56 protein-coding genes and 1 riboswitch (1 of these 57 only partly in view) are annotated in these 57,258 nt (G+C 61.2%); of the genes, 12 read left to right on the forward strand and 44 right to left on the reverse strand.

What is annotated here, in order from left to right; translation table 11 throughout:
* Positions 1–21 precede the first annotated feature (21 nt).
* Positions 22–885, forward strand: a complete 864-nt coding sequence (locus DW037_RS00005) for a Cof-type HAD-IIB family hydrolase (protein ID WP_255413671.1) — start codon at positions 22–24, stop codon at positions 883–885.
* A gap of 118 nt (positions 886–1,003) precedes the next feature.
* Here DW037_RS00005 and DW037_RS00010 read toward each other — a convergent pair whose 3' ends face one another.
* From DW037_RS00010 to DW037_RS00025, 4 genes are all read right to left on the reverse strand, one after another.
* Positions 1,004–1,798 carry a Cof-type HAD-IIB family hydrolase gene (locus tag DW037_RS00010; RefSeq protein WP_118098921.1) on the reverse strand — a complete coding sequence of 265 codons (795 nt, stop codon included), beginning with the start codon at positions 1,796–1,798 and terminating at the stop codon, positions 1,004–1,006.
* Positions 1,799–2,003: 205 nt separating this feature from the next.
* Complete coding sequence (locus DW037_RS00015; RefSeq protein WP_118372609.1) at positions 2,004–3,824, reverse strand: adenine deaminase; 1,821 nt, start codon at positions 3,822–3,824, stop codon at positions 2,004–2,006.
* Positions 3,825–4,026: 202 nt separating this feature from the next.
* The gene (gene tyrS, locus DW037_RS00020) at positions 4,027–5,238 is read right to left on the reverse strand and encodes a tyrosine--tRNA ligase (RefSeq protein ID WP_199578277.1); all 1,212 of its coding nucleotides are present in this window, start codon (positions 5,236–5,238) and stop codon (positions 4,027–4,029) included.
* Between the two features lie 97 nt (positions 5,239–5,335).
* Entirely contained in the window at positions 5,336–7,297 is a 1,962-nt protein-coding gene (locus DW037_RS00025) for a U32 family peptidase (protein WP_158571885.1), read from the reverse strand.
* A gap of 162 nt (positions 7,298–7,459) precedes the next feature.
* Between DW037_RS00025 and DW037_RS00030 the strand changes: the two genes are divergently transcribed.
* The gene (locus tag DW037_RS00030) at positions 7,460–9,667 is read left to right on the forward strand and encodes a transglycosylase domain-containing protein (protein WP_118372611.1); all 2,208 of its coding nucleotides are present in this window, start codon (positions 7,460–7,462) and stop codon (positions 9,665–9,667) included.
* A gap of 191 nt (positions 9,668–9,858) precedes the next feature.
* On the opposite strand, the gene DW037_RS00035 is transcribed toward DW037_RS00030, so the two are convergent.
* The 23 genes from DW037_RS00035 to yqeB form a co-directional block, all read right to left on the reverse strand.
* Positions 9,859–10,296, reverse strand: a complete 438-nt coding sequence (locus DW037_RS00035; protein ID WP_006235280.1) for an arginine repressor — start codon at positions 10,294–10,296, stop codon at positions 9,859–9,861.
* Between the two features lie 133 nt (positions 10,297–10,429).
* Entirely contained in the window at positions 10,430–11,437 is a 1,008-nt protein-coding gene (locus DW037_RS00040; protein ID WP_370448153.1) for a glycosyltransferase family 2 protein, read from the reverse strand.
* 194 nt (positions 11,438–11,631) lie between these two features.
* Positions 11,632–12,456, reverse strand: coding sequence for a tRNA pseudouridine(38-40) synthase TruA (gene truA / locus DW037_RS00045; RefSeq protein WP_118372613.1), 825 nt, complete (start codon positions 12,454–12,456; stop codon positions 11,632–11,634).
* A gap of 92 nt (positions 12,457–12,548) precedes the next feature.
* On the reverse strand, positions 12,549–13,031 hold the full coding sequence (gene rplQ / locus DW037_RS00050; RefSeq protein ID WP_089573564.1) for a 50S ribosomal protein L17: 483 nt from the start codon (positions 13,029–13,031) through the stop codon (positions 12,549–12,551).
* Positions 13,032–13,061: 30 nt separating this feature from the next.
* The gene (locus DW037_RS00055; protein ID WP_006235276.1) at positions 13,062–14,003 is read right to left on the reverse strand and encodes a DNA-directed RNA polymerase subunit alpha; all 942 of its coding nucleotides are present in this window, start codon (positions 14,001–14,003) and stop codon (positions 13,062–13,064) included.
* A gap of 32 nt (positions 14,004–14,035) precedes the next feature.
* The gene (gene rpsD / locus DW037_RS00060; RefSeq protein WP_006235275.1) at positions 14,036–14,632 is read right to left on the reverse strand and encodes a 30S ribosomal protein S4; all 597 of its coding nucleotides are present in this window, start codon (positions 14,630–14,632) and stop codon (positions 14,036–14,038) included.
* A 19-nt stretch (positions 14,633–14,651) separates the two neighbouring features.
* Positions 14,652–15,056 (reverse strand): 30S ribosomal protein S11, encoded by a 405-nt coding sequence (gene rpsK / locus DW037_RS00065; protein WP_006235274.1) that lies wholly within the window; start codon positions 15,054–15,056, stop codon positions 14,652–14,654.
* Positions 15,057–15,070: 14 nt separating this feature from the next.
* Complete coding sequence (gene rpsM / locus DW037_RS00070; protein ID WP_022094275.1) at positions 15,071–15,445, reverse strand: 30S ribosomal protein S13; 375 nt, start codon at positions 15,443–15,445, stop codon at positions 15,071–15,073.
* A gap of 14 nt (positions 15,446–15,459) precedes the next feature.
* On the reverse strand, positions 15,460–15,573 hold the full coding sequence (rpmJ, locus tag DW037_RS00075; RefSeq protein ID WP_006363204.1) for a 50S ribosomal protein L36: 114 nt from the start codon (positions 15,571–15,573) through the stop codon (positions 15,460–15,462).
* Positions 15,574–15,723: 150 nt separating this feature from the next.
* A complete protein-coding gene (gene infA / locus DW037_RS00080) occupies positions 15,724–15,942 on the reverse strand; it encodes a translation initiation factor IF-1 (protein WP_035137443.1) in 219 nt (72 codons plus the stop codon).
* A gap of 148 nt (positions 15,943–16,090) precedes the next feature.
* Positions 16,091–16,879 carry a type I methionyl aminopeptidase gene (gene map, locus DW037_RS00085; RefSeq protein WP_006235270.1) on the reverse strand — a complete coding sequence of 263 codons (789 nt, stop codon included), beginning with the start codon at positions 16,877–16,879 and terminating at the stop codon, positions 16,091–16,093.
* On the reverse strand, positions 16,876–17,502 hold the full coding sequence (locus DW037_RS00090) for an adenylate kinase (RefSeq protein WP_055252238.1): 627 nt from the start codon (positions 17,500–17,502) through the stop codon (positions 16,876–16,878). Before DW037_RS00090 ends, map begins: the two co-directional genes overlap by 4 nt.
* Positions 17,503–17,520: 18 nt before the next feature.
* Complete coding sequence (secY, locus tag DW037_RS00095; RefSeq protein ID WP_035137447.1) at positions 17,521–18,807, reverse strand: preprotein translocase subunit SecY; 1,287 nt, start codon at positions 18,805–18,807, stop codon at positions 17,521–17,523.
* Entirely contained in the window at positions 18,801–19,250 is a 450-nt protein-coding gene (gene rplO / locus DW037_RS00100) for a 50S ribosomal protein L15 (protein ID WP_006235267.1), read from the reverse strand. Before rplO ends, secY begins: the two co-directional genes overlap by 7 nt.
* A 3-nt stretch (positions 19,251–19,253) precedes the next feature.
* Complete coding sequence (gene rpmD / locus DW037_RS00105; RefSeq protein WP_006235266.1) at positions 19,254–19,436, reverse strand: 50S ribosomal protein L30; 183 nt, start codon at positions 19,434–19,436, stop codon at positions 19,254–19,256.
* Positions 19,437–19,438: 2 nt separating this feature from the next.
* Entirely contained in the window at positions 19,439–19,963 is a 525-nt protein-coding gene (rpsE, locus tag DW037_RS00110) for a 30S ribosomal protein S5 (protein WP_055252236.1), read from the reverse strand.
* Between the two features lie 14 nt (positions 19,964–19,977).
* Entirely contained in the window at positions 19,978–20,346 is a 369-nt protein-coding gene (gene rplR / locus DW037_RS00115; protein ID WP_006235264.1) for a 50S ribosomal protein L18, read from the reverse strand.
* A gap of 75 nt (positions 20,347–20,421) precedes the next feature.
* Positions 20,422–20,958, reverse strand: coding sequence for a 50S ribosomal protein L6 (rplF, locus tag DW037_RS00120; protein ID WP_006235263.1), 537 nt, complete (start codon positions 20,956–20,958; stop codon positions 20,422–20,424).
* A 33-nt stretch (positions 20,959–20,991) separates the two neighbouring features.
* Positions 20,992–21,390: a 30S ribosomal protein S8 gene (rpsH, locus tag DW037_RS00125; RefSeq protein WP_006235262.1), complete on the reverse strand. Its 399-nt coding sequence runs from the start codon at positions 21,388–21,390 to the stop codon at positions 20,992–20,994.
* Positions 21,391–21,509: 119 nt separating this feature from the next.
* Positions 21,510–21,695 carry a type Z 30S ribosomal protein S14 gene (locus DW037_RS00130; RefSeq protein ID WP_022094280.1) on the reverse strand — a complete coding sequence of 62 codons (186 nt, stop codon included), beginning with the start codon at positions 21,693–21,695 and terminating at the stop codon, positions 21,510–21,512.
* A 79-nt stretch (positions 21,696–21,774) separates the two neighbouring features.
* Positions 21,775–22,332 (reverse strand): 50S ribosomal protein L5, encoded by a 558-nt coding sequence (gene rplE, locus DW037_RS00135; protein ID WP_006235260.1) that lies wholly within the window; start codon positions 22,330–22,332, stop codon positions 21,775–21,777.
* 325 nt (positions 22,333–22,657) lie between these two features.
* Positions 22,658–23,701, reverse strand: coding sequence for an XdhC family protein (locus tag DW037_RS00140; protein ID WP_118372614.1), 1,044 nt, complete (start codon positions 23,699–23,701; stop codon positions 22,658–22,660).
* A 9-nt stretch (positions 23,702–23,710) separates the two neighbouring features.
* Positions 23,711–24,505 carry a selenium-dependent molybdenum cofactor biosynthesis protein YqeB gene (gene yqeB / locus DW037_RS00145; RefSeq protein ID WP_117583042.1) on the reverse strand — a complete coding sequence of 265 codons (795 nt, stop codon included), beginning with the start codon at positions 24,503–24,505 and terminating at the stop codon, positions 23,711–23,713.
* 102 nt (positions 24,506–24,607) lie between these two features.
* Between yqeB and yqeC the strand changes: the two genes are divergently transcribed.
* Entirely contained in the window at positions 24,608–25,345 is a 738-nt protein-coding gene (gene yqeC / locus DW037_RS00150) for a selenium cofactor biosynthesis protein YqeC (RefSeq protein WP_118372615.1), read from the forward strand.
* Between the two features lie 79 nt (positions 25,346–25,424).
* Here the strand turns inward: yqeC and hydA are convergent, their stop codons facing one another.
* The 5 genes from hydA to dpaL form a co-directional block, all read right to left on the reverse strand.
* On the reverse strand, positions 25,425–26,792 hold the full coding sequence (hydA, locus tag DW037_RS00155) for a dihydropyrimidinase (RefSeq protein ID WP_117583044.1): 1,368 nt from the start codon (positions 26,790–26,792) through the stop codon (positions 25,425–25,427).
* Between the two features lie 9 nt (positions 26,793–26,801).
* Positions 26,802–27,416: a nucleotidyltransferase family protein gene (locus tag DW037_RS00160; RefSeq protein ID WP_158551618.1), complete on the reverse strand. Its 615-nt coding sequence runs from the start codon at positions 27,414–27,416 to the stop codon at positions 26,802–26,804.
* A gap of 150 nt (positions 27,417–27,566) precedes the next feature.
* Positions 27,567–28,769: a knotted carbamoyltransferase YgeW gene (gene ygeW / locus DW037_RS00165; protein WP_055252229.1), complete on the reverse strand. Its 1,203-nt coding sequence runs from the start codon at positions 28,767–28,769 to the stop codon at positions 27,567–27,569.
* A 201-nt stretch (positions 28,770–28,970) separates the two neighbouring features.
* Positions 28,971–30,356 (reverse strand): YgeY family selenium metabolism-linked hydrolase, encoded by a 1,386-nt coding sequence (locus DW037_RS00170; RefSeq protein ID WP_099432046.1) that lies wholly within the window; start codon positions 30,354–30,356, stop codon positions 28,971–28,973.
* A 237-nt stretch (positions 30,357–30,593) separates the two neighbouring features.
* Positions 30,594–31,808: a diaminopropionate ammonia-lyase gene (gene dpaL / locus DW037_RS00175; protein WP_117583046.1), complete on the reverse strand. Its 1,215-nt coding sequence runs from the start codon at positions 31,806–31,808 to the stop codon at positions 30,594–30,596.
* 277 nt (positions 31,809–32,085) lie between these two features.
* Between dpaL and DW037_RS00180 the strand changes: the two genes are divergently transcribed.
* The 3 genes from DW037_RS00180 (at position 32,086) to DW037_RS00195 (ending at position 34,670) form a co-directional block, all read left to right on the forward strand.
* Complete coding sequence (locus DW037_RS00180; RefSeq protein WP_117583047.1) at positions 32,086–32,739, forward strand: transcriptional regulator; 654 nt, start codon at positions 32,086–32,088, stop codon at positions 32,737–32,739.
* Between the two features lie 123 nt (positions 32,740–32,862).
* On the forward strand, positions 32,863–33,849 hold the full coding sequence (locus DW037_RS10535; RefSeq protein ID WP_158556477.1) for a hypothetical protein: 987 nt from the start codon (positions 32,863–32,865) through the stop codon (positions 33,847–33,849).
* 299 nt (positions 33,850–34,148) lie between these two features.
* Positions 34,149–34,239, forward strand: a riboswitch (SAM riboswitch).
* An 8-nt stretch (positions 34,240–34,247) separates the two neighbouring features.
* The gene (locus tag DW037_RS00195; protein WP_117583050.1) at positions 34,248–34,670 is read left to right on the forward strand and encodes a hypothetical protein; all 423 of its coding nucleotides are present in this window, start codon (positions 34,248–34,250) and stop codon (positions 34,668–34,670) included.
* Between the two features lie 21 nt (positions 34,671–34,691).
* Here DW037_RS00195 and DW037_RS00200 read toward each other — a convergent pair whose 3' ends face one another.
* A complete protein-coding gene (locus DW037_RS00200; RefSeq protein ID WP_117583051.1) occupies positions 34,692–35,513 on the reverse strand; it encodes a 3'-5' exonuclease in 822 nt (273 codons plus the stop codon).
* Between the two features lie 258 nt (positions 35,514–35,771).
* Here DW037_RS00200 and DW037_RS10835 point away from each other — a divergent pair, with 258 nt between their 5' ends.
* Positions 35,772–35,897, forward strand: coding sequence for a hypothetical protein (locus tag DW037_RS10835; RefSeq protein ID WP_255413317.1), 126 nt, complete (start codon positions 35,772–35,774; stop codon positions 35,895–35,897).
* Positions 35,898–36,036: 139 nt separating this feature from the next.
* On the opposite strand, the gene DW037_RS00210 is transcribed toward DW037_RS10835, so the two are convergent.
* The gene (locus tag DW037_RS00210) at positions 36,037–36,648 is read right to left on the reverse strand and encodes a DUF4143 domain-containing protein (RefSeq protein WP_233503776.1); all 612 of its coding nucleotides are present in this window, start codon (positions 36,646–36,648) and stop codon (positions 36,037–36,039) included.
* An 840-nt stretch (positions 36,649–37,488) separates the two neighbouring features.
* Between DW037_RS00210 and DW037_RS00215 the strand changes: the two genes are divergently transcribed.
* Positions 37,489–38,487: a hypothetical protein gene (locus tag DW037_RS00215; protein WP_118372617.1), complete on the forward strand. Its 999-nt coding sequence runs from the start codon at positions 37,489–37,491 to the stop codon at positions 38,485–38,487.
* A 407-nt stretch (positions 38,488–38,894) separates the two neighbouring features.
* Here DW037_RS00215 and xdh read toward each other — a convergent pair whose 3' ends face one another.
* The 5 genes from xdh to DW037_RS00240 all read right to left on the reverse strand — a co-directional run bounded on the left by xdh (position 38,895) and on the right by DW037_RS00240 (position 48,271).
* On the reverse strand, positions 38,895–41,672 hold the full coding sequence (gene xdh / locus DW037_RS00220) for a selenium-dependent xanthine dehydrogenase (protein ID WP_118372618.1): 2,778 nt from the start codon (positions 41,670–41,672) through the stop codon (positions 38,895–38,897).
* 12 nt (positions 41,673–41,684) lie between these two features.
* Positions 41,685–42,164, reverse strand: coding sequence for a 4Fe-4S binding protein (locus tag DW037_RS00225; RefSeq protein WP_117655021.1), 480 nt, complete (start codon positions 42,162–42,164; stop codon positions 41,685–41,687).
* Positions 42,165–42,175: 11 nt separating this feature from the next.
* Complete coding sequence (gene ygfK, locus DW037_RS00230) at positions 42,176–45,175, reverse strand: putative selenate reductase subunit YgfK (protein WP_118372619.1); 3,000 nt, start codon at positions 45,173–45,175, stop codon at positions 42,176–42,178.
* 150 nt (positions 45,176–45,325) lie between these two features.
* Entirely contained in the window at positions 45,326–46,681 is a 1,356-nt protein-coding gene (gene ssnA / locus DW037_RS00235) for a putative aminohydrolase SsnA (protein WP_040359022.1), read from the reverse strand.
* Between the two features lie 195 nt (positions 46,682–46,876).
* Positions 46,877–48,271, reverse strand: coding sequence for a uracil-xanthine permease family protein (locus DW037_RS00240; protein ID WP_055285183.1), 1,395 nt, complete (start codon positions 48,269–48,271; stop codon positions 46,877–46,879).
* Between the two features lie 350 nt (positions 48,272–48,621).
* On the opposite strand from DW037_RS00240, the gene DW037_RS00245 reads away from it, so the two are divergent.
* Entirely contained in the window at positions 48,622–49,278 is a 657-nt protein-coding gene (locus DW037_RS00245) for a transcriptional regulator (protein ID WP_231501550.1), read from the forward strand.
* Between the two features lie 122 nt (positions 49,279–49,400).
* On the opposite strand, the gene DW037_RS00250 is transcribed toward DW037_RS00245, so the two are convergent.
* Positions 49,401–49,778 (reverse strand): RidA family protein, encoded by a 378-nt coding sequence (locus DW037_RS00250; protein ID WP_089572469.1) that lies wholly within the window; start codon positions 49,776–49,778, stop codon positions 49,401–49,403.
* 298 nt (positions 49,779–50,076) lie between these two features.
* On the opposite strand from DW037_RS00250, the gene DW037_RS00255 reads away from it, so the two are divergent.
* Positions 50,077–52,572: a U32 family peptidase gene (locus DW037_RS00255; RefSeq protein WP_118372620.1), complete on the forward strand. Its 2,496-nt coding sequence runs from the start codon at positions 50,077–50,079 to the stop codon at positions 52,570–52,572.
* 15 nt (positions 52,573–52,587) lie between these two features.
* On the forward strand, positions 52,588–53,247 hold the full coding sequence (locus DW037_RS00260) for an RluA family pseudouridine synthase (RefSeq protein WP_233502584.1): 660 nt from the start codon (positions 52,588–52,590) through the stop codon (positions 53,245–53,247).
* Between the two features lie 117 nt (positions 53,248–53,364).
* Here DW037_RS00260 and DW037_RS00265 read toward each other — a convergent pair whose 3' ends face one another.
* A complete protein-coding gene (locus DW037_RS00265; RefSeq protein WP_118372621.1) occupies positions 53,365–54,111 on the reverse strand; it encodes a DeoR/GlpR family DNA-binding transcription regulator in 747 nt (248 codons plus the stop codon).
* A gap of 3 nt (positions 54,112–54,114) precedes the next feature.
* On the reverse strand, positions 54,115–55,194 hold the full coding sequence (locus DW037_RS00270) for a Gfo/Idh/MocA family protein (protein WP_117716426.1): 1,080 nt from the start codon (positions 55,192–55,194) through the stop codon (positions 54,115–54,117).
* Between the two features lie 664 nt (positions 55,195–55,858).
* Between DW037_RS00270 and DW037_RS00275 the strand changes: the two genes are divergently transcribed.
* On the forward strand, positions 55,859–56,095 hold the full coding sequence (locus tag DW037_RS00275; protein WP_089572473.1) for a hypothetical protein: 237 nt from the start codon (positions 55,859–55,861) through the stop codon (positions 56,093–56,095).
* A 116-nt stretch (positions 56,096–56,211) separates the two neighbouring features.
* Here the strand turns inward: DW037_RS00275 and DW037_RS00280 are convergent, their stop codons facing one another.
* Positions 56,212–57,096: an ROK family protein gene (locus tag DW037_RS00280; RefSeq protein ID WP_199412196.1), complete on the reverse strand. Its 885-nt coding sequence runs from the start codon at positions 57,094–57,096 to the stop codon at positions 56,212–56,214.
* Between the two features lie 79 nt (positions 57,097–57,175).
* A protein-coding gene (locus tag DW037_RS00285) for a glycoside hydrolase family 172 protein (protein WP_172676343.1) crosses the window boundary here: on the reverse strand, positions 57,176–57,258 show its end. The gene runs 1,042 nt beyond the window's last position; the window shows 83 of its 1,125 coding nt (coding positions 1,043–1,125); its start codon lies beyond the right edge, outside the window; its stop codon occupies positions 57,176–57,178.

Genomic DNA, 57,258 nt, shown 5'->3' on the forward strand with positions numbered 1-57,258 from the left:
GTTGCTGCCTAGGCTAGCCCCTTGTCACACAAACTACCGAAGCCTCTTGTTTTTTCCGATATGGATGGAACACTGTTGACGAGTGACAAGCAGATGAGCGACGCCACCTGGACGATGCTCGACGAGCTCGCACGTCGCGGCATTGAGTTTGTACCGTGCACGGGGCGTCCGCTGTCGGGCGTCTTTGAGGCCATCCTCGCCCATCCTGCCGTGCACTACGCAGTCTGCGCCAATGGCGCTAGCGTCTGGCAGCTCGACGAGGATGTGCCCACCGATGCCTCACGCGCCACGCGCATATTGAGCCGACCGCTCGACCGCGCCATCGCCCACCGCGTCCATAGCATTGCCGCCGGCCACGATGTGACCTTCGATATCTTCGCGGACGGGCGGTGCTTCCTCCCCCGCTCGCTCTACACGCGCCTGGACGAATTCTGCGGCGGAGATCCTCACATCGCGGCTTCGCTCAAGCGCACGCGAACGCCGATCGACATGGATATCGACAGCAAAATCGACGAGGTCGAGGTGCTCGAACGCATCGCCATGTACTGGCACGACTCAGCCGACCGCGATGCTATCGTGGCGGCGCTCGACACACTCGAAGGCATTGAGGTCACGCGTTCGTACGCCATGAATATCGAGGTCATGGGCGGGGGCGCCACCAAGGGAACGGCATTGGCTTGGCTATGTGGACATCTGGGCGAGCCTCTCGCCGACGCCTGGGCGTTCGGCGACAACATCAACGACATCCCCATGCTGCAGGCAGCGGGCCACGGTACGGCGATGATCAATGCCGAGCCCGAGGACCGCGAAGCCGCCGGCGCCATCACCGAATACGACAACGACCACGACGGCGTCGCCCGCGCCGTCATGGCCGCCCTCGCCTAGCAGCAGCAACCCGGCAGGGTAGCTAATTTGGGACGGGGCTTTTTTAGCTACCCTGGTCACAGTAGTCGTTGGGGGCACTCTTCGCGGGGCGCTGCAAGGACTGTCCCCATCTGCCGAATTAGGCGAGACTCTCCAGCACGCGACGGAGCTCCTGCTGGACGGCGTGGTCGCGGTTGCACCCCACCACGCGATCGGCGACTGCCTTGAGCGCGGGGCGCGCGTTTTCCATCGCGCAGCCCGTGCCGACAAAGCGAATGATCTCGTAGTCGTTCATCGAGTCGCCAAATGCCATGATCTCATCGCGCCCAATGCCGTAATGCTCCGCGAGCTGCGCGATGCCAGAGGCCTTCGACACGCCGGGCTGCATGGCATCGATCCACGCGTTGCCCGAAGGCGCAAAGGTAAAGAACTGGCCGAGCTCGCGCTGCAGTACGTAAGCGCTGTCCATAACGGCACCATCATCGCAAAAGATACTCGCCTTGATGATATTTACGCTGGGATCGGGCAGCTCCCAAATGCGCTCGGCATTGGGAAGGTCCTTATCCACCTCGCGCACGAACTTACTCTCGTCATCGAGCAAGAAGGACTTGGTTCGGTCAAAGAGTGCAAGATGCAGATTGGGAAACGTCGCGACGGCCTGGGCTAGCTTTCGAATCGCCAGGTGCGAATACACCTCACGGCCTACCATTTTGCCGTCGGCGTAGACCTGGGCACCGTTAGCTGCGACAAAGTCCATTTTGTCGCGAACGGGCGCAAAGAACTCGCACAGGCGATCGTAGCGGCGGCCTGACGACGCGGCAAAATGCACGCCATGCTCGCGTAGTGCCAGGATCAGTTCGTAGGTCTCGGGAGGCACCTGGCCATTTTCGTCAAGCAGTGTGCCGTCCATATCGGATGCAATCAGCTTAAACATAGAAAAGCTCCCTTCGGGCTTGCTGGAATCGAACGTGTATCCGATTCCAACGTACCCAAAGGGAGCTCAAATAAGACCCCGCAGTCATAAACGTTACATAGACCTGGCAAATAGCTCACGCGCACCAGAGAGCCCACGGTCGCGGCGTCAGGCGACACGCCAAAGAGTGTCCCCAGCGACTAGTCGTTTAAGAACGTCCCGATGATTAGTCGGCGTAGGTGAAGGTCGTGACGTCGAACATGCCCTCGGGGCGGATGCGGAGCGTCGGGATGACCGGCAGGGGCAGGAAGATGATGCCCATGATGGGGTCGAGCGGCGGCTCAATACCCATGGCGCGCGCCTTGACCATAAAGTCGTCGTGCTGCGCTGCGACATCCTCGGCCGTGCCCTCGCTCATCAGGCCACCGAGCGCCAGCGGAATGCGCGCCACGACCTCGCCGTTGCGCACCAGCACGTGACCGCCCTGGCCCACGGCCTCAACAGCAGCCATCATATCGGCGGCGTTGTCGCCCACCACGCACACGTTGTGCGAGTCGTGGCCGATCGTGGAGGCAATGGCACCACCGGTGATGGTGAAACCGCGCACCCAGCCGCGACCGATATGCTTGCCGACCAGGCCCAGGCCAGCGGGGCCGTCGCCGTCGACGCCCTCGGCTTGCAGCGACACGCCGCGGCCATGGCGCTCAATCAGCATAATGCGGCGCAGGCCCTCGGCGCTCTCGGGGCGAGCCATACCCGTGATGGCCTTACCCGGCACCACGTCAATCACAGCCTCGCCCGGCTTAAAGGCATAGTCGAAAACGTCGAGCGAAAGCTTCGGCAGCTTAACAGAGGCGCGCAGCTCATCGGCAAGGGCCGCAACCTCGGCCATCTCGGGTGCGATCTCGCCCACAAAGGTGCCATCCTGCGCCACCAGAGCACCGGCGGCATATACGCGATGCGGGGCCGTGGCAAACGTCAGATCGTTGAGCACCAGCAGGTCGGCACGCTTGCCCGGAGCGATGGCGCCGCGGAGCTCATGCGGATCGCGGCAACCGTGGTCCAGGCCAAAGGCCTCGGCCGTGGAAAGGGACGCCATGGAGATGGCGACCACCGGGTCGATGCCGGCCTCGATGGCCACGCGGCAGGCGTTGTCGATCATGCCGGTCGAAAGCGCGTCGGAGGGAGCGCGGTCGTCGGTCGCAAAGCAGCAGCGGCGAGCACGGGCGGGGTTTTCCAGCAGCATAGGCGACAGGTTGGCAAGATCATGGCTGCAGGTGCCCTCGCGCAGCATGACATACATGCCGCGGGATAGCTTGTCGAGCGCTTCCTCGGGAATCGTCGACTCGTGGTCGGCGATAATACCCGCCGCGGCATAGGCGTTGAGATCCTTGCCGGCAACAAGCGGAGCATGACCGTCAACCTGCTTGGACGGTGTCTGGTTGGCAGCATCGATGCGAGCGCAGGTCTCGGGGTCGGCCATAAAGACACCCGGCAGGTTCATCATCTCGCCCAGGCCAAAGACATCACCCGGATGCTCGGCAAAAAACGCCTGCATATCGGCGGCCGAAATAACGGCACCGGCCTGCTCATCGGGCAGTGCGGGCACGCACGAAGGCATCATGTACTTGATGGAGATGGGTGCGCGGCGACCATCCTCGATCATAAAGCGCAAGCCGTCGAGACCGGCAACATTGGCAATCTCGTGGCTGTCGGCAATGGCGGTGGTAGTACCGCGCGTCGCGGCCATGCGAGCATACTCGGCGGGACGGATGTTCGAAGACTCGATATGCAGGTGCCCGTCAATAAAGCCGGGAGCAAGATAGCGGCCCTGGCAGTCGATAACCTCGGTCGCCTCGTAGGTGCCGGCGGCATCGTCGCGACCGTCGTAGAGCACGCCGACGATTACGCCATCCTTGACGGCAACGCTACCGGGTGCCACGCGCTGGCCATATACGTCGACAATCTGCGCATTGGTAAACAGCGTGTCGACGGGCACGCGACCCTCGGCAGCGTCGATCACAGACCTCATGACCTCAACGGACATACATACTCCTTTAACCGTAGAAAAAAGCTGCAGGGCGGACAGACCTTCACCGCAGCAAACCAATAGCCATTGTATGCCCAAACGATGGGACAGCAATACACCCCCTGCAAATGACGAGAGCGGATAATCTCCCACTTTGAGCCCACAAACAGGCCAAAAACGGAAGATTATCCACTCTCATTCTGTGAGGTTAACTTACTCGTTAGACCAACTTAAATCCTTTGCGCTTGCCTACGGAGAGGATGTCGCCCAGCTTGAGGGCGCTGGGGTCGATGTTGTAGCTCTTGGGAGCCACGGCCTTGCCGTTGATCTTGACACCGCCGCCGTCGATATCGCGGCGGGCCTGGCCGGCGCTGGCCGAAAGGCCCAGGTCCTTGAGCAGGCCAGCGAGGTAGATCTGGCCCTCGTCGTTGACGGTCAGCTCAACGTGCTTCTCGGGGAAGTCGGCAAGCTGCCCCTCCTTGAACACGCGGTCGAACTCGGCCTGAGCCTCGTCGCCGGCACCGGCGCCGTGGTAGGTGTCGCACAGGTCGCGGCCAAGAGCGCGCTTGAGCTCGTAGGGGTCGGCAGAGCCATCGGCCAGAGCAGCATCGATCTTGTCGACCTCGGCCGGGGTGAGCGAACTGGCCAGACGATAGTACTTGCCAATCATCTCGTCGGGGATGGACATGGTCTTGCCGAACATATCCTTGGGAGCATCGGTCAGGCCGATGTAGTTGCCATAGGACTTGGACATCTTGCGCACGCCGTCGGTGCCCTCGAGCAGCGGCATGGTAAGCGCGATCTGCGGCTCCATGCCCATCTTCTCCATAAGCTCGCGGCCGGCGAGCAGGTTAAAGAGCTGGTCGGTGCCGCCCATCTCCACGTCGGCCTTAATCTGAACGGAGTCGAAGGCCTGCATCACGGGGTACAGGAACTCGTGCAGGGCGATCGGCGTCTGGGACTGGTAGCGCTTGGTAAAGTCGTCGCGCTCAAGGATGCGGGCGACGGTAAACTTGGAGCACACCTGCAGCAGGCCGGCCAGATCCATCGAAAGGATCCAATCGCCGTTGTGCACGATGGTGGTCTTCTCGGGGTCCAGGATCTTCATGGCCTGGCTCACATAGGTCTCGGCGTTGGCCTCGATCTGCTCCTGCGAAAGCTGCGGACGCGTGGAGTTCTTGCCCGAGGGGTCGCCGATCAGCGCGGTGCCGTTGCCGATGATAAGGGTGACGTTGTGGCCCAGGTCCTGGAACTGGCGCATCTTGCGCAGCGGCACGGCATGGCCCAGGTGCAGATCGGGGCTGGTGGGGTCGACGCCGAGCTTGATGTTGAGGGGCTCGCCCTTCTCAAGCTTCTTGCGAAGGTCGGCCTCGGGGACGATCTTCGCAGCGCCCGAGGTGATGATACGCATTTGCTCGTCAACAGACAGCATTGGGTATCCTCCTTTTGCTATAGCACCCTCACCGGATACGGCGGTGCTGGAAGTTCATAAACTCACTTATGATAACCAAAACGGCGCGACGCGGCACCTATGTCAGGAAAATCCTCGTCCTGCCGCGTGCATCGATGGCAACTGGCAAACGCGTGCCATCCCGCTCAACCAGATAGCGCGCCTGCCGACGACGCATGCAATCGTGACAACATGCCCCGGCTTGCGCCGCATCGGTGGCGCAAGCCCCCTCGGCGGTCAGCAGGCAGTGCTCGCACACCATGAGCTCGGTGCGGTCGGCATCGACGGGGCCCAGAACACCAAGTTCGGCCGTCAGTTCGGCAATACGCTCCGCATCATTGCCGAGCAACTCGGCCGGCAAGTACACCCGACCCGCGCCGAGCCCACGTAGCCAGGCAAGCGTAGTCCGGTTCGCACAGAACACCGGCGCCGCCACGTCAAACGTCACGCCCAGCTCGCGAGCGATCACCACCTGCCCCAGGTTGCGGCAGACGACGCGCCCGGCACGCTGCATCAGTGAGCGGGTCCGGTCAGCGTCACCCGTGCGGCACACCTCGTCGAGCACCACAACGGCGTCGGACAAATCGAGTTCTCCGCGCGGGTCGGCATCCATCAGCTGCCAAGCAAAAACCATGCGAGCGGGAACCGCGCACTCCACCAACTCCGTCGACGCACCGCCATCCACCGCAACGTCCTCAAAGGGCAGTACCTCAACGGCACGCGCAACGGGCGCAATCGCATCTGCCTCGGCCCGCATGCGCTCCAACACCGCCGCCGTCTGATCCAACACGCCGGCGCTGCGAATCAGGTACACCTCGCAGCCCGTGTCCACCTTACGCTTGCAATGCACGACAACGCGTTCCCCCGCCGCGGCACTCACCGGGCAGGGCACCTGCGGCCAGCGCTTGGGCACATCGGGACGCGCGTCGACACCCGGATAGAACCGAATCTCGAGCGTGTCACCCGCCGCCACGGCGGCGTCGAGCTCAACGGCCACCTCTTCGTGGCCCACAGCGACCAAGCGCCCCACGCGCACGCCCTGGTTGATTGCACGCTCAAAGCTCATAAGCTCGGCGCCCGAACGCCCTCGCAGGTACGCATCGGTAAACCCACGGTTAAACGACCTTCCCAGCTCTCGTTCAAGCGCCGGCACCGCATTGGCATCCCACGTGCCGTCGCGCAGCATATCGAGCGCGTGACGCCACGCCCTCACCACGTTAAAGACATAGTCGGGATTCTTCATGCGACCCTCGATCTTGAGCGACGCCACGCCGGCGGCAACAAGCTCGGGCAGGTGCGCAATGCCCAGGTAATCACGCGGACACAGCAGACGGTCCCCCTCAACGGCGACGACGCTCTCCCCCGCCTCGTCCACTAGGTCGTACGCCAGGCGGCACGGCTGTGTGCAGTCCCCGCGCATCGCCGAGCGCCCGCGTCTCAGGGCTGAGAACTCACAAGCACCCGAGTAGCCAATGCAGATGGCCCCGTGGCAGAACACCTCGATAGGCACGCCCGTACCGCACAAGGAGGCAATCTCGTCGACCGTCAGCTCGCGTGCCGTCGTCACGCGCTCGACCCCCAGCTCATCGGCGGCAAGCCGCACGGCGCCTTCGCTATGAACGCCCGCCTGCGTGGACAGGTGAATCTCGACGCCAGGAATCGCCGCACGCAGCGCGCACGCCAATCCGGCATCGGCAACAATCAGGGCATCGGCGCCCAGCTCCAGTGCATGAGCTCCCAACGCCGCCGCGTCGGACAACTCATCGTCAAACACGAACACGTTGAGCGTCACGTACACACGCACGCCATGGGCATGCGCCACGGCACAACCGCGCGCAAACTCGTCATCCGTAAAGCCATGGGCGCTCACACGGGCGTTAAAGTCGCCCAACCCCGCATAGATGGCATCGGCGCCCGCGGCGATGGCCGCAAGCATCTGGTCGAGTCCGCCCGCCGGCGCCAGCAGCTCGGGCAGCGCCGCACCGGCACCATCCAATCCAGTCTCGTATTGTCCGCTCGGCCCCATCGTCCGAATCGCCATCGGCAAACTCCTTACCAAGGTATGCATTCACTCTGAAAAATGCCGTCTTCCAGCATACACGAGGCCTCGCGCGCCCCGTTTGGTTTATCGTGTAATAACTTATGTCCATCCTGCCCCGACGGCACATCCACCGTCCGGCACGACATACCTGGAGGTCAATATATGGGTCCTCGCCAACGACAGGGACGCAGCCGTTCAAAGACGCATGCCCTGCCCATAATCCTGCTCTCGTTTTTGGGCTTTCTGCTTATCGCGGGCGTGGCATTTGGCATCGGCATGGTCGGCAACGTCAACCGCTGGCTGTCCGATCTGCCCGACTACACCGACGCCAACGCGTATCTGGTGAGCGAGCCCACCGAGATCGTCGACTGCAACGGCAACAAGATCGCGAGCTTCTACACGCAAAACCGCAAGTCCATCACCAAGGACGAGGTCTCCCCCTACGTGCTGCAGGGCACCGTTGACGTCGAGGACGAGCGCTTCTACGAGCACGGCGGTATCGACCTGTGGGGTATCGCGCGTGCTGCGGTGGCAACCCTCGGCGGCGGGCACGAAGGCGCCTCGACTATCACCCAGCAGCTGGTGCGCAACACCATCCTGCAGGAGGAGCAGTTCGACTCGACCATCGAGCGTAAGGTGCGCGAGGCCTACATCGCCGTCAAGATGGAGGACATGTACTCCAAAGACGAGATCCTCATGATGTACCTCAACACCATCTATTACGGCCACGGCGCCTACGGCATCGAGGCCGCAGCCGAGACCTATCTGTCCAAGAGCGCCGCCGACCTCACCCTCAGCGAGGCCGCGCTGCTCATCGGCCTTCCCAACTCGCCCTCGCAGTACGACCCCACGGTCAACCCCGACCTGGCGCTGTCCCGTCGCAACAAGGTCCTTGACAACATGTTGCGCCTGGGCCACATCACGCAGGAGGAGCACGATGCCGCACAGGCCGAGCCCATCACCCTCAACGTGACCGAGATTTCGGGCAGCGGCGTCGACATATACTCGCAGCCCTACTTTGTCGCCTATGTTAAGCAGCTGCTGGAGCAGGAGTTCTCGACCGACGTGCTCTTTAAGGGCGGCCTGACCGTCAAGACCACCATCGACCCCACCATGCAACAGGTGGCCGAGGAGGCTGTGCGCTCGCAGCTCGACACGCTTTCGCTCGACGGCCTGGACATGGGCATGGTCGTCGTAGACCCCAAGACCGGCTACATCAAGTGCATGGTGGGCGGCTACGACTACAACGCCGACGAGAATCACGTGAACCACGCTACGGCAAAGCGCCCCGTGGGCTCCACGTTTAAGGCCTTTACGCTGGCAACTGCCATCCAAAACGGTATGAACCCCAACGTCACCCTCAACTGCAACTCGCCTCTTACAGCCAAGGGCACTACGACCAAGGTGCAAAACTATGCCAACCAGAGCCATGGCAACATCACGCTTAAGCAGGCAACGGCATACTCATCCAACACCGGCTACATTCAGGTGGCAGAAGCCATCGGCAACAACAAGATCATGTCGCTCGTCAAAAAGCTCGGCATCGACCCCGCCAAGGACAATATCGAGGACGTTCCCGTCATGACGCTCGGCACCGGGTCCATCTCGCCGCTCGAGATGGCATCGGCCTACGCCACTTTTGCCAACGGCGGCCATTATCGCCAGCCGATCGCCATCACCGAGATCGACTCGCGTACCGGCTCGGTTCTGTACCAGCACACCGACAATCCCACGCAGGTGCTCACCGAAGGCGAGGCTGCCGCGGTTACCGACGTTCTATCCGGCGTCATGCAGGGCAGTGGCACGGGTGCCGCCGGCGCACCGAGCGTCAACCAGCCCTATGCCGGCAAGACAGGTACCACTGACAACACCACCAACCTGTGGTTCTGCGGCTACACGCCGCAACTGGCATGCGCCCTGTGGACCGGTTATTCCGCAGGCGAGATTCCCATCCAAAAGTACGGTACGGACCTGCTGGGCGACAGCACCAACCTGCCCGTCTTTAAGAAGTTCATGAACACTGTTTTGGCCGGAACCGAGCGCGAGGAGTTCCCGACCGGAACGGCCCCCACGTACAAGAACAATAACGTCTGGAAGTTCTACGGCACCAACAACACCAAGAAGACGGAAAGCGACGAGGACGAAGACAAGGACGAAGAGGAAACCACCACCACGACGACCACAACGACCACGACCACCGAGACCACAGGCGGCGACACCACCGGCGGCACCGGTACGACCGGTGGCTCGACGGACGGCTCCACTGGTGGTTCGACCGGCGGCGATGGCGGCACGCCTACGCCCACTCCCGACCCCTCGCCTACGCCCACTCCCGACCCCTCGCCCACGCCTGACGATACGGTCGGCTAGAAATCATCCGGCCATAAGCAACAAGGCCCCCGAGCAGCTTATTAACTGCTCGGGGGCCTTTTAGTTTAAAGCGACCTGGTGGGCGGTCTTTATGCCTGCAAACAAAAAAAGGGGGGGGTACCGACCAACGTCGATACCCCTTACAAGCCACTATGTCAGCGCACGCAGGGCCAAGCGCACGACCCGCACGCCTACTTGCGAGAATTGCTCAGCTTATTGATCAGCGCCTCGAGACGCTCGCCGTCCTCGGCCGTCTGGGCAATAACCAAAATCGTATCGTTGCCGGCAAGCGAGCCAAGCACATCGGGCAACTCTGCCGCATCAACGGCGGCGGCGATGCCGGAAGCCGTGCCAGGCTGAGCCTTGATCATAACCAGATTATCGGTGCGCAGAACGCCCGTTACGAGCTCGGAAACCATACGCTGCAGGTGCAGGTCCTCTGCCAGAACATAGATGCCCTCAGGGAGCTTACGCAGCCCCATATCGGCAATATCGCGAGAGACAGTCGCCTGCGTGCAATCAAAGCCCATAGCGCGGAGCTCATCGACCAGCACGCGCTGCGTGCGGACGTCCTTATTGCGCACAATATCTCTAATGGCATCCTGGCGCCCATTGCGTTTTTTAGCCATACAAACCCTCACTCCAAAAGATGGCGGAGACAATCAATCAATGATTGAATAGTTTAACGCTATTTGAAAGCTTTTGTGTATAAGAACGCATTTCGAAACAATTCCATGCAAGTTTGTTTCGAAATGAGCGCCCCTAGGCAGTTTTGGCACCAGTTCGGTTAAGAAAAGCAGCCAAATGCGTATACATCACGCAACGCGTAGGCTTCGCGCTTGCAATTGGCCCAAACAACAAACCGAGTCCGCGGTGGTCATCCTTAAGCGCCGCAACCATCTGACGAGTTCGGGGTGCCTCAAGCATATCACGCATACGGGCGGAGCGTTCAATTGATGACACCCCATGCGGGCTCAGACACAAATTCTCGATGCAGGCGACCAGTCCGGCAAAGTAGAACTTCTGGCTTGCCAGCATGAGCCAACCACCGCTATCTGCTTCCGAGAGTGAGTCCGCAAGCTCATCGAGCGCTCGGGTGTCATCGGATACCTTGGCATACATGGTGGGATCAAAGGCATCTGTAAGCTTAGGCGCCGCCGCGTGGAAACAAGCGTCGCCGCATCCGGAGACGTGCTGTGCCTGCGAGAGCGCACACGCCATAAACCCAACAGTGCGAAACGTCTTATCGCACAAAAGGCATGCTTCAAACAGCGGACGGGTGTACATCACGCCAGAGACTTGAGCAACCAAGCCACCTAAAATCAACTGAGGCAGCCCGGCCACCATCGAAGATTCGCTATCAATGGAAATATGAGTAGCATCCAAGACGCGCGAATGGCGCTCTCGATGTGCATCATAGCGGTCGAGCGACACCGTGGGGAAGACTATGTCTGCCGCAGTATTGCACGCGATATCGACCATCTTGGAAAGGGCGTGCGGAGCAAACCACTCATCGGCGTTCATGGCGATGATTTGAGAGCCGCGCGAGGCATCAAAACCGGCACGAAGACAAGCGCCGCGCTTAGCGTCCTCGACGTCAATCAAATCAATATGGATGTCCCTGTCGGCAGCAACTTGAAGCGAATGGCGTACACCGGGCGCAGCATCGCGGCAGACAACGACAATCTGCAAATCATAGAGGTCTTGGTTCTGGATACTCTCGAGCGCACGCATCGCATAGCTGGGCGAACCTTCTACCACAAGGATCACCGAAAGTCGCGGATGCGAGCCACGTCGAACCAAGTTATCCGTCCTCTCGACAGCAGTGAATCAAACTGTCGTTCATGGTACACCCCGGCAATAAAAGCAATGAGACACCGGTTGTATTGCACGCCAAGAACAGATGTTGCACACGCGCAGCCCACAGATGACAGGTGTCGACGCACGACGCGTCGAGCCCTCCCCTAGTCGATCACGACAAGCTCGGCGGGATCGTAATCCACGCCCATAAACGTAAGGCCGCAGGCAGGAGCCGTGGGGCCCGCAGCGGTACGGTCGCAAGCATCGATGACCTCACGCATCCACCCAGGTTCATGGCGATGCATACCAATCTCGACAAGCGTGCCCACGATCGTACGGACCATCGAATGCAGAAACGCATTGCCCTCGATGGTGAACGTCAGGATGTCCTCGCCAAACGCAACCTCATGGCCAAACTCGGCACGCATCACGCAGCGATGCGTGGGCTTGCCAACGGCCGAGGCAACCTTGCAAAAGCTTTTAAAGTCCTGCTCGCCCAGCAGCGCGGGGCAGGCAGCAGACATTGCCTCAACATCCAAGGGATAGCGATGCCACCACACGGCACCGCGGGACAGCACGGGGCGCGTATCTCGATCGGCAATACGGTACGTATACGTACGGGAACGCGCGTCAAAACGTGCAGAAAAGCCTTTACGGGCCTTGTAGACCTCGTTTATAGCGATATCTTTGGGCAGCAGGGCATCCATAGCCCGCAGCCACCTACGGCGCGTACACGCGAGCTCAGCGTCCGTTACGGGCACGCTGATGTACTGAGCCACGGCATGCACGCCGGCATCGGTACGCCCTGCGCATGTCAGATCGATCGGGCGGCGAAGCAGCGTCTCGATGGCTCGACGCAGCTCACCCGCAACCGTCGTCTGTCCCGGCTGCTCGGCAAACCCGCTATACGACGAGCCGTCATAGGCGACGCGGAATACAAGGGTAGCGTCAAGCTCGAGAATCGAATTGAAATCAGACGGCGCAGTCATGGGCGCTCCCAACAAACAAGCAACAGTATCGCGACAAAAAAAGAGGGGTACGCGAACGTACCCCTCGAATATAGCCTATGCAGACGGAATGTCTACTCAGCGGTCTCCTCAGCAGGAGCCTCCTCGGCAGCGGTCTCCTCGACAGCCTCGACCTTCTTGGGAGCAGCGGCCTTCTTGGGGGCCGGAGCAGCCTTCTTAGCCTTAGGCGTGCAAGGCTCGGTGACGAGCTCCATGATAACGATGGGAGCGTTGTCGCCCTTGCGGTTACCGAGCTTCATGATGCGGGTGTAACCGCCGTTGCGGTCCTGCCACATGCCCTGAGCAGCCTTGTCGAAGATCTCGGCAACGAGCTGCTTATCGCCGAGCTTGGCGATAGCCAGACGACGAGAGTGCAGGTCGCCCTTCTTGGCCCAAGTGATGATCGGGTCGACGACCGAACGCAGCGCCTTAGCGCGGGTCTCGGTGGTCTTGATGCGGTCGTTCTCGAAGAGGGCCTTAGCAAGGCTCTTCTTCATGGCCTTGGTGTGGCTCGCATCGGTGCCGAGCTTCAGGCCCTTCTTAACGTTGTGACGCATGGTCTAGTTTCTCCTCAAATATGCGAAGCATTAAGCCTTCAGGCTCAGGCCCATGGACTCAAGCTTGTCCTTCACTTCCTCGATCGACTTAACACCGAAGTTACGGATGTTGAGCAGATCGTTCTCCGAGAACTCAACGAGTTGACGGACCGAGTGAATGCTGGCGCGCTTAAGGCAGTTGTAAGAACGGACGGAAAGGTCCAGATCCTCGATCTGCTTGTCCAGCTCGGCGTTGTCGTTGGTGACCTCGGGAGCGAAGATCGAAGCCTCCTCCTCAACCTCGGGGGTCTCGGCAAGGTTCATAAAGGCGGCCATATGCTGATTGATGATATTGGCAGCCTGGACCACGGCGTCGCGCGGGGCGATGGAGCCGTTGGTCTCGATCTCGAGGACAAGGCGGTCGTAGTCGGTGTGCTGACCGACACGGCAAGCCTCAACGAGCTTGGCGCAACGGGAAACCGGCGAGTACAGCGAGTCGACGTGGATCACACCGATGGGATCGTTGTCGCGCTTGTTGGCCTCGCCAGAGACATAGCCGCGGCCATAGCCGATGCGCATGCTCATGGTGAGATGGCCACCCTCGGTGAGCGTAGCGATGTGCTGCTCGGGGTTGACCAGCTCAAACTCGGACGGAATAAAGAAGTCCGCACCGGTTACCTCGCAGGGGCCGTCAACCGAGATGGTGGCGGTCGCCTCGTCGGTCGTGCCGAGAGCCCTGAAGACAAGACCCTTGACATTCAGGACGATGTCGGTGACATCCTCGACCATGTTAGGGATGGTCATGAACTCGTGCTGCGCACCATCGATCTGAATAGCCTCGACGGCGGCACCCTCGAGCGAGGACAGAAGAACGCGACGAAGGGAGTTACCCAGCGTATCGCCGTAACCACGCTCGAGCGGCTCGACGGAGACACGAGCAGACGTCTCGTTGATCTCTTCGACCTGAACCTGAGGCCTAATGAATTCTGACATGTATTACCTCCAGCCTCAGCAGCCCGGATGGACTACTTAGAGTAGAGCTCGACGATGAGCTGCTCGTTGATATCACCGCTGATCTGCTCACGCGTCGGCAGAGCGAGCACGTTACCAGACAGCTTCTCGATATCGACCTCGAGCCAGCCAGGGACCTCAAAGCGCTCGGAGGAAATCAGGGCCTCCTTGATGGGGAGGAGGTCACGGAACTTCTCGCCGACAGCGACGACGTCGCCGGCCTTGACGCGGTAGGACGGGATGTCCACACGCTTGCCGTTCACGGTGAAGTGACCGTGACGGACGGACTGACGAGCCTCTTTGCGGGTGCGGGCGAAGCCAAGACGGAAGACGACGTTGTCGAGGCGAGACTCAAGGATGATCATGAGGTTCTCACCGGTGACGCCGTTCATCTTGCGGGCCTTGTTGAAGTAGCCGTGGAACTGCTTCTCCAGAACGCCATAGATGAACTTGACCTTCTGCTTCTCGCGCAGCTGCATGCCGTACTCAGATTCCTTGCGACGGCGCTTGGGCTGACGGATAGATTCCTTCTTGCTGCTGTAACCGAGCTCAGCGGGATCGATCCCGAGCTGACGGCAGCGCTTAAGAACAGGAGTCCTGTCGATTGCCATATTGATACGATCCTTTCAGTTACACGCGGCGACGCTTCTTGGGGCGGCAGCCGTTGTGCGGAATGGGGGTCTTGTCCTGGATGCTCGAGACCTCGAGGCCAGCAGCCTGGAGGGAGCGGATGGCGGTCTCACGACCGGAGCCGGGGCCCTTGACGAAGACGGAAACCTTCTTCATACCGTGCTCCATGGCCTGCTTGGCAGCAGCCTCGGCAGCCATCTGGGCAGCGAACGGCGTGGACTTACGGGAGCCCTTGAAGCCCACCTGGCCAGCCGACTTCCAGGAAATGACGTTGCCCTGGGGATCGGTGATCGAAACGATCGTGTTGTTGAACGTAGAACGAATGTGAGCCTGGCCCACGGAAATGTTCTTACGGTCCGCGCGCTTCAGACGGGCAGCGCGAACGTTCTTCTTAGCAGTAGCCATCTATCTAGCGCTCCTTATTTCTTCTTCTTAGCACCGATCTGACGCTTCGGGCCCTTGCGGGTACGAGCGTTAGTGTGGGTGCGCTGGCCGCGGACCGGGAGGCCCTTGCGGTGACGAAGGCCGCGGTTGCAGCCGATGTCCATAAGGCGCTTGACGTTCTGGTTGCGCTCACGGCGGAGGTCGCCCTCAACCATGATCTGGTTCTTATCGATATAATCGCGGATGGCGTTAACCTCATCCTCGGTGAGGTCCTTAACGCGCGTATCCACGTTAACGTTGCACTCGACGCAGATCTTCGTCGCAGTGGTGCGGCCGATGCCGTAAATGTAGGTCAGACCGATCTCAACGCGCTTCTCACGCGGGAGGTCGACACCATTAATACGGGCCAACGTAGTCTCCTCTCTTAACCCTGACGCTGCTTATGACGGGGGTTCTCGCAAATGACGAGGACCTTGCCATGGCGCCTAATGATTTTGCACTTATCGCACATCTTCTTGACCGAAGGACGTACCTTCATCGTTCTTCCTTTCGGTAGCGCTCAAACTACTTCCCTACTATCTACTCGCCCAGCCGCAGGCGTTTAAAACTATGGCTGGTCTTCACACACAATCCGACCGTAGGTTGAGCTAAGCCTGCAGCCGGAAGTGGAGTGCGTGTATGCGTGCCGCTATTTGTAGCGATAGGTGATGCGGCCACGGGTCAGGTCGTACGGGGAAAGCTCCACGACAACCCTGTCACCGGGGAGAATACGGATGTAATTCATTCGAATCTTGCCAGAAATGTTGCACAGAACCGAATGACCGTTCTCGAGCTCGACCTTAAACATGGCGTTGGGCAGCGGCTCCTTTACCGTACCCTCGAGCTCAATTGCGTCTTCCTTCTTCACAAGCAATCATCTTTCTCTAGAAAACGACAGCGATTGAGTATTCTACAATACGCATGCACGTATCGTAATATCTTCGTAATGGCTCCACAACTAAGCGGAACTTGTTACTTTTCAGAAATGTAGATGCCGACGTGTTTGAACGCGGCCCCTACATTTCACCGCCCTGCAAGGAACACCAAGCACCTTGGGCATCCGTGGTGAGAATCACCGGACCGTCATTGGTAATGGCGACGGTATTCTCGTAGTGCGCGGCGGGCAGGTGGTCGTTGGTCGTAACAATCCAACCGTCGGAGCCCGTGCTCACATGGTTGGAACCCATCGTAACCATCGGCTCGATGGCAATGACCATGCCGGCCTGGAGGCGAACGCCCCTCCCCTTCTTTCCATAGTTAGGAACGTTGGGGTCCTCGTGCATCACGCGGCCAATGCCATGGCCCACATAGTCACGAAGCACGCCGTAACCGTGAGACTCGGCGAGGGACTGAACGGCATAACCGACGTCCCCGATATGGTTACCGGGAACAGCCTGCTCGATGGCAGCCTTAAGACAATCGCGCGTGACCTCGCACAGGGCCTTAGCCTCGGGCGTGGGGGTGCCGACGAAAAACGTCCAAGCGTTATCGCCGACCCAACCGTCGACAACGGCTCCCGTATCGATGGAGATGATATCGCCATCGCGCAGGATCATGTCGGGGTTGGGAATACCGTGGACCACGGCATCATTGATCGATGCGCAAATGGTCCCCGGGAACCCGCCGTAACCCTTAAAGGCCGGGGTGCCGCCATGCATGCGGATAATCTGCTCCGCAAGCTGATCGAGCTCAAAAGTCGAAACACCGGGGCGCACCATGGCTCCAACGTGGCGGAGCGCCATCTTAGATAGCGCTCCTGCCTTCTTCATCTGCTCGATTTGCGTTGCAGACTTAATCTTGATCATAGACCGAGAGCCTCTTTGACATCCCCGTACACGGTCTCGCGAGCCTGGTCGCCGTTGACCGACTTGAGCAGACCCTGGCCACGATAGTAGTCGACGAGCGGGCTCGTGGACTTCTCGTAGACGTCGAGACGATTCTTGATGGTCTCGGGCTTGTCGTCGTCGCGCTGATACATCTCGCCGGCGCACTTGGGGCAGGTAGCATCGGCAGCGGTGCCGGTGTAACCACAGGCGCGGCAGGTGCGACGCGAAGACAGACGATCGATGATGACCTCGGGGGCCACGTCGACCAGAAGGGCGCAGTCGATCTCGCGACCCATGGCGGAGAGCTCGGAGTCGAGCGTCACAGCCTGGGCGGTGTTGCGCGGGAAGCCGTCGAGGATGAAGCCCTGCTGGGCGTCATCGGCAGCAAGGCGCTCCTTGACAAGGTCGATCACGAGCTGGTCGGGAACGAGCTCGCCAGCGTCCATGTACTTCTTAGCCTGAATACCAAGCTCGGTGCCACCCTTGACGGCAGCACGCAGCAGGTCGCCCGTGGAAATGTGAGCGACGCCAAACTCGGCGACGAGCTCCTGCGCGACGGTGCCCTTACCGGCACCCGGAGCTCCGAGCAATACGAGGTTCATGAGCAATCCTCCTCTAGCCTATTTAAAGAATCCATCGTAATCATACATCTTGATCTGGCCTTCGAGCTTATCGACCGTGTCGAGCACGACGCCGACCATGATGAGGATGGACGTGCCGCCAAATGCCTGGATCAGATGGTTACCCGTGAAGGAGAAGATGATCGAAGGCACGATGGCGATGAGCGCCAAAAAGACAGCGCTGGGAAGCGTGATCTTGTTGAGCGCGTTCTTGATGTAGGCCGCGGTAGCCCTACCCGGACGGACGCCCGGAATAAAGCCACCCTGCTTCTTAAGGTTGTCGGCCGTGTCATCGGGGTTGAACACCATGGAGGTGTAGAAGTACGCGAAGAACACGATGAGGACAACGTTAAGCACCCAGTTGAGCCAACCGGTCGAAAGCGCAGAGGCAACTGCCTGAATCCAGCCGATGCCGGGGAAGAACACGGCAATCTGAGCCGGGAAGTACAGCAGCGCCGAGGCAAAGATGATCGGCACGACGCCCGCGGTGTTGACCTTGATGGGCAGGTAGGTGGTCTGGCCACCCATCATGCGACGGCCCACGACGCGCTTGGCATAGGAGACCGGGATGCGGCGCTGGCCGCGCTCAAGGAAAACAATCAGCGGGATAACCAGCAGGATGATGGCGCAGATGATCACCATGGTGATGATGCCACCGGCATTACCCTCGGTGCTGGAGAAGATAGCCTGCGGAAGGCCGGCCATGATGTTCGCAAAGATGATCAGCGACATGCCATTGCCGATACCGCGCTGGGTGATGAGCTCACCAATCCACATGATCAGCATAGCGCCTGCGGTGAGCGTACCGACGATCATGAGGTCGAAGATGATCTCGGGAGCGCCGGCGCCATTGAAGCTGATGCCGAAGCTCTTAAAGAGGAAGAGGTAACCCACGGAGTTGAGGATTGCCAGAGCCAGGGTGAGGTAACGCGAATACTGCGTAATCTTGGTCTGACCGACCTCGCCCTCGCGGGCAAGCTCATGCAGGGAAGGCACGACGGCCTGGAGCATCTGGAGGATGATCGAGCTGGTGATGTAAGGCATGATGCCCAGCGAAAACACCGACACATAGCTCAACGCGCCGCCAGAGAAAAGATTCAGGAGGGCCATAGCACCTGCGGCGACCGAATTGTTATCGGTCGAGAAAAGGCCCAGCATCCCCTGGAAGGGAATGCCGGGCACAGGAACGTGCGCACCAATGCGGTACACGACGAGCATAGCTATGGTAAAAAGAATCTTTTCGCGCAATTCTTTGATGCGGAAAGCATTCTTAAGACCATTTAGCACGGCAGCTCGACCTTTCCGCCAGCGGCCTCGATCTTGGCCTGCGCAGAAGCGCTGACCTTGTCGACCTTGACCGTGAACTTCTTGGTGAGCTCACCATTGCCGAGCACCTTGACGGGCTCGAACTCGCTCTTGGTGATGCGAGCGGCCTTAAGAGCGGCACCGTCGATTACGGCGCCGTCCTCGAACTTACGCTCGAGACGCTCAACGTTAACAGCGGTGTACTCGATACGACGGGGGTTGCGGAAGCCCGGAAGCTTGGGCAGGCGCATAGCCAGCGGAGTCTGGCCACCCTCGAAGCCGGCACCCTTGGTGCCACCAGAGCGGGAACCCTGGCCCTTCTGGCCGCGGCCAGAAGTGGTGCCGTGACCCGAAGAATTGCCACGGCCGACGCGCTTGCGGTTCTTGGTGGAACCGGGCGCGGGAGTAAGATCGTGAAGCTGCATTTGCTACTCCTCTACAATCTCGACAAGGTGCTTGACCTTGAAGATCATGCCGCGGACGGACTCGTTGTCAGCAATCTCGCGAACCTCGCGGATCCTGTGGAGACCGAGGGCACGGACAGTACGGACCTGGTCCTGCTTGCAACCGTTGGTGCTGCGGACCTGCTTGATCTTGATGGTGTCAGCCATGCTTAGTTCTCCTTACCGACGAACATCTCGGAGACCGTCAGGCCACGGCGAGCCGCGACGTCCTCAGGGCTGGAGAGCTCCTTGAGGCCCTCGACGGCAGCCTTGATGATGTTGAGGCCGTTGTCGGTACCGAGGGACTTGGACAGGACGTTCTTGATGCCAGCAAGCTCGAAGAGGGGACGCACAGCGCCGCCGGCGATAACGCCGGTACCCTCGACAGCGGGCTTGATGATGATGCGGCCGGCACCAAAGTGGCCGAGAACCTCGTGCGGGATGGTGCCCTGCTCGGTCACCGGCACGTGGAACATGTTCTTCTTGGCATCGAGAGACGCCTTGGAGATGGCCAGGGGCACCTCAGCGGACTTGCCCATACCAACGCCGACGTTGCCCTTGCCGTCGCCAACGACGACGAGAGCGACGAGGCTCATGCGACGACCACCCTTGACGGTCTTCGACACGCGGTTGATGTAAACGACGCGCTCCTCGAACTCGGAGGCCTCGCGCTGCTGCTTCTGATTACGAGCCATGTGCTACATACCTCCTAGAACTCGAGACCGGCGGCACGAGCACCGTCGGCGAGGGCCTTGACGCGGCCATGGTAGATACGGCCACCGCGATCGAAGGCGACCTTGGTGATGCCGGCCTCGATGGCACGCTTGCCAACGAGCTGACCGACCTTCTCCGCAGCCTCCTTGTTCGAGGTGTGGGTGCCCTTGAACTCGGCCTCGAGGGTCGAGGCAGAGACGAGCGTCAGGCTGGAGCCCTTGCTGTCGTCGATGATCTGGGCATAGATGTTGGCGTTAGTACGGGTCACGCGAAGACGCGGACGCTCGGAGGTACCCGAGACCTTGCCGCGAACACGACGCTGACGACGCTTGAGGCCTTCCAGCTTCGCCTTATGCTTGTTCATACGTAAACTCCTAAAAAGGTTGATCTTGCCAGCACCTGACGGGGTGCTGGTCTTATGCGAGTGAGTCGGTTACGACTACTTGGCGGCCTTACCCAGCTTGCGGCGGATGTGCTCGCCAACGTAGTGGATACCCTTGCCCTTGTAAGGCTCGGGAGGACGATGGCCGCGGATCTCAGCGGCGATCTGACCGACCTGCTGCTTGTTGATACCCTTGACGTTCACGTGGGTGTTGTCGGGAACCTCGAAGGTGATGCCCTCGGGAGCCTCGACGATCACGGGGTGCGAGAAGCCCAGGGAGAACTCGAGGTTCTTACCCTTCTGCTGCACGCGGTAACCGACGCCGGCGAGCTCGAGCTTCTTCTCGAAGCCCTCGGAAACGCCAACAACCATGTTGTGGATGAGGGCGCGGGTGAGGCCGTGGCGGGCACGGGTCTCACGCTCGTCGTCGGGACGGGAAACGGTGAGGACGTTGTCCTCGACGTTGATAGCGAGCTTCTCAAAGACATCGAGCTCGAGCTGGCCCTTGGGGCCCTTGACGACAACGTTGTTGCCGTTGACTGCCACTTCGACTCCGGCGGGAATCTGGACAGGCTTATTACCGATACGAGACACGGTGATCTCCTTTCCTTCTACCTACCGAGCGAATTACCAGACGTAAGCGATGATCTCGCCGCCGACGTTGTGCTTGCGAGCATCGCGGTCGGTCATGACGCCATGGCTGGTGGAAATAATGGCGGTACCAAGGCCACCGCGGACGCGGGGCATGTCGGCAACGCCGGTGTACTTACGCAGGCCCGGCTTGGAAATGCGGCGGATGCCGTTGATGACCTTAGCCTTCTTGGGACCATACTTAAGCGTGATGTGCAGAGTCTTCTGGGGAACGGTGTCCTCGACATCGTAGCCCTCGATGTAGCCCTCCTCGTGCAGAACACGAGCGATCTCGACGAGCTTCTTGCTGCTCGGCATGGAGACCGTGGCCTTGTTCACAGAGTTAGCGTTACGGATGCGCGTAAGCATATCTGCGATCGGGTCTGTAAGGTTCATACAGATTCTCCTTCGTTCTTGATGAACACGTGCTCTTGGTTCTTCGCCGCCCTTAACGGCAAAGCCTTTTTAGCGCGTTTTCCCTGTTCCAAACTGATGCTTGAAACGCTGGTAGTGACTTACCAGCTGGCCTTCTTAACGCCGGGAAGCTCGCCCTTGAGTGCAAGCTCGCGGAAGCAGACACGGCACAGGCCGAACTTGCGGTACACAGAGTGCGGACGGCCGCAGCGCTGGCAGCGCGTGTACTCACGAGTAGAGAACTTCTGCTTGCGATTGCACTTGACGATCATCGATGTCTTAGCCACTTATATCCTCCTCACATAGAGTATTGTTCGCCCCAAGCGCCGCCCCCTTCTGGGAACGGCGCTCATAGGGCAGGTGAACCTATTTCTTGAACGGGAAACCGAAGGCGTCCAGAAGGGCCTTGGCCTCCTCATCGGTGTTGGCGGTGGTCACGAAAGTGATGTCCATACCACGCTGGTGATCGACGGAGTCGAAGTCGATTTCGGGGAAGATGAGCTGCTCGGTGACGCCCATGGAGAAGTTACCACGGCCGTCGAAGCTCTTGGCGGAGATGCCGCGGAAGTCGCGGATACGGGGGATTGCGACAGAGGTCAGACGATCGAAGAACTCCCACATACGGTCGCCACGCAGGGTAACCTTGCAGCCGATCGGCATACCAGCGCGCAGGCGGAAGGTAGCGATGGACTTGCGGGCACGGGTGATCATCGGCTGCTGGCCGGTGATGGCGCGCAGGTCGCGCACGGCACCGTCGATGGCCTTGGAATCGGTAGCGGCCTCGCCGACACCCATGTTCACGACGATCTTCTCAAACTTGGGGATCATCATGACGTTCTCGTACTGGAACTTGTCCTGAAGCTGCTGCTTGACCTCGTTGTTGTACTTGGTCTTCAGACGCGGCACATACTTCTCTTCTGCCATTGTTCACTCCTTCTTGGGGTTTTAAGCACGGGGCGTGGCCACGATGGGTTGTCCTCGTGCCTCCTGGCTGCATCCGCGCCGCTCATGGCATTACGCGGTTTGGACTCGACACAGCAGGAGCCGACAAAACAATCGGTACTATACGCGCATCGGGAGCGTTTTTCCAGAAAAACCTCGTCTGCCTGCACAACTCCACAACTCCCCCGCACAAACCGATCCGCATGCGACGGAGGAAAATGACAGTTGCGGTGAAATAGGGACTGTTTGACGGCTTAACTGGCTTAAACAGCCCGCATTTCACCGCAACTTATTGATGGGGATGCGACTAGCGCTTGCGGGGGACGAGTTTGGTGCGGCGCAGGTGGATCATCTCGGCGGCGATGGAGATGGCAATCTCCTCGGGATCCTCGGCCTGGATGGCAACGCCGATCGGCAGGTGCAGCTCGTCGATCTGGTCCTGCGTAAAGCCCTCCTGCTCCAAACGGGCGCGCACAAAGGCCGTCTTGCGGCGCGAGCCCAAGCAGCCCAGATAGGCGGGTTTAGCGCGCATGGCCTGAATCACCACGTCGATATCGGACTTGTGGCCTGCTGTGGCCACGACCACCAAGTCGCGCGGGCCGATGGGGCACTGCTTGCTCAGGTTCTTGTAATCGACCAGGCGACGATCGTAGACACCGGGCACCCATTCGGGCGTCAGCGTGCCGGGGCGGTCATCGCACGCCACAACGGCAAAGCCCGCCGCCGTGAGTACGCGCGCCGTCGCAGCGCCCACGTGTCCGCAGCCAAAGATGTAGGTCAGGCCCTCGGGGCAGAGCGTCTCGATGTGCGCCGGGGGAATCTCGGAGGCGGCGTTGGTGTAGGTGACCTTACTCCCCTCCTCCACCAGCGAAAGCTCGGGGCAGCCCGCAATGGTATGGCGCGATGCCCCGCCATGGTACTCGGCCACATCGCCCTCGAGCGCGTTTGCGATAAACGGTTCAAAGTCGATGACGAAGTCGCCGATGCGTCGATACGCCAAGACGTCGGCAACCGACTGGAACAACAGCACCTGCGATACATCCAGGTGCAGATAGCACAGGCAGATGGCTCCGCCGCAGATCATGCCGGTATCGGAGTTCTCGCCGCCCATGGTGTAGCGGACCAGACGCGATTGCCCTGCGGCCAGCAGCTCGCGCGCCTCGTTCAGCGCAAAGAGCTCGATCTTGCCGCCGCCGATGGTACCTGCTTGGCTGCCATCGGCAAAGACGGCCATCCAGGCGCCCACGCCGCGCGGCGATGACCCTGCCGTGCCGGCAACTACCACCAGCTCGCACGTCTTACCGGCCTTCAGAGCGCCAAGCGCAGCATTCACCACATCGAGCTTTTCCATTGCAATTTCCTATCCCTGGAATACACCGGTGAGCATGGCGAGCGCCTCGAGCACGCCGCCGCCGACCGACGTCGCCTTGTCCGAAATATAGTTGATATAGCTGGCATCGCCGCGCGGGTCGACGTCGGCACATTTAAAGCCCTCGGTCACCTGAACGCCGTCGGCCAAAAGGCCGCGCAAGCAGCCATCGATCTGCGTGCACATGGGCGTATCGCCCGCGTAGCCAATCACGTCCCCGGCGCTCACGATATCGCCGATCGCATGGTCGGACCTAAACACACCGGCAGCGGGGCTGTGGATAACACGTTCCTTGCCATAGCCGGCGATGACACCCGGCACGCCCGTGTTGGGCTGGGGCGAACCTTGGGTAATGACACGGCCGAGAAAATGCCCGCGCATGGTCTCGACCACGGCGTCGCAATCGACCGGCGCGGTAAAGCCCGGCCCCACGGCAATGACGGCAGGCGCCATGTCGCGCGTGGTGCCCAAGTTGCGCTTGGCCAAAATCGCGTCGACCACAGCCGCGGGTTTCAGCTCGCCGAGCATCTTGGCCTGAGGGTCCACCACAACGGCGACGTCTCCGGCCTCGGTAATCTCAAGCGCCTCAGCCGGCGTCTGCGCCAAGCGAGCGCGAATGCCTTCGACCTCGACCTCGCCCAGGCGAATGGCCTCGCAAAAACTAATTGTGCGGCGGATGCACGTGGGAACCGCGATATCGGCCATAACGACCGACACGCCGGAGCGCACCAAACGGGCAGCGACGCCCGTGGCGATATCGCCGGCGCCGCGAACATAAACGAGCATTCCCGGGGCACCTCCCTGTGCTACGGTTTGAGCAGAGCAAAAGCGGTTCGACCGCTGCTCTGATGATTATTTATTATCACAGTATTATACGGCGGTGAACATATGGAAACGGTTAACGGTAATCTTGCCTCGGCGCTCAGGATCGAGCCGGGCATTACCGCGATTATCGGCAGCGGCGGCAAGTCGACCTTGCTCAAGACGCTGAGCCTTGAGCTTATGCGCGCTGGCGGCCGCGTGCTCCTCTGCACCACCACGCATATGTTTCCCGTCGCCGGCGTGCCGTGGGACGGATCGAGCCGTCGTCTGGACGCCGCGCCCTGGAAGCCAGGTGCCCTACACGCCCCAGGCTGCACCTGCGAGGCCTGCGCGGGGCTTGTGCGGGGAAGGATCTGCCAAGCAGGTGTCTTGGACCCCCAGACGGGCAAGCTCTCCTCCCCCGCCGCGCCGCTCGACCAGCTGGCGCAGCGCTTTGACTACGTCCTGGCCGAGGCGGACGGCAGCAAGCGGCTCCCGCTCAAGGCGCACGCCGCCTGGGAGCCGGTAATTCCCGCCGCCACGGCAAACGTTGTCTGGGTCGTCGGCGCCTCGGGGCTCGGCAAGCCCATCAACGAAGCCGTCCACCGCCCCGAGCTCTTCTGCGAGCGCTGCGGCTGCGAGCCCACCGACGCTGCCACCCCAGAGCGCGTCGCCCAGGTGCTCAATGCCGAGCTGCAGATGCTGAACCTCAACAATGCCCGTATCATGCTCAACCAAGCCGACACGCTTGCCGACCCAACAATGGCAGATCGCTTCGAGGCAACCCTCAACCGCCCCCTCATCGCCACCAGCCTCCAGGGGTAGCAAATTTGGGACGGGGCTCTTTTTGCTACCCCGTCCCAAAAAATCATCTCCCAAATTAGCTACCCCGGCGGTCTTCCCGTTAGCGGGGCACGTAGCGGCCGGGTTGGGCTCCGGTGGGCTCGCCGTCGCGCGCGGCCAGCACGCCGTTCACAAACACGGCCTTGGCGCGGCCATGTGCCTCAAAACCCTCGAGCGGCGTGTAGTCCACAGCCTGATGCTGCATCGCGGCACTGATCGTCCAGCGCGCCTTGGGATCCCACACGCACACGTCGGCATCGGAGCCCTCGGCAAGACAGCCCTTGCGCGGGTACATGCCAAACACGCGCGCCGGGTTCTCGCTCATCAGGCGGCAGAGGTCCTCGGGGCCCAGCTGTCCCTCAAAGCTCGTGGCAATCGCGACGGGACGATGCTCCACGCCGGGCCCGCCGTTGGGAATCGCGCGGAAATCATCGCGTCCTCGGTCCTTTTGCCCGTGCAGGTTAAAGCTGCAATGATCGGTCGCAATAGTATCGATCTCGCCAGCCACAAGCGCCTCGCGCAGCGCGGCACGGTCACCGGCATGGCGCAGCGGCGGGCTCATCACGTACTTGGCGCCCGCAAAGCCGTCCTCGCCCTGCTCCAGATAGCAGGTGTCGTCGAGCATCAGATACTGAGGGCATGTCTCGACATAGATGTTCTTCTGCCCGCGCGCTTTGGCAGCGCGAATGGCCTCGAGCCCCAGCTTGGTCGAAAGGTGCACCACGTTGACCGGAGCGTCCCCGGCCAAGTGCGCCAGATACAGCAGGCGGCTCACGGCCTCGGCCTCACACACGTCCGGACGGCTGAGCGCATGGCCCTCGGGCCCGTGGATACCCTGCTCAAACACGCGCTTCTGCAGCGCGTTGACCAACGTGCCGTTCTCGCAATGCACGCACAGGATACCGCCCACGCGCTTGAGCTCCTCCAGCACCTCGAGCGTCTCGGCATCGTCCAGGCGCAGATGGTCGTAGGCAAAGTAGGTCTTAAACGACGACACGCCCGCCTCGCGCATGGCCGAAAGATCGGCGCGGTTGCGCTCATTCCACTCGGCAAGCGCCATATGGAAGGCATAGTTGGCGGTGCAGGTGCCGTCGGCGCGATGACGCCACTCGACCAAGGCATCGGGCATGGTCACGCCGCGATCGGCCGTCGCGTAGTCCACAATGGTCGTCGTGCCGCCGCAGGCAGCCGCGCGCGTGCCGGTCTCAAAGCTATCGGCTGTCCAATCCATGCCGGTCCAGCACTGCATGTGCGTGTGCCCATCGATAAAGCCCGGGAACACCCAGCAGCCCGCAGCATCCTCGACGGTATCGCCCTCGGCCGGCTCAATCGCCGCGGCAATCCGCACGATCTTATCGCCATCCATGGCAAGATCGGCGCGGCGAAGCCCCTGGGGCGTCACGAGTGCGCCGTTTTTGATGATGATCATAATTGCTCCTTATTGATTGATGCAGTTGGCCACGCGATCAAAATACGAGCAGGCGGCGATATGCTCCGTTATGCGTCGCTGTCCCTTGACGGTATCGACGTCCCACAGCTCGTAGGCACGCGCCTCGACCAGCACCACGTCGGTACGGTCCTTGAGGATCGAACCGCCGCCGTCCTTACCCTCAAGACACATAAGTGCATCGAACAATTCCGCCGGAAAGAGCACCGGGCTCGAAGGCTCGCCGTTGCACGCAAGACGCACCGGATGATTGCGGTCACGCTCGTCAAACGCACGAACCATACCCTCAAAAGAATCCGAACTCACAAGCGGCTGGTCGCCCGGCAAAAAGAGGCAGCCTTTCCAGTTGCGTTCGACTCCCCACGAAAGGCCCGCACGGACGCTTTCGCTGCGCAGTTTGCCATCGTGCAGCACACACGGGCAATGCTTGTCCTCGCAAATCTGGGCGACCTCGGGCCAACGCGTCGAAACCACGACGTCAAAGCCCCGGGGAACCGAATCAATGGTCCGGGCAATCAGCGGCTTGCCATAGATATCGGCAAGCATCTTGTTAGAGCCAAACCGCTTGCCCTCGCCCGAAGCCATAATGACGCAACCAAGTTTCATGGCGATACCTCCCCTGAAGCCATCGTACCCATAACTCGCGTCGCGGGGCATCTACATCGAAAGCGCTTATCCCGCACGCCCACGATGCAAAAAGGGGCACCCCGCCGGTTGGCAGAGCGCCCCCTTTACATGGCTTACCCCAGCGCGGCTTTAGGCCTGGAACCAACGGGCGGTGTTGCGCTCGTCGAGGGCCTTGAGGGTAGCGGCGGGATCGGCAACCTTCTGCAGGAACATCATGGCTGCGATGGCGTACGGCTTGTAGCTGGCCTCCTTGTACATGCCCACGCGGTGCATGTCAAAGACGTCGGCGTTGACCTCGCCGTGCTCGCAGGAGACACCGGAGATGTCGGCGGGCAGCGGGTGCATAAAGATGGTGTCCTGGCCGTTGGCGGTCTTCTCCATGAGCTCGGTCGTGGAGCACCAGTCCTGATGGGTGGCGTTCTGAGCGAGCAGCTCCTTCTCGAGCGCTGCGATGCCGGCGTCGTCGCCCTCGGCGTACAGGTTGGTACGCTTCTCCATGGCGGCAAACGGAGCCCAGCTCTTGGGGATCACGATGTCGGCGCCCTCGAAGGCCTCGGCCATGGTGTTGACCTGCTTAAAGGTGGTGCCGGACTCGGCGGCATAGCCCTTGGCGCGCTCGACGACCTCGGGCATGAGGTCGTAGCCCTCGGGGTGGGCCAGGGTGACGTCCATGCCAAAGCGGGGCAGCAGGCTGATCAGCGACTGCGGGCAGGACAGCGGCTTGCCGTAAGAGGGCGAATAGGCCCAGGTGACGGCAACCTTCTTGCCCTTGAGGTTCTCAAGACCGCCAAACTCGTTGATGAGGTAGAGCATGTCGGCAGAGGACTGCGTGGGGTGATCGGAGTCGGACTGCAGGGAGATGAGCGTGGGACGGTGATCCAGAACGCCGTCCTCGTAGGCCTGCTGGACAGACTCGGAGACCTCGGCCATGTAGGCGTCGCCCTTGCCGATGTACATGTCGTCGCGGATGCCGATGACGTCGGCCATGAAGGAGATCATGGTAGCGGTCTCGCGGACGGTCTCGCCGTGAGCGATCTGGGACTTCTTCTCGTCCAGGTCCTGCAGCTCGAGGCCGAGCAGGTTGGCGGCCTTAGAGAAGGAGAAGCGCGTACGGGTGGAGTTGTCGCGGAACAGGGAGACGGCCAGGCCCGAGTCGAAGATCTTGGACGAAACGTTGTTCTCACGCAGCTCGCGCAGGGCGTCGGCAACGATGTAGAGAGCCTTGAGCTCATCGGTGGTCTTATCCCAGGTGTGCAGGAAGTCGCTGCCGTACATGCCCTTAAAATCGAGGCCGTTCAGCTGCTCGACGAGCTCGGTAAACTTGGCGTCCATGTAAATATCCTTTCCATAGATGAAACGATCGCAATGAGTAGATGTGCTCCGGCATGCGCGTGTGGCTAGAACATGCAGAGCGCTATGACGAGGACCCGCTACCGTTGAGGAAGCATGGGAGATAACGACCGCGGGCCCCAAGTCAACAGGGGGTGCCGGGGACACAGGCTGTCCCCGGCTCAACAAGATCGAGGAATGGGACTAGTCGATCTTGTTGTTGGTCAGACCAGCGCGGAACACGGTAGCGTCGCCATCGGCCTGGCTCGGATCGTAGAGGTTCAAAGCAGCAACATACATGGCGGCAGCGGTGACCAGGTCGTCCTTGTAGGTGACCTCGTTGGGAGCGTGAGCCTGAGACTCGGCACCCGGGCCAAAGCCAACGCAGGGGATGCCATAGCGGCCCTGGATGGAAACGCAGTTCGTGGAGAAGGTCCACTTGTCGCACAGCGGACGGCCGGTGCGCTTGTCCATGCTGGGCTCGCAGCCGATGCGCTCGTCACCGAACATGGCCTTGTGGGCGTCGACGAGGGCCTTGACGTGCGGAGCGGTCTCCTTGTTGATCCACGTGGGGAAGTAAGCCTCGGTCTCGTAGACCTCGCCGGTCCAGGACGGACGGTCGTACATGTACATGGAGACCTTCACGTCGTCGCCGTACTTCTTGGCGGCCGGCAGGTTGCGGATCTCGTCCAGGCAGGACTCCCAGGTCTCGCCGGCGGTCATGCGACGGTCGATGGAGATGGCGCAGGAGTCAGCGACAGCGCAGCGGCTGGGGCTGGTGTAGAAGATCTGGCTGACGGTGCAGGTGCCGCGGCCCAGGAAGCGGGCGTCCTCAAAGTGCTCGGGGTTGTACTTGGGGTCGAGCATCTTGACGAGGCCCTTGATGTCGGTCGACTCGTCGCAGCCGTTGTTGTTGAGGGCGCGGACGTCGGCGATGATGTCGGCCATCTTGTAGATGGCGTTGTCGCCGCGGTCGGGAGCGGAACCGTGGCAGGAGGTGCCGTGAACGTCGACGCGGATCTCCATGCGGCCGCGGTGACCGCGATAGATGCCGCCGTCGGTGGGCTCAGTGGAAATGACGAACTCGGGCTTAATGCCGTCCTTGTTGTAGATGTACTGCCAGCACATGCCGTCGCAGTCCTCTTCCTGGACGGTGCCGACGACCATGATCTTGTAGCCCTCGGGGATGAGGCCCATGTCCTTCATCATCTTGGCAGCATAGGTAGCAGAAGCCATGCCGCCCTCCTGGTCGGAGCCGCCGCGGCCGTAGATGATCTCGTCGGTTTCGTAGCCCTCATAGGGATCGGCATCCCAGTTCTCGATGTTGCCGATACCGACGGTGTCGATGTGGGAGTCGATGGCGATGATCTTGTCGCCCTCGCCCATAAAGCCCATAACGTTGCCCAGGCCGTCGACCTTGACCTCGTCATAGCCAAGGCTCTCCATCTCGGCCTTGATGCAAGCGACAACCTCACCCTCCTCGCAAGACTCAGAGGGGTGGCTAATCATTGCGCGAAGAAAACGCGTCATATCAGCACGATGGGACTCAGCCGCAGCCTTAATGGCATCAAAATCGAGTTCTTTAGTCATAACAGTCAACCTTTCTACAAGGGTTTACCTACAGGTAGATATTTCAGATAGATCACTTGTGCCAAGCGGCGTGAGGTTGAGCACCCCACAAGCAAGTAACCATAGGAGGCGGACGGAGGACTTTGCTCCGTCGCGAGTTCCGCACGAGCCGGAGAGCACTTAATGTGCTCTCCGTGCGAGCAGGACTGTCCGAGCAGGGAGTAAAGTCCTCCGGCTGCCTCCGGACAGGTCAGTCTGCTAGCAAGTGGGGTACTCGCCCTCCCAGACGATGCGACGGTACTGATCCGGGTCCGTGTCACCTTCCGTGGAGAAGCAGAGCACGGAGCTTGTCTTGTCCAGACCGATGAGCTCTTTGAGCTCGGCGTACTCGGGATCGAGCATGAGGGTCTCGACCAGGCCGGTGGTCACGGCGCCGGACTCGCCGGAGATGACGCGCGGGTCGCCCTTCTCGGGAGCGCCCAGGGTGCGCATGCCGCGAGCGGTGACCCAGTCGGGGCAGGACACGAAGGCGGTGGTGTGGTTGCGCAGGATATCCCAGCCAAGGATGTTGGGCTCGCCGCAGCACAGGCCGGCCATGATGGAGGGCATGTCGCCGTCCACGATACGCGGGTCGCCGTCGCCGGCGGCAGCGCCCTTGTACAGGCAGGCGGCCGGTGCGCACTCAACCACGACGAAGGTGGGCGGGTTATCGGGATACAGGTTGGTGAAGTAGCCCACCACGGCGCCGGCCAGCGAGCCCACGCCAGCCTGGACAAAGACGTGCGTCGGGCGGTTGATAGCCATCTCGCGCAGCTGCTCGGCAGCCTCGGAAGCCATGGTGCCGTAACCCTCCATGATCCAGGACGGGATCTTCTCGTAGCCCTCCCAGGCGGTGTCCTGAACGATGACGCCGCGCTCGCAGGCGTCGGCCTCGGCGGCGGCCATGCGCACGCACTCGTCGTAGTTGACCTCTTCGATGGTCACCGTGGCGCCCTCGGCGGCAATGTTATCGAAGCGGGGCTTGGTGGAACCCTTGGGCATGTGCACGACGGCCTTCTGGCCCAGCTTGTTGGCAGCCCATGCCACGCCGCGGCCATGGTTGCCGTCGGTGGCGGTAAAGAAGGTAGCCTGGCCAAAGTCCTCGGCCAGCTGATCGGAGGTCAGGTAATCGAAGGTGCAGTCGGCAACGTCCTTGCCGGTCTCGTCGGCAATATAGTTGGCCATGGCAAACGAGCCGCCCAGGACCTTAAAGGCGTTGAGGCCAAAGCGATAGCTCTCGTCCTTAACGCACAGGTTGGACAGGCCCAGGCGCGCGGCCTGGCCGTCCAGGCGGGCAAGCGGAGTAACGGTGTACTGAGGGAACGACTGGTGGAAGGCGCGGGCCTTCTTCACGTGGTCGAGGCTCATGATTCCCAAGTGCTTGTCATCGCTCTTGGGCATCGTGTTGCCCGCCCACTGGATCTTATCGGCCATACGGTGAACTCCTTAAGTCCTCTCTTGCCGGCCCCCGCATACGCGTTTCAGCCCGATCCCATTCACACGGCTGAACTTTTATGTGGATGCCAAACAAAAAGTTTGTTAGTAATGTTCTATCACACTTTTTGATTGGATAACCTAACAAATTGTTAGTTGCCGCAATCGGTACCTTTTCGCCGCCGAACGGTCACATAACGCAGCAACGCTTTCGTTATTTGCGAACAAGTGTGGTTTATGGCAAAGTGTGCCCAAACTAATTTTTAGGAAGGCACCCATGACCCCCGCACAGATTGAGTTTTACAAGCGCCTTGCACACGGTCTGGCGCTCCAATTTGGCCCCAACTGCGAAGTCGTCGTCCACGATCTGGAGACCGAGGACGTGGACCACTCCATCGTAGTGATCGAAAATGGCCACGTCAGCGGGCGCAAACTGGGCGACGGCCCCAGCCATATCGTGTTTGAGTCCATGCACGAGGGCACCACCGACGTACACGACCGCGAGCCGTACCTCACTAAAACCACCGATGGCAAGCTGCTCAAGTCCTCGACCATCTTTATCCGCAACGACGAGGGCAAGCCCGTCGGCATTTTGGGCATCAACTTTGACATTACGCTTATGAAGGCTTTTGAGCGTTCGCTCGACGCCTTTACCGGCACCGGCGGCACGGGCTACACCGAGCCCGAGCCCATTACCAAGAACATCGGCGACCTGCTCGAGGACCTGCTGCACGAGTGCGAGCAGTTTGTGGGCAAGCCCGCGGCGCTCATGACCAAAGACGAGCGCATTCGTGCCATTGGCTACCTCGACCGTCGCGGCGCCTTCCTCATTTCCAAGTCGAGCGAGCGCGCCTGCGAGTTCTTTGGCATCTCCAAGTACAGCTTCTATAGCTACCTCAATGAGGCCAAGGCGGCGGCCGACGACAAGTAGGCACTCGCCTAGATTGCCCCTCCCCTTTTGGGCGCGAGTTCTGGAAAGCTCGAATCCAAGACCGAGCCGCTTGGGAAGTTCCATATAATCGATGTCATTAGTATTTCGAAAGGGTGGAATAGAATGGCGTTGAGCAAGGCATCATGCACCGGTCGCGGATTGATTCCGGCAATTGGTGGACATGTGCACCGCATGTTCGATGAGGGTGAAGACGACCTGTTTTCGCTGAGCCTTGACGACGTGATGGATGATCGCCCGTGGACCGCCGACGAACTCATGGGCGGTGGGGCTCGCCCGTCAAGCCCCAATCCCGCACTTGCGCCTAAGCCCGCATCTGCGCCGACTCCTGCGCAGCCGCCTGTTTCGACGCCCGCATCTACGCCCGCACCCATTTCGGCGCCCGCGCCCGCTCCCCGCCCCGCAAGCGACCCGTCCGAGACGGCGGCATTTCTCGCTGCAGCGACGCAGGGCAAATCGGCCGACAGCACCGTTATGTACAGCGCCCAGCAGTTGCCTGTTCCTGCGGCACGCAAGCCTCCGATCACAAGGCTCGATGAGCCCGTTGCCCATCAGGTTGCCTACGATTCCTGGGCTGCAGCCGATCTGGATGAGACCTCAACCGGCATGCCGGTGCTCGACGTTCCAGTTAACCCGCTTTTTGCCGCCAACACGAGCGCCGCGGATTATGAGGGCGGTGCGGCATATTCCGATTATTCCGATAGCTATACTGGCACCGGTCGCATCGAGACCGAGGATTATGGCACCGCATCGAGCAATTATCTCAACGATCCGTACGCTGCCGCGCCTGCACCGGAATATGACCCGGAGGCCGCGTCCGCGCCGGCGTATACCAAAAGCACGGGCGAAGAGCGCTTCGCCGATTATTACGCCGAGGAAAAGGCGCTGCGTTTCTCGGAATTTCCGCAGGCAGTCAAGGTTGCCTTTATCGCCATTGTCATTGCCCTGCTCGGCGTCATTGCGTTTGAGGGATTCCGTCTGTTCTCCGGCCCCACCCAAGCGGAGTCGGAGACCCAGCAAAAAGAGGACGATAACAAGTATCTGGACATCAACACCCTCAAGGGCGACCCCAACGACGGAGACGATGAGTAGCGAGAGCTGAAGGCTGCCGCAGGATCTCGCATCCAGCACCGGCTTCTAAGTGCTGTCTTGTCATCCAGCTACACTTTTCCTGATAATTTGCCTATCGAATTTGACACTTTTCCGAAGTTCTAAGGTGCCTATTTCGACACTTTTCCGTACTTTTAAACGGCTGATTTCGACACTTTTCCGGATGAAAGCCGAGTGATCACTTGGGAAACCAACGCCGTCCGCGCGTCATTTCGCAAGCGGCGCTTGATTTCTGTCCGCGCGCGCTGATAGACTTCCTCTTGCCCGCAGGGAGCGGGCGCGTTTTATCCAGAGTCGGGGTAGAGAGTTGGCTCCACGATCCCGACGCCAACCGGCCAAGAGGCACGGTGGCCCTGCCAACATCGATGAAAGGAGTCCGTATGGACAATTTCTCTGTGCGCAGTGAGCGCAACTTCCACAACCTGGCAGCCAAGCCAAAACGAATGCATCTTCTGGATAAGCCAAATGGCTACGCCTCGGCCATGGTCAAGAGCAGCCTCTCCCACCAGATGCGCTTTACCGTGCAGAAGCTCGAGGAAGAGCTCTGCGCCGCCGGCGACCCGCACGTGCTGCAGGTCAAGCTGCTCGGAGACGATTCGCGCGAGCCATCCAGCTGGAATCTGTTTGCCGACGGCAAGTGCGTTGCGGACGGATCCGGCACCTTTGCCCGCGAGTGTTTCTGCGAGGGAGCCGAGGTGTTCCTGAACCTGTGCCGCGACGCCGTGCGCGCGGCCGAGCTGCGCCAATGGAGCCAGAGGGAGTACGAGCTGCTGAGTGCGGCACGCGGGATTGCGAGGGCGTAGGCAGACAGGCCAGACAGCTCGTCATACTGGTTGACGCTTCGATTCAAACAGCAGGGCGGGCTCGCGCTTACAGCCCCGCCATGCCAAACCGAATGGCGTTCTCAAAAGGCCTACCCCCTCCGCCTTCAGCTTTAGCAGCAGGTCGCCCAGCTCGGGGCACTTGCTGGAAAGGCGCGTCTGAGCTCGCTCGCCCATCCCCCACCGTTGACGGACCTCCTGGGCGCGCGGGCTCACGCGGTAGTCCCCGTCCATCATCTGCTTGAGCAGCTTGGCGGTCACGCGCGCATCGGCTAGGGCGCTGTGGGCGTGACCCGTCGACTCGTCGAACTCGATGCCAAACCACGTCGCTGCGTCACTCAAAGAGACGCACCCGTGGCTGCTCATGTCCATGATCGAGGTGTAAAACGCCTGCAGGTCGGCCCAGTCCGTAGGAAATGCGGAAAGATCGATATGCTTTGCCTGGCACTCAGTCAAAAGCTGTCGACGATCCGCCCCGCTCCAACAGACCACCTGGGCGGAGTAGCGACCGATCCAATCGCTGAGCCTTTTGATCACCATGTAGAGCGGATCGGCCATCGCAGTGTCCACGGCCGATATCCCCGTAAGCTCGCGAACGGGGAACGCAACGCCTTCGGCATATTCCGTCTGCACAAACTGCGAGAACTCGCCCATCACGTTGCCGCGGTTATCGAGCTTAACCGCGCCGACCTCGATAATCTCGTTGCGCAACCCGCGGCGCTGGCGCTGCCTTGACACCGGCGCAAACTCGAAGTCGAGCACAATCTGACGCGCAAAGTTCGTCGTATCGATAGCCGAGATACACGGCGTCTTTTTGTCTGGCACGGTGAGGGCCTTTCTCCGTCAACTGCCGCCTGTTTCACAGGCAGCTACATTGCCGTAAGGATAAGTGTCCGTGCGGACATGAAATCGCACAGTGCAGCTTTCCGACATCCTTGCGTAAAGCTGCGCTTTGAGATGGTCACGTCGTTGTTATTATCGAACATATATTCGTATTTATGGCTGCAGTTTGATAGACTGGTTATTGTTGGCGGCAGTTCCATGTGCCGGGCAGCGCCCTCCATGCGACGGGAGGTGATGCCCATGACCGATCTAACTGATTTTGTGAAGCTCCTGACCGCTTTGGTCTCGCTCCTCACGGCGCTTATCGGACTTACCGAGGCACTCAAGCAGCGTACGAAGCATAAAAAGAGGGGTCGACGCCGCTAAGGCGATGACCCCTTAATCCAAGCAACGGCGCTGCCCAGCTCTTCACTACTTGGGCTGCCGTCGACCTTATTTTACCCACGGGCGCCGGGTTTACCAAATGGATTTTCGGTAAAGGAAGCACGGCACGCCCGCAAAACCGCTACGCCCCAAGTGCCGCCATGGGGATCACCGCCACGCCGTCGTCGCGTGTGTAGGCAATGCTCCCCTTTCCAACCACGACCGCCAAAAACGCCGGCGCGGCATTCTGGGCGGCAGGATTGGAGAGCACTTTCCTCTCCAGCGCCTTGAGATTTCTCGCTCCATCGTCTGCTTTCGCATCACTCAGCTTGACCTCGATAGCTCCCCAGCGCCCGTCGTGCTCAACGATCAGATCGACCTCAAGGCCCTTCTCATCTCGGAAATAATGGACACTGTTGTCGACACCGCCGTAGGTGGAAAGGAACACGCGCACGTCGCGCAGAACGAGGTCCTCAAAGAGCATCCCCAGCGTTTGCATATCGCCAAGCAGCCGCTCAGGGGTAGCCCCCAGCAACGCCGCCGCAAATGACGGGTCGCAGAAGTAGCGCTTGGGGCGCACGCGAACGCGAGCCTTCGAGCGCATGGGCGGCTCCCATCCGCACAGGTCCTCGGTCAGCTTGAGCCTGTTGAAGAGATCCAGGTGCGCAGCGATGGTCCTCTCGTCGGGGCCCGCCTCACCGTACGAGGCGTCCTTTATGAGCGTCTTGTACGTGACAGCCTGGCTCTCGTTCATGGCAAGAGCTCGCAAAAGGCCGTGTGCAAGCTCGGGCGATCATGCGATATACGAAATTACGCCATTCTCAATGCGGATTTTATGCTACTTCCAATGTAGTTTTTACGCCGTTGCGGATGTAGTTTTTACGCTATGTTCATTGAAGGTTTTACGCTTGGCATCCTTAGCGCGACGCTCGCTCAACCCCTGACCACCGGATTGCCCGAATTCCGGGATGCTGCCTCCGCTCCAAACAAAAGGCCCAGCTCGCGATGAGCTGCCTCCCATTTCTTGAACATTAGAAATGGGAGACTTTCCACCCCATGCCTCTATCGGAAACGGCATCCCGTCCTGAGCATCGAATCCGGGACGTAGTTTCCGCATGCGGCTTCGTTAGGAAAGCATGTTCCACTCTGAGCGCTCATTCCGGGGTGCAATTTCCGCCAGAGACACCGCCGGGAAAGCACATCCCGGTTTGGAGCCGAAATCTGGGATGTAGTTTCCGCTTGAAGGGCGATCCGGAAAGCACGTCCCATCCCGAGTGGCAATTCCGGGTCACAGTTTCCGCAGATACAAGGCGACAGTCCGCCGCCCTTATCACATGCCTTCAAATATGCGATCCAGAAACACAAAACAGCAGATAGAATGCTCTTTTTCAAAAAGTACACGTCCCTAAACTTACCAGGTCTTCATAACTTGTTGCCGTTCACGGGAGCCGATCACCGCCCACCGATTCGAATGTAAAAATGTCGCCGAAAACAGGCCATCTACCTGCATGGTTAGATTTTGGTCAGCTTTTGGTCAGCTGAGCGGCAAGTTCCAGCTGATACGTTTTTGCTACCCAAAAGGAGGCGGTAGCTCATGACCCATTGCAATGACCAGCTCATCGACCAACTGCTCACTCAAGCCGAACAAGAGGGGCGCTGTCTGATTCCCCCGAGCACGGCGATCCGAAAAGCGCTCCTTCGGCGCACCGGCGGCACGGTTGTCTCGCCCATGCCGGGGTTGTTTGCGCGAAAAACGCGCTGGGATGAACTCAACCGAGCGCAACGCCATTGCGAGATTATCCGCGCCCTTGCGATCATCCATCCCGATTGGACGTTCTGCTCGTTTTCGGCAGCTTGCCTGCTGGGGCTCGAGGTCTCGTGGCGACACCTGAACGTCGTGCATGTTTGCAGCTCGACAAAGCCGTCGGCTCGTCCGGGCGCACATATTCAGCGACACCAGATTGAGCCGGCCGGAGCAATACGCAGAGCCGACGTATCGGTAACGCCGCCCATCCAAACGGCCACAGATTGCCTGCTGCAAACTGGTTTTGCCGACGGCATGCCCATTGCCGATTCGGCGATCTCAAAGCTCGGCCTTGCGCCGGAACAGCTGATGAAGGCCGTTGAGCAACGAGCGACTGCCCGCAATGGGCGCGCGATTCGCACCGCCCTCACAACGCTTCGATATGCCGACGCCCGCGCCGAGAGCGGCGGGGAATCGGTCGCCCGAGCCGTCATGATCGAGACGGGCTTTGCACCCGACTGGCTTCAATACGAGCTGACGGACCCCTTCGATTCGGCCAAACCCATACGAACGGACTTTGCCTGGGAGCGCCAGGCGCAGGAACTCACGCTGGGCGAGCTCGACGGGCTCATCAAATATACCGACCAGACCATGCTGGCCGGACGCACCACCGCCGAGGCGCTCGTTGCCGAACGACAGCGCGAGGCGCACCTATCGCTCTACGGCCATCCGCTCATCCGCTTTACCATGATCGAAGTCCGTTCGGCAGGCATGCTCGCGAAAAAGCTGCAGACGGCAGGCATCCGCCAGACCATGCTCCCGACATGGCTCAACGATATTGAGCTGTAGGGGCTGCTGAGCTTATGCCCGTCTGCCTGCCAAACCGGGACACACTTTCCGGTTGGCAGCACCCGCGGAAACCATGTCCCAGATTGAATGCTCAAAATGGGATGCGCTTTCCCGACGAAGCTCCTTGCGGAAAGCGTGTCCCAGAATGAAGACTCAGAATGGGATGCAATTTCCGCTTGAAGGCCGATCCGGAAACTGCATCCCATTCTGAGCGCCAATTCCGGGACGCAGTTTCCGGTTGAGGGCTGTTCCGGAAAGCGCATCCCATTCTGGAGCCGAAATCTGGGACGCAATTTCCGCTCCAAGCAAAGGGCCCCGGCTCGCGATGGAGCTGGGGCCAAAGGCGCAACATATGCTGTTGATGTTGAGCGCAGACGGCAGTCAGCAATGGCCGCCCGCGCCCTACCCTACCAGCGGTTGCGGACGCGGCTGTAGGGCGTATCCACCATGGGCAGATCGGGACGCAGCTTGCCGTCAAACGCGCGGTAAGCGTTCTGTACGGCGGGCGCCGTGGGGATCGTCGCGATCTCGCCGATGCCCTTGCCGCCGTATGCCACGGGCAACAGCTCGTCCTTCTCCACGTAAATGGCGTGGATATCCGGGATCTCGGGCGCACGGAACAGCCCGAGCGTACCGTACCTGGCCTGGGGCACGCAGTCCTTGAGCGGCCAGTCCTCGGTAAGCGCATAGCCCATACCCATGAGCACGCCGCCTTCGATCTGACCCTGGATGGAGATGGGGTTGACCACCTTGCCGGAATCGTGCGCAGCATAGACCTCGCTCACGCGGCCGTCATCATCCAAAATGACCACATGCGTAGCAAAGCCGTAGCAGATGTGGCTCTTGGGATTGGGAACGTCGGCACCCAGCTTGTCGGTCGGCTCCAGGTACACGTAGCCAAACTCACAGCCCTCGAGCGCCTTGATGGCAGCCGCGGGATCTTGAGGATGCATGCCCTGGCCGGCGACGAGCTCCTGCGTGCGCAGCTGATAGGCGCGACCGTCGTCGTACTCGATCTTGACGCCGTCGCCATGCGCACTCACGGGAGCATCGGGCGCAGACTTGCCGGCCTCGATGCCAACCATGGCGTCGCGCAGCAGGAAAGCGGCGCCGCGCACGGCCTCGCCGGTCACGACCGTCTGACGCGAGCCAGACGTGGTGCCGGAGTCGGGAGCGTTCTCGGTGGAGCACTCGCCGTTGGCAATGCAGCTCAGCGGCAGACCGCACGCCTCGGCAACGTCCTGCAAAAAGACGGTGTTGCAGCCCTGGCCGATGTCGGACGTGGCGGCGTAGACCACAGCCACGCCGTCCTCGACGCGAATCTTGCAGCGGCCGGCATCGGGCAGACCCACGCCCACGCCAGCATTCTTCATGGCGCAGGCGATACCGGCGTGTCCGGGATGCGCATAGTAGGCATCTTTGACCTCGAGCAGCGTCTCCTTAAGCGCCGTGGAGCAGTCGGCAATCTGGCCGTTGGGCAAAACCTCGCCCGGCTCGATGGCATTACGGTAACGAATCTCCCACGGGTCCAGGCCGACCTTCTCTGCCAGCAGGTCGATCAGGCTCTCGAGTGCAAACTCGGACTGGCAAACGCCAAAGCCGCGGTACGCGCCGGCGGGCGGGTTGTTGGTGTAGTAGCCAAAGCCGCGGATGTCGGTGTTCTGGTACTTGTAGGGGCCGACGGCATGCGTGCAGGCGCGCTCGAGCACCGGGCCGCACAGCGACGCGTAGGCGCCGGTATCAAAGTTGATCTCGCAATCCAGACCGGTAAAGTTGCCCTCGGCGTCGCAGCCCAGCGTAAAGGTGCCGTCCATGGCGTGGCGCTTGGGATGGAACGCGAGCGACTCGGCACGCGTGAGCTTGCACTTCACAGGACGCTGGAGCTTATAGGCGGCGAGCGCGGCCAGGTGCTGGACCGAAACGTCCTCCTTACCGCCAAAGCCGCCGCCCACGAGCATGGTCTCGACGACCACGCGCTCGGGCTCGTTGTCCCAGCCAAACATGTGGGCACACTCTTTGCGTGTGTCGTAGGCGCCCTGATCGGTCGACTGCACCTTGACGCCGTTCTTGTACGGGAAGGCAACGGCGCACTCGGGCTCCAAGAAGGCATGCTCGGTAAAGGGCGTGGTAAAGCGCTGCGTCACGGTGAACGCGCTCTCGGCCAGCGCCTTGGCGGCGTCGCCGCGCGTCACGTGACGACTCTGGCACACGTTGTCCTTGAGCTCCACCGTGTTGCCAAAGGCAAAGAAGCTGTCGTGCAGACGCGGCGCGTCGGCGGCCCTAGCCTCGGCAATGCTGCGCACGGGCTCCAGCGGCTCGTAATCGATTTTTACGAGCTTCTTGGCCTTCTCGAGCGTCGCCTCGTCCTCGGCAACCACCAGCACGATGGCATCACCCACGCAGCGGGTGATATCGCCCTGGGCGATCATGACGTCCCAGTCCTGAATAAGGTGGCCGACCTGGTTGACCGGCACGTCCTCGGCGCGCAGGATGCCCACCACACCGGGCAGGGCCTCGGCCTTGGAGGTATCGATGGAGAGCACGCGGGCGCGCGGATACTTGGAGCGCACGGCGCTGGCGTAGGTCAGACCCGGCTGATCGAGCTCGTCGATGTCGTCGGGATACTTGCCCTCGCCGAGCACCTTCTTGCGCACGTCGATACGGAAGGCGCGCTTGCCCACGCCGTAGTCGTCGCCGCGCTCCAGGCCCTCGTCAATCTGCTTTTCGCCGCGGAGCACCGCAGCGGCCAGCGAAATGCCCTCGACAATCTTCTTGTAGCCGGTGCAGCGGCAGACGTTGCCGCGGATGGCGTACTTGATCTGCTCCTCGGTGGGCTCGGGGTCCTCGGCGATGAGCGCCGCACCCGCCATGACCATGCCGGGGATGCAAAAACCGCACTGCACGGCGCCCACGGCGCCAAAGGCGTACACAAAGGCCTCGCGCACGTCCTCGGGCAGGCCCTCGACGGTCACGATGTTGCGGCCGGCGGCAAGGGCGGTGGTCAGCACGCACGCCTTGACGGCCGCACCGTCCACATGGATGGTGCAGGTACCGCACGCGCCCTCGGAGCAGCCGTCCTTGGCGGAGTGAATGTGCAGGTCGTCGCGCAGGTAGCGCAGCAGCGGTTTGTTTTGGGTCGTCGTGCGCTCGACGCCGTTGACGGTAAAAGTGAATTCCTGTGCCATGGTGATTCCCTTCTACACGCCGGCGGCGATGCCGGTGCGGTCGTGGATGGCGCCATGCGGGCAGACGACGGCGCACATGCCGCACGACAGGCAGTCCGCGCCGTCGATATGGGCGCAGTTGTCCTCGATACGGATAGCGCCGGCGGGGCACTTTTTAGCGCACATGCCGCAACCGATGCAGCTGGTGTCGCAGATCTTGCGGGCGATGGCGCCCTTATCGGTGTTGTTGCAGCGCACCAGGATGTTCTGGTAGCCGGGGACGAAAGCAATCACGCGCTGCGGGCACGCCATGCCGCACAGGCCACAGCCCGTGCACTTGGAGCGATCCACGCGGGCGATGCCATCGACCAGCGCAATGGCGCCGTGGGGGCAGGCCGTGACGCAGGCGCCACAGCCAATGCAGCCTTCGCTGCAGTGGGCGTCGCCGCCTGCGGAGGCGCAACCGCTTCCGCAGGCAACGTAGGCCACGTTATGTTGAATGGATTTGGCCATAAGAGACTCGCCTATTTCTTAAGGAGATACGAATAGCTGTCGCGCACGGCCTTGATGGTCAGGCGGACGGCCTCGGGCAGACCGGTGTTGACGGCATCGACCGAGACGGTACGGACCGTGCCGGCAACGCGGACCTTAAAGTGGTCCTCGTCCACGGCCAGGAAGCCCTCGTTCTCGGAGTTCTCCATGTCCTCCTCGCTCCAGAACAGGGTGAGCTTGTCCTTGTAGGGACGACCCTCCTGGTAGGGGCAGAACACGGCGCAGTTGCCGCACTCGTTGCACATGCCATCGACATGTACCACCTGATGCTTGGCCAGGCCCGGCACCTTAATTGCCACGTTGGCGCGGTTGGGGCACACATCGCAGCAGACCTCGCACACCGAGCCGCAGCCCAGGCAGCGGGTCTTGGTGCAGTTGCGCTTGTCGCGGCACAGCGACCCCTTACGCTCGTAGCAGGTGTCCTCGCGACCGGCCTGCTCGTTGCAGTCGGCGTACTTGTTAAAGTCCACACCGGCGATGGCACGGGCGACCTCGGCGGCATCGGCGATAGCCTCGACCACGGTGGCAGGACCGCGGCGACAGTCGCCCGCAGCCCAGACGCCCTCGACGCCGGTGGAGGTGGCGGCAAGGCGGCCGCGACGGTCGTGCTCGACGCCCGCGGCATCGTACAGGCTGGCATCGATGCCCTCGCCCACGGCGCAGATCACCGTGGTGGCGGGAAGCTCGACGGTCTCGCCCGTGGTGACGGGGCTGCGACGGCCGCTTGCATCCGGTTCGCCAAGTTCCATGACGTCGCAGGTCAGCACGGCACCGTTGAGCGCCTTGGGCGCCAGCAGCTCGCAGAACTCAACGCCGTCGACAAGAGCAAGATCGAACTCTTCCTCGTCGGCGGGCATCTGCTTCTTGGTACGGCGATACACCAGGCGCACGTTCTTCACGCCTGCCAGGCGCTTGGCCACGCGGGCGGCGTCCATGGCGGTGTTGCCGGCACCAATGACCACGACGTCCTCGCCCAGCTTAAGCTTCTCGCCCTTCTTGGCGGCCTCGAGGAACTCCAGCACGTCGAGCTCGGCACCCTCGCCCAGGCCCGCAGAGCCGGGCATCCAGGCACCGGTGGCCACGACCACGTCGGTAAAGCCCTGGGCCTTGAGCTCGTCAATGGAATCAACGCGAGCGTTGAGCTGCACCTTGGCGCCAAAGGCCAGGCAGAGCTCGGCGTCGTGGGAGATATCGTCGCTGGCGATACGGAACTCGGGAATCACGTGACGGACCACGCCGCCGAGCGAATCGCGGGCCTCAAAGATGGTAACGGGCACGCCGGCACGCGTCAGGAAGAACGCCGTCGCCAGGCCGGCCGGACCGCCACCGATAACGGCAACGTTGCGCTCGCCGTCGTTGGCGATAGCCTGGGCGCGCAGCTTGGGCAGCACGGCGGTCATGGCCTCGCGGGCGGCCTTGAGCTTGCTGGCGCGAATCTGGGCGCCCTCGGGCTCGTAGAACGCACGCTCGCAGGCACGGCCGCAGGGATGCGGGCAGATGGTGCCGGTAATGAACGGCAGGGCGTTGCGCTCGATGATAATGTTGAGCGCGTCCTCGTAGCGGCCCTCGTCAACAGCCGCCAGATAGGCGGGAATATCCTGCTGGATGGGGCAGCTCGTGCGGCACGGCGTGGTAAAGCAGTCGGAAAGCGGGCTCTTGCCGGCGACCTTGCGGTCGGGCAGCGGGCGCAGCGGCTTCTTGTAGAGCGGGTTGGTGAGCGAGTCGGTCTGGATCGCGGTCACTGCCTCGAGCGAAACGCCCTCAAACGGCTTGCCATCCAGGTCGGCAAACTCGCCGGCCATCTGGCTAAAGCGCTCGTAGCCACCGGGCTTGAGCACGTCGGTCGCCAGGGTGACGGGCCAAATGCCGGCGTCATACAGGGCACGGATGTTGTAGACCGTGGCGCCGCCGGAGTAGCTGATGCGCAGCTTGCCATCGAACTGCTCGGTAATGCGGCGGGCAGCCTCGATGGTCAGCGAGAACAGCGAACGGCCGGACATGTACATCTCGGTAGAAGGCAGCTCGTTCCTCGTCACGTCGACGGGGAACGTGTTGGTCAGCTTGACGCCAAACTCAAGACCGCGCTCGGCGCACAGGGCAATCAGGCGCTCGAACATGGGCACGGCGTCGACCCACTGCAGGTCCTCGCGGAAGTGCGTGTCATCGAAGACGATGTAGTCAAAGCCCAGATCGTTGAGGCGCTGACGGGCAAACTCATAGCCCAGCAGCGTGGGGTTGCACTTGATGTAGGTGTTGAGGCCCTTCTCGGTGATGAGGTAAGTCGCGATGCGCTCAATCTCCGCCGGCGGGCAGCCATGCAGCGTGGACTCGGTGATGGAGTTGGAGACGCGCGCCGGGATGGACTCGACAAATGCGGCATCGACATGCTCAAACTTGTCCAGGTTGGCGAGCGCCCATGTGCGGCACTCGTTCCAGACGTCGGAGCCGCTGGCGTCCTTCATGCCCTCGATGTACGCGTCGACCTTGGGGCTCTTAATGCCCTCCAGGTCATAGCCCACCGACATGTTGAAGACAAAGCCGTCCGGGCTGCCCAGACCGTACTCGCGAGCGATCAGGTGGCAGGCAAACCATGCCTTCACGTACTCGGCAAATGCCTGCGGAACCTCGAGCTCGGTCGACCACTCGCAGTTGTAGCACTCGTCCTGAGCCACGATGCAGGGCTTGTTGACGCAACGGGAAAGCTCCTCGCCGTCCATAACCTGGACGGTCTTGAGCTCAAAGAAGCGGGAACCAGCCACATAGGATGCCACGATGTTCTGGGCCAGCTGCGTATTGGGACCGGCAGCCGGGCCAAACGGAGTCTCGATGCGCTCGTCAAAAATGGGAAGCGCACCCTCCTGGTTGGTCGTGACCATCTTACGCACGCCAAAGATGGCGTCCTGGGTCTTGTGCTCCTCGATGATCCAGTTCATCAGCTGCGAAAACGGGATCGGCCTCATGATGTCGCTCATAGTGAGCTCCTCTCTGTAACGCCCGGCGAGACCGCGCGGCGGGCGCAAATACGGTGTAGCGCTAGCACAGCGCCGGCGACCCCGCGGAGGCCGCCTATGCGCGCGTCGGATGCGGCGAAACATCCGACGCGCGCGAATCTCCAATTGGAATTAGTACACGCGATCGTTGAGCGTGCTCCAGAGCTTCTTGGACTCGGCCATGGTCCACGCGTTGATCTTGTCCTCATCAATGCCAACGAACTCGCGATCCTTGTACAGGACGCGGCCGTTGATGATGGTAGTGCGGCAGTTTTTGCCCATCATGCCAAAGAGCATATGGCCGTCGATATTCTCCTCGCTCAGCGGCGTAAAGGGCTTGTAGTCCATGACGATGACGTCGGCGGCGGCGCCGGCCTCGAGCACACCGAGCTTGCGATCGAAGTACTTGCTCGCCATCTTGGCGTTGTTCTCGAACAGCATCGTCATGGCCTCGCACCAGCCCACGTTGGGCATGGCGGCGTTGTGGCGCTGAATGATCAGGAAAACCTTAAGGCTCTCGAGCATATCGTGGGTGTAGGCGTCGGTGCCCATGCACACGGGGATGCCGCGGCGGAAGAATTCGAGCACGGGGGCGCAGCCCACGGCGTTGCCCATATTGGATTCGGGGTTGTTGACGAGCCAGGTGCCAGACTCCTTGACGATATCCATCTCGGCGGGCGTCACGTGGATGCAGTGGCCGAGCATGGTGTCGGGACCCAGCAGGTTGTGCTGCAGCAGGCGCTCGACGGGACTGATGCCACCGCGGTTGAGGCGGGAGTCCCACACGTCATTCATGCCCTCGCACACATGGATGTGGAAGCCGGTCAGGCCGTTGTTGGCCTCGGCCATCTTGTCCATGGTCTCGTCCGACAGCGTAAAGGTGGCGTGACCGCCAAACATGGCGGCGATCATGTGGTTGTCGTTATCGCGACGCTCCTTGGCGGCCCACTGGGCAAATTCGGCGTTCTCGGCAATGGCCTGGTCGCATTTTTCCTGGCCGCGGCGATCGGAGACCTCGTAGCACAGGCACGAACGCATGCCCAGCTCCTGAGCTGCATCCTTAATGGTAAAGAGGCTTCCCGGGATTTCGCAGAAGCTCGCATGATGATCGAAGATCGTGGTGACGCCATCGCGGATGGAGTCAAGAATCGTGGCATAGGCGCTGGCCTTGGTGCCGTCGAGCGTCAGGTTGTCATCGATCTTCCACCACTGCTGCTCAAGATTCTCCAGGAAGTTGGTGGGGTTGCAGCCCTTAATGGCAAGGCCGCGGGCCAGACCCGAGTAGATGTGGGTGTGGCAATTGATGAGTCCGGGCATGATGAGGTTGCCCTGGGCGTCGACGTACTCGGCATCCGGGTACTTGGCCTTGAGCTCGCACTCGGGACCTACTTCGACGATCGTATCTCCGTCAATGGCGACCGCGCCGTTGGGAATGAACGGGGTCTGAGCGTTGCGGGTAAAAACGGAACCGTTAGCGACCAGAAGCATGAATGCTCCCTTCAACATCAGGGGCGGGGTTTGACACCTCTGACATGGCGGAGTGCGAAGCGCCGGCCTACACCGGAAACGGGCCCTCTCCCGTCAACGCTTCACCAAAGGGACAAACCCTTTGAAGTGCGGCTTGGCGCCGCATGACGTCGGCGGACGAGGCGATGCGCCCGCCGACGAATAGCACCGAATTGGTTACTTCTTACTCTCGGGCAAGACCAGATCCACGGCAGCGTCCTTGGCAGCATCGATGTGCTGAGCCACGACCGGCGTCTGCGGAAGGATCAGGTTAAGGACAATGGCCATAATGGCGGTGGGGGTTACGGCATTGGAGCCGATGACGGTGGATACCCAGGCGGGCATACCCTCGCCGGCAAGGCAACCGCTGGCCATCCAGATACCCAGGCCAAAGACGACGGAGGTGCCGACGATGGTGGTAGTGCGCTGCGTGAGGCCCTCGCGGGTGAACATGCGCACGCCGTTCATGGTGATGGTACCAAAGACGCCGACGGTCGCGCCGCCGATGACGGGCTGCGGGATAGCGGAAAGGACGGCAGAGAGCTGCGGGAACAGACCGGCGATGGCAAAGACGGCCGCGATGATCACAAAGACCCACTTGTTGACGACCTTGTTGGAGCAGATGATGCCCACGTTCTGGCCAAGGGCGCTGGTGGGAAGACCGCCCAGCAGGCCGCCGACCATAGAAGTGAGGCCCTGGGACACGATAGCGCCGGAGAGCTCGCGCTCGGTGGGCATACGGTCGATGGAGCCCAGGCAGGCGGCGGAGACGTCACCGATAACCTGGATGGCAACCATGGGGAACACGACGGCGAGGGTAATGCAGACCTCGGGATCAAACTCGAGCGCGTAGGGCATGAGCTTGGGAAGGGCGAAGACCTGAGCGGTGGCGACGCTGGAGAAGTCGATCATGCCGAAGGGGATGGAGACGATCATGCCAACGATCATGCCAAAGAACACGGAGCCCAGCTTGAGCGTGCCCTTGCCAAAGTTGGCGAGCGCAAAGACCACGGCGAAGGTGATAAGAGCGACGCACCAGGCCTGCGGGGTGCCCCACAGCGGCGTGCCCATGCCGCCGGCCATGTACTTGACGGCCGTGGGATACAGCGAAACGCCGATGGAGAAGATGACCGTACCGGTCACGACGGGCGGGAACAGCCACTTAATCTTGCTGTAGGCCAGACCAAAGAGGACCGCGACGGCACCGCCGACAATCTCGCCGCCCAGCAGCGCACCAAAGCTAAAGCCCGAGGCACCCATGGCCTGCAGGGCCGGCAGGAACGCGAACGAGACGCCCATGACGATGGGCAGGCCGCCGCCGATGCGGCGGAAGGGAGCGAAGGCCTGAAGGGCCGTGTCGATTGCCGAAAGAATGAGCGCAACCTGAATGATGTCGGTGCTCTGCTGGCTATTAAAGCCGTAGACGCCGGCCATGATGACAGCCGGGGTGATGATACCGGCAAACGAAGCCAGTACGTGCTGAAGGGCACACGGGATCATTTCCTTAACGGGAGGCATGCCTTCACGAGTGAACAGGGCTTCAGTGCCGTTCGTAACCGTCTCCTGGGTCATTTGACCACCAATCCTCGAAATAGTTGTTTCGCATCTAACGCTCTATTGTGACGCAGTGCGGGGTTGAGGTTGTGCCTTCGTTGCATATCGTATTAAAGATGATTCTCATTCTCAATAATAATTTTTTGTTATCAGACTATTCTTCAGCTGAGATAATGCATTTCCGCAGGTCAGGAAAGTGTCTGGTCAAAATAACATCTAACTTTTCTTTTGGTCAACCGTTTACCGCCAAATTCCTACCGTTCGTCTGTATTACGCAATGTACCTGCGGATATACGAGATGAAGAGTAGCGTGTTACCATGAGAAAAAATTGTTATGAACCTTCCGATTTCACCCAAAGGAGTTGCCCGTGAACGAGACCGTACGTCGCTTTTTGCCGATGGTCGATTTCCTGGAGCAGATACTCGGTAAGAACAGCGAGATCGTCCTGCACGATTTCTCGGATCCCGACCACGCCATCGTCGATATTCGCAACGGCATCGTGAGCGGCCGCAAGGTCGGCGGTCCCGCCACCGATCTGGCGCTCAAGATCATGCACGACCCCAAGTATCGCGACCTGCCGTTTATTACGGGCTACGAGGGGCGCGGTGCCGGTGGCAAGACGTTGGAGTCCGCGACGTTCTTTATCCGCGAAAATGACGAGATCGTCGGTATGCTCTGCGTCAACACCGACCTCTCGACCGTACGCTCCATCAACGCCATGGCGCAGCAGCTCATGGCGTGCTTCGACGCAGCGCCGACGCGCACGGAGCCCGCCCCTATCGAGGTCGAAAGCCTTTCGGAGTCCACCCAGGAGCTCATCGACCGCAGCATTGCCGAGTTGCTGAGCGCGCGCGGGCTGGATGTAGCGTCGCTTGGCCAGAGCGACCGCGTGGACGTCATTCGCCACCTCAACGGCAACGGCGTGTTTATGCTCAAGGGCGCCGTGGCCTGCGCCGCCACCGCGCTGGGCATCTCGGAGCCCAGCGTCTACCGCTACCTGCAAAAAGTTCGCAAGGAGGGCTAAACGTGATCCCTTGGGGACGAAGGGAAACGGATCATTTTTGTCGCATCGCTTGACAAAAGACCCTGCAGCTCGCACGCGCTGCAGGGTCTTTTTGCATGTCATGTTTAGTTGTGGCCAACGCCTTAGAGAGCGGCGACGACCTCGATCTCGACCAGACCGCCAGCCGGAAGAGCGGCAACCTGGAAAGCGCTGCGCGCGGGGAACGGGGCCTCGAACTTGGAGGCGTAGATCTCGTTCACGGCGGCAAAGTCGGCGATGTCGGCCAGGTAGACCGTGGTCTTGACGACATCGGCAAACGTGGCGCCGGCAGCGGTCAGCAGAGCCTCGACGTTGGCGAGGGACTGCTTGGCCTGGGCCTCGACACCCTCGGGCAGCTTGCCGGTCGCGGGATCGATGCCCAGCTGGCCGGACAGGAACACCATGTTGCCAGTCTGGATACCGGGGGAATACGGGCCGATGGCTGCGGGTGCGTTATCGGAAGACACGACGGTCTTGCTCATGTTTTTCTCCTTACAAGTAAAAGGGAACGGGAGCGCGGCGTTCACACCGGGAGGCACAGTTCGGTCTGAACACCGCGCTTGATTGGGATAGTACTCAAGGTTTCCGCGCGATGCAAGATTATTATCACGCTGCGAGAATATTTTATCGCCCAACGGTTTCCCCGGACCGCTGAACGGTTCTCATGTGGAGCAGCCAGTCCAAGCTGCTGAAGACTTTATCCCGCTTAGAGCACGGGCATCGCCTGCCGCGACGGCACCACTATACTTTTGAGTATCTGAGCATTTTGAAAGGCAGGATATGACCGCAACCGCCAGTCGAACCACCAACCGCAGACCCGAGCTTTTGGCGCCCGCCGGAGGGCCCGAGCCCTTTGCTGCCGCACTCGCCGCCGGGGCAGACGCCATCTACTGCGGCATGGGCAGCTTCAACGCACGCCGCAAGGCCACCAACTTTACCGACGAGGCCTTTGAGCAGGCCTGCCGCGCCGCGCATCTAGCCGGCTCGCGCGTCTACGTCACGGTCAACATCGTCATCAAGCAGTCCGAGATGAGCGATGCGCTGCAGCTCATCCATCGCTGCTCCACGCTGGGCGCCGACGCCTTCATCATCCAGGACTGGGGCCTGTTCTTTGAGGTCAAGCGCACCATGCCCGGCATCGAGACGCATATCTCGACCCAGGCGAACATCCACGACGACCGCGGAACCCTTTGGTGCCGCGAGCAGGGCGCCGACCGCGTGACCCTCTCGCGCGAGCTTTCCATCGACGAGATTGCCGCCATTCACGATGCCGCGCCCGATGTGGACCTTGAGGTCTTTAGCCATGGCGCCATCTGCTTTTGCTACTCTGGCCTGTGTCTGCTTTCGAGCTTTGCCATGGCGGGACGATCGGCCAACCGTGGCATGTGCGCCCAGCCCTGCCGCTTGCCCTACGAGCTGATCGACGAGAACGGTCGCTCGCTCTCCCCTGCCGGTCGCGAGCGCGCGCTGTGCCCGCGTGACACCAACACTTCACAACTTGTTCGCCGCCTGTATGACGCCGGCGCCGCGTCGCTCAAGCTCGAGGGCCGCATGAAGGCGCCCGATTACGTGTATTCCATCGTCGACGTGTATCGTCATCAGATTGATGACATGCTGGCCGGAACCACCGTTGCCAAGGACGAGAAAGACGCCCGCCAGCGCCAGCTCAAGCGCTGCTTTAACCGCGACTTTACGCACGCCTATCAGGACGGCACCTCGGGCGACGAGATGATGAGCTATGAGCGTTCCAACAACCGCGGCCAGATCGTGGGCACGGTGCTGGGCAGCCGCCCGGCCAACCGCGATGTGCGCGGCCTCAAGCCCGACGACCGCCGTCGCCGCGCCGCCATCGCCCGTATTGAGCTGTTTGAGCCCGTGGGCAAGGGCGACCTGCTGGAGCTTCGCCACGATAACGAGTTTGACCAGTTCCTGACCACCATTGCCGCCGATGATGCCGCAGCCGGTGAAGTCATCGAATGTCGCGTACCCCGCAGCATGCCCGAGGGCTGCCGCGTCCGCGTGATTCGCAGTCAGCGTGCCATCGACGCCGCCGGCGCCGCGCTCAAGCGCGATGTGCTGCGCCGCCGAGCTGTTGATGTGTCCGTCGTGGCGCGTCTGGGCGAGCCGTTTACCGTTACGCTCACCTGCTGCGACGACCCTTCGCTTACGGCCACGGCCACGGGCTTTACCGTCGAAGCCGCCAAGACCCGTGCGGTCGAGGCGTCCGATCTGGTTGAGCACGTCGGCCGCATGGGTTCCTCTCCCTTTGAGGCTGCGAGCTTTGAGGTGGCGCTCGATGAGGGCTGTGGCATGGGTTTCTCCGCCGTACATAAGGTGCGCGCCGCCGCTTGCAAGGCGCTGGAAGAGGCCATTCTGGCGCCGTACGCGGAGCGCGCGAAAACGCTCGAGCTGCCGGCGATTGTCACCAGTGATTCCCGCCCCGCGCCCGAGCACTACCGCGACGAGCCGCAGATCTGCGCCACCGTCACCTCGCTCGAGGCCGCCGAGGCAGCGCGGGCGGAGGGTGCAACGCGCATCTACATGACCACCGACGCGCTCGATGCGGCCAAGCTCTCCCCCGCCGATACGTTTGAGCAGGGCATCGTACCCGTGCTCGATGAGGTCTGCCGCGCCGTTGACCACGTCCGCGTTGACCCATGGGTTGTTGCCGGCGCCACGGTCGCTATTGGCAACATCTCTGAGCTTGCCCTGGCCGCCCAGGTTGGCGCCACGGCCGAGATTCGCTCTTGCCTGCCGGTGCACAACACGCCCTGCATGGAGGCGCTTGCCGAGCGCGGAGCCGGTGCGTTTTGGCTCTCGCCCGAGATCACGCTCGACGAGATTATCTCGCTCGGCACCGCCGCGCCCGCGGCTCTGGGCATCACCGTCTTTGGCCGCCCGCGCGTCATGACAAGCGAGCATTGCATTCTGCAGGTTGCCAACGGCTGCATCCACGATTGTGCCAACTGCCGCCTGCGTGCCCGCAAGCTCTCGCTCAAGAATATCGACGGCAAGGTCATGCCGGTGCGTACCGACATCCACGGCCGCTCACGCCTGTACGACGCCTACCCCATCGACCTCACGCCGCAAGTTCCGCAGCTGCTCGATGCCGGCGTGCGCCGTCTTATGGTCGACGGAACCTTGCTCGAGGCCGATGAGATTGGCCGTGCCGTCGCTCGCGTCCGTCGCGCTGTCGAGGCGGCTCAAGCCGGCCGCAAGCCGGCCGCCCGCCTGCGCGGCGCCACCTCGGGCTGCATGTTTGTGGGAATCAGCTAACCGAAAGGCTTACACGTGAACGAAGAACCTCAAGTCCTCTACTGCGACGCCTGGCTCATGGCCATCGACAAGCCTGCCGGCATGATCGTCCACGGCGACGGCACCGGCGAGCGCACGCTCACCGACTACGCCAGCGACCTGCTGCTGGCGATGGGCGACGGCTTTGCCGCGACCGACATGCAGCCGCTCAACCGCCTGGACCGCGACACCACCGGCGTGGTGTTGTTCTCGCTCGACAAGCAGACGCAGCCCGCCTTTGACCAGATGGTCATCGACCACGCTTTCGAAAAGCACTACCTGGCGCTCGCCGAGGGCAAGATCGACTGGAACGAAAAGCTCATCGACAAGCCCATCGCCCGCGACCGTCACGACAGCCGAAAGATGCGCGTCGGCGCCAGCGGCAAGCCGTCTCAAACGCGCGTGAAGGTGCTCAAGCGTCTTAAGAGCCGTCGTGGCCTGCCCACGCGCTCGTATATCGATGTCGAGCTGCTCACCGGCCGCAAGCACCAAATCCGTGTGCATCTGGCGAGCGAGCATCATCCCTTGGTTGGCGACGACCTGTACGGAACGCCGCGCCCCTGCGGCCTGATGCTCCACGCCCACAGCGTGTCCTTCACGCATCCCGTAACCGGCGAGCACATTCACATCGAAGCCCCCTGCCCCTGGGAGCCCTAAAACCTGCCGAAAAGGGACAGGTTTATTTTGGCAGGTTTTATCTGGGCAAACGTCAAAACCACCACAAAGGTTCCTGCCCCTTCGCGGTGGTTTTGGCCCTTAGCCGGTCCCCTGTTGCTAGACCGTGACGACGTTGTCCATTGCCCGGTACTTGGCAGGGACATCGCCTGCGGTAACAATCGTTGCGTCACGGAAGTCCGCGAACTTGACGGGCGCCACCATGCCAAATTTGCTGGCGTCCGAGATTACGAAGCGCTTGGCCGTATGGCGCATCGAGATACGCTTGACCTGTGCCTCCTCGATATCGGGCGTCGTAAAGCCCTGCTCGGCGGCAATGCCGTTGGAACCCCAAAAGCCGCAGTTGAAGTTGTAGCGTTCTAGAGTTGCCAAGGCATCGGGGCCAACGAGCGCCTCGGTCTCGGGTTTGAGCTCGCCGCCCAACACCACGGTACGCATGCCGCGCAAAGCGAGATGCTGAGCATGGAGCACGGAATCAGTCACATAGGTTACCCCTTCGAGATGCGGAAGATGCTCGATGAGCCTGAGCGTCGTCGAACCCGAGTCGATGTATACAAAGCTCTCGGGCTCCACGAGCGCCGCCGCACGGGCGCAGATACGCTCCTTGTCGTCGTTATGGAGATCACTGCGCTCACTGATCGTTAAGTCTCGCGTCGCGTGCGCGCGCTCAAGGCTCGTCGCGCCTCCATGCACCTTGGCGATACGGTGTGCGCGGTCGAGCGTCTGCAGGTCGCGTCGAATGGTAGAAGCCGTCACACCCAGGGCATCGGCAAGCTCTGGCACCGTTACTGAGCCAGCCTGCTGCACCATCGAGACGATTGCATTGAGCCTATCTTCCGCGAGCATCGCTTACTCCTCCTCGGGGTAGACGACTCCCCAATCGGCACGGAGCTTGGTCATCAGCTCCATAACATCAGAAGCATAGTCCAGAAGCTCACGCTTGGAATCATCGCCGGCGACGGCCTTCTCGAGGTCAGCCATCTCGTAGCATAGTGCGTAAGCCTCGGTGCCCGCGACGACCTCCTCGCGATGACCGTCCGCAGTCCACACGATGGTCGCATGGTCGGCGCGCGGATACTCGTTGACCTCGATATAGCACTTATCGAAGCTGATGACCGAGCGCTTGGGCTGCTTGGAGTGGAGCGTAAGGCTCACGACGCCCAGCTGCTGCTCGGCGTTACGGCAGACAATGCCGCCCGCAACATCGACACCAGTCTCGCAGGTGTTGCCGAGCGAAACAACTTCGGTTGGCTGGCTGGCCATAAACAGGCGCATGACAGAAAGGGCATAGACGCCGATGTCGAGCATGGCGCCGCCGGCGAGGTTGCGGTTGTAGAAGCGATTGGTCAAGTCGCCGTACTCCTTATAGCTGCCAAAGTTGAGCTGGGCGAGATTCATACGGCCAAAGTCGCCTACATCCATGCGACGGCGCAGCTCCTGATACAGCGGCATGTGAAGCACTGTGGTGGCGTCCATAAGGACCACGTTGTGATCGTCGGCGATGGCGCGGGCCTCGTCGAGCTCGGCGGAGTTGAGGGTAATGGCCTTCTCGCAGAGCACGTGCTTGCCGGCGGCCAGCGCGGCACGCAGATAGGTAATATGCGTGTTGTGCGGCGTGGTGATATAGACGGCGTCGATGTCCGGATCGGCGTAGAGGTCCTCGACCGTTTCATAGACCTTCTCGATGCCATACTGCTCAGCAAAAGCTTGAGCCTTGGACAGCGTGCGGTTGGCGACACCCGCAAGCTTGCGGCCGGCAAGAGCGAGAGATTGGGCCATCTGGTTGGCAATAACGCCGCAACCGATCACAGCCCAACGGAGCTCGGGAGCCGTAAAGATGTCCTCGGGGAACGGCTTGTCCTGGACCGAAGCGAATGCTGCTTTGGCGGCTACCGCGGCGTCGAGTGGAACCTGCTTGGGATCTACCATATGTGCCTCCTGGGTCATGGAGCGTCTAACATTTCTGCCGTCTCTATATTCGCACAAATTAGCGCGTATGTGCGTACTTTTGCGTATATAACCGCCAAATGGTCAAAATACAGCCGCAGACGACGCTTATACACGCATAGCCACGCAATCCTACGCACACAAATACGCACAAATGCGCACTAATCATTACTCAGAGACGGGGAATTCTGCTTAGAACTCGAAAGACAGGATGATCCGCTTCGCCTCGTCGCTCATGGCGCGCTGCAGCTCTAAGGACCGTCCCAAACTGCCGACAGAAAAGGAACGTCCCAAACTGCAGACAGAAAAAGAACGTCCCCAGGCGCCGGCATTTCAAGAGCACTCATTTAAGTCTGTCCCCAATGAGTGCAATCACTCATGTAAGTCTGTCCCCAATGAGTGGGAGCAATCAGAGACTCTTTGCGAGGGAGGCCGGACGTGGCCTTCCTCGTTTTTATTCATGGACTTTAGTCCGTGCCGCGCGGCACGCGCGGCATAGAAAGCCACCCGCTCAGCGGGTGGAGGCCAATTTCCGCTACGCGACAAAAACCTTCCCCCTAGCATGAGGATTGTTCAGGTCATCATACTAGGGGGAGGTGATTGCTGTGGCCCAGAAAGCCAACAGCCTCGCGTACACGAAATGGCTGTGCAAGCACCGCATCGCACCGAGGTCAAGCTCATCGCCGCCATCGTCGAGAAGCACCCCAAGGTGCGCTTTGCCGCGAGCCGTACCTCGGCCCACGCCGACCTCTACGACCGCATGGAGCAGGCCCTGTGCGAGCGCGTGGCCAACGCGGTGGAGGTCGTCCGCTCCGACATCAGCCCCGCGCTTCTTGTCCACACCGGTCCAAACCTCGTGGGTGTGGCGGTCCAGGGACTCTAGCGGAGGCGGGGCGTCCTGCCCCAAAAACAAATGCAAAAGACGAGCACTTCTTGCCGCTCAATTGGCAAGAAGCGCTCGTCTTTTCTTAACGCGTTGTATGGCGGAGAGAGCGCAAGTTACGCGAGCGCCCTTCTTGCCAGCTCGGCCGCGCCGAGGATTCCTTGGTCGCCGCCGCAGCCCGGGGCGCAGATGTAGCTCTCCATGTCCTTAAGCTCGGCGGTCTGGATGTAGCCACCCAGATATTCGAGGGTCTTCTTGCGGACGATGCCGTAGAGCTGCTCCTGGTGCATCACGCCGCCGCCGAGGACGATGCGGCGAGGCGAGTACATGAGCACGAGGTTCGCACACATCTGCCCCAGATAATCCCCCTCGAGCGCCCACACCTCATCGTTGTCCGCGAGCTCGGCCGCGGGCTTTCCCCAGCGCGCGGCGATGGCGGGGCCGGAGGCGAGCCCCTCGAGACAGCTCGCGTGGCTCGGGCAGACGCAGCGTCCCTCCTCGGTGGGACGGGTCCTTACCAGCATGTGACCGGCCTCGGGGTGCAGCATGCCGTGAAGGAGTCTGCCCGCGCACATGACGCCCGCGCCCACGCCGGTGCCGATGGTCACGTAGACGGCGTCCTCGAGCCCCTTGCAGCAGCCGAAGACCACTTCGCCGAGGCAGGCAACGTTAACGTCCGTGTCGTAGGCCACCGGAATCCCGAGGGCGCCGGCGAACGCGGCGCGAAGACCATGGCCTCGCCACGCGAGCTTGGGCGTCTGGAGGATGGAGCCGTAGCGCTCGTCGTTGGGGTTGACGCAGGTCGGGCCGAAGGCGCCGATGCCCAACGCGTCCACATCGCGGGCGGTGAACCACTCGATCATCTGCGGGACGGTCTCGGCGGGCGTAAGCGTCGGGGTCTCCATACGGTCGAGGACCTCGCCGTCGCCGGACACCACGGCACAGACCATCTTGGTCCCGCCGGCTTCGAGGGCGCCGAGCCTCATTTGCTTTTCGCTCATGTGATCCTCCTTACAAAGGGACGCCCGCAGTCATGGTCAACCGCGGGCGCCCATAACGTTGGCTTGTTTCGAGGCGACCCTACCTGGGCACGCGGTCCTGCCTTGCGGCAAACGGGGCGAGCACGGCGTGCGGCTCGCTTTGGTACCAGTAGGCGACGGTGG

This window comes from Collinsella sp. AF39-11AT (assembly GCF_003474585.1).
Classification (GTDB): domain Bacteria; phylum Actinomycetota; class Coriobacteriia; order Coriobacteriales; family Coriobacteriaceae; genus Collinsella.

Bases quoted from the DNA above. Each gene is read 5' to 3' on its own strand.
- DW037_RS00010 (WP_118098921.1), bottom strand. From the start codon at position 1,798: ATGTTTAAGCTGATTGCATCCGATATGGACGGCACACTGCTTGACGAA.
- DW037_RS00015 (WP_118372609.1), bottom strand. From the start codon at position 3,824: ATGTCCGTTGAGGTCATGAGGTCTGTGATCGACGCTGCCGAGGGTCGC.
- tyrS (WP_199578277.1), bottom strand. From the start codon at position 5,238: ATGCTGTCTGTTGACGAGCAAATGCGTATCATCACCTCGGGCGCTGCG.
- DW037_RS00025 (WP_158571885.1), bottom strand. From the start codon at position 7,297: ATGGCGATTCGGACGATGGGGCCGAGCGGACAATACGAGACTGGATTG.
- DW037_RS00030 (WP_118372611.1), top strand. From the start codon at position 7,460: ATGGGTCCTCGCCAACGACAGGGACGCAGCCGTTCAAAGACGCATGCC.
- DW037_RS00035 (WP_006235280.1), bottom strand. From the start codon at position 10,296: ATGGCTAAAAAACGCAATGGGCGCCAGGATGCCATTAGAGATATTGTG.
- truA (WP_118372613.1), bottom strand. From the start codon at position 12,456: ATGACTGCGCCGTCTGATTTCAATTCGATTCTCGAGCTTGACGCTACC.
- rplQ (WP_089573564.1), bottom strand. From the start codon at position 13,031: ATGCGTCACAACGTTAAGAAGGGCCTGAAGCTCGGCACCGATGCGAGC.
- DW037_RS00055 (WP_006235276.1), bottom strand. From the start codon at position 14,003: ATGTCAGAATTCATTAGGCCTCAGGTTCAGGTCGAAGAGATCAACGAG.
- rpsD (WP_006235275.1), bottom strand. From the start codon at position 14,632: ATGGCAATCGACAGGACTCCTGTTCTTAAGCGCTGCCGTCAGCTCGGG.
- rpsK (WP_006235274.1), bottom strand. From the start codon at position 15,056: ATGGCTACTGCTAAGAAGAACGTTCGCGCTGCCCGTCTGAAGCGCGCG.
- rpmJ (WP_006363204.1), bottom strand. From the start codon at position 15,573: ATGAAGGTACGTCCTTCGGTCAAGAAGATGTGCGATAAGTGCAAAATC.
- map (WP_006235270.1), bottom strand. From the start codon at position 16,879: ATGATCAAGATTAAGTCTGCAACGCAAATCGAGCAGATGAAGAAGGCA.
- DW037_RS00090 (WP_055252238.1), bottom strand. From the start codon at position 17,502: ATGAACCTCGTATTGCTCGGAGCTCCGGGTGCCGGTAAGGGCACCGTC.
- rplO (WP_006235267.1), bottom strand. From the start codon at position 19,250: ATGCAGCTTCACGATCTTACTCCCGCGCCCGGTTCCACCAAGAACCGC.
- rpmD (WP_006235266.1), bottom strand. From the start codon at position 19,436: ATGGCTGACACCATCAAGATCAAGCAGGTCCGCAGCACCAACGGTTGC.
- rpsE (WP_055252236.1), bottom strand. From the start codon at position 19,963: ATGGCTCGTAATCAGAAGCAGCAGCGCGAGGCCTCCGAGTTCGAGGAG.
- rplR (WP_006235264.1), bottom strand. From the start codon at position 20,346: ATGAACAAGCATAAGGCGAAGCTGGAAGGCCTCAAGCGTCGTCAGCGT.
- rpsH (WP_006235262.1), bottom strand. From the start codon at position 21,390: ATGAACCTTACAGACCCGATCGCAGATATGCTTACGCGCATCCGTAAC.
- rplE (WP_006235260.1), bottom strand. From the start codon at position 22,332: ATGGCAGAAGAGAAGTATGTGCCGCGTCTGAAGACCAAGTACAACAAC.
- DW037_RS00140 (WP_118372614.1), bottom strand. From the start codon at position 23,701: ATGGAAAAGCTCGATGTGGTGAATGCTGCGCTTGGCGCTCTGAAGGCC.
- yqeB (WP_117583042.1), bottom strand. From the start codon at position 24,505: ATGCTCGTTTATGTTCGCGGCGCCGGCGATATCGCCACGGGCGTCGCT.
- yqeC (WP_118372615.1), top strand. From the start codon at position 24,608: ATGGAAACGGTTAACGGTAATCTTGCCTCGGCGCTCAGGATCGAGCCG.
- hydA (WP_117583044.1), bottom strand. From the start codon at position 26,792: ATGATCATCATCAAAAACGGCGCACTCGTGACGCCCCAGGGGCTTCGC.
- DW037_RS00160 (WP_158551618.1), bottom strand. From the start codon at position 27,416: ATGAAACTTGGTTGCGTCATTATGGCTTCGGGCGAGGGCAAGCGGTTT.
- ygeW (WP_055252229.1), bottom strand. From the start codon at position 28,769: ATGGACGCCAAGTTTACCGAGCTCGTCGAGCAGCTGAACGGCCTCGAT.
- DW037_RS00170 (WP_099432046.1), bottom strand. From the start codon at position 30,356: ATGACTAAAGAACTCGATTTTGATGCCATTAAGGCTGCGGCTGAGTCC.
- dpaL (WP_117583046.1), bottom strand. From the start codon at position 31,808: ATGGCCGATAAGATCCAGTGGGCGGGCAACACGATGCCCAAGAGCGAT.
- DW037_RS00180 (WP_117583047.1), top strand. From the start codon at position 32,086: ATGACCCCCGCACAGATTGAGTTTTACAAGCGCCTTGCACACGGTCTG.
- DW037_RS10535 (WP_158556477.1), top strand. From the start codon at position 32,863: ATGGCGTTGAGCAAGGCATCATGCACCGGTCGCGGATTGATTCCGGCA.
- DW037_RS00195 (WP_117583050.1), top strand. From the start codon at position 34,248: ATGGACAATTTCTCTGTGCGCAGTGAGCGCAACTTCCACAACCTGGCA.
- DW037_RS10835 (WP_255413317.1), top strand. From the start codon at position 35,772: ATGACCGATCTAACTGATTTTGTGAAGCTCCTGACCGCTTTGGTCTCG.
- DW037_RS00210 (WP_233503776.1), bottom strand. From the start codon at position 36,648: ATGAACGAGAGCCAGGCTGTCACGTACAAGACGCTCATAAAGGACGCC.
- DW037_RS00215 (WP_118372617.1), top strand. From the start codon at position 37,489: ATGACCCATTGCAATGACCAGCTCATCGACCAACTGCTCACTCAAGCC.
- xdh (WP_118372618.1), bottom strand. From the start codon at position 41,672: ATGGCACAGGAATTCACTTTTACCGTCAACGGCGTCGAGCGCACGACG.
- DW037_RS00225 (WP_117655021.1), bottom strand. From the start codon at position 42,164: ATGGCCAAATCCATTCAACATAACGTGGCCTACGTTGCCTGCGGAAGC.
- ygfK (WP_118372619.1), bottom strand. From the start codon at position 45,175: ATGAGCGACATCATGAGGCCGATCCCGTTTTCGCAGCTGATGAACTGG.
- ssnA (WP_040359022.1), bottom strand. From the start codon at position 46,681: ATGCTTCTGGTCGCTAACGGTTCCGTTTTTACCCGCAACGCTCAGACC.
- DW037_RS00240 (WP_055285183.1), bottom strand. From the start codon at position 48,271: ATGACCCAGGAGACGGTTACGAACGGCACTGAAGCCCTGTTCACTCGT.
- DW037_RS00250 (WP_089572469.1), bottom strand. From the start codon at position 49,778: ATGAGCAAGACCGTCGTGTCTTCCGATAACGCACCCGCAGCCATCGGC.
- DW037_RS00255 (WP_118372620.1), top strand. From the start codon at position 50,077: ATGACCGCAACCGCCAGTCGAACCACCAACCGCAGACCCGAGCTTTTG.
- DW037_RS00265 (WP_118372621.1), bottom strand. From the start codon at position 54,111: ATGCTCGCGGAAGATAGGCTCAATGCAATCGTCTCGATGGTGCAGCAG.
- DW037_RS00270 (WP_117716426.1), bottom strand. From the start codon at position 55,194: ATGGTAGATCCCAAGCAGGTTCCACTCGACGCCGCGGTAGCCGCCAAA.
- DW037_RS00280 (WP_199412196.1), bottom strand. From the start codon at position 57,096: ATGAGCGAAAAGCAAATGAGGCTCGGCGCCCTCGAAGCCGGCGGGACC.